Origin of the sequence: Winogradskyella sp. PG-2, assembly GCF_000828715.1 — a bacterium.
GTDB lineage: Bacteria > Bacteroidota > Bacteroidia > Flavobacteriales > Flavobacteriaceae > Winogradskyella.
In genome coordinates, this window is record NZ_AP014583.1 from 3,275,216 (window position 1) to 3,332,886 (window position 57,671).

Genomic DNA, 57,671 nt, shown 5'->3' on the forward strand with positions numbered 1-57,671 from the left:
AAAAGAAAAATTCCTTCCTACTTTTAATCTAGCCTCAACATTTTTAAATAATTCTGTTTTTTTAATGTCATTAGAAAAAAGAGACATAGAATCATCATATAATTTATTGTATTGTACGCTTCGAAAAGAAAAATAGTTTGCAATCAACCATAATGGAACGTAAGAATTGGGGTTTTCTTTAATAAAGTCGACGATTAAAGTATCTCTAATAGCACTAAACTTTCTTCTTTCTTCTGCAGAATTGGCTTTTGACCGTAAATTTTCAATTGAGTCTAAACCTTCCTTTTTTAATAATTCATATTCTTTCTGGGTTTTAGATTTTTTATTTTCAGGGATTATGACTTTTTTATCTTTATTTACAAAACTCACAAAGAGTTCTGTAGTACCGCTATCAATAAAAAATTTATTTGATAAACCTACATTCTCATCAAGAATATCAAACATTACAGGGTGCGATGGTTTATTACCCTTGAAATTAACAATACCATTTTGAATTTGTCCTTTGAAGAATATTTTATAAGTAGAATCTAGAAATCTTTCAAAATCTATGCATGGATACATAGACAAGGAGTCTGTTTTTGATTCAGTATTAATGACAACTTCAAATTCGTTTTTTAAGATTTCAAAATCACTATTAGATTCTTTACAAGAAAAAATTGTCAATGATATCATTGTTGTTATTAAACTTCTTTTTACAATTTCAGGATTGTTAATTACATTTAAAATAATATCTATCATATATTTTTAATAATTGGTTAGTGGCTTTGTGATTCCTTTCAACGCACGATTAACTTGCGCATAACGCCCACTGTGTATGGCGTAGTGAGGCGCGCCTCACGGAAAGCCATTGTTGCGCCTGATTAGCTATACACGCTGTTGTGTGTAGTATCGTTCGGAGTTCTCGTAGACTCGACTAAATATACATAAAATTGGCGAGGTGCAACAAACAGTGGGCGTTGGAATGTAATTAGTAGAAGGGCAGCGTTTGGAAAACGCGATTCTACGTGCCGCAGGCAATTACATACCAACGGACTTGTGTATGGCTCGTTGCGGGAAATCAGCTATGATTTTCCGCCATAAACGAAAGATAGCAAATTGCAATGAATTCCGATTAGGAATTCAGCCGCAATGAGCTATACACGTTGTTGTAAAACGTTTTTTGTATTTAAAATAATAATGTCGGCTAATTCTTCAGGACTCACATTGAGACTCGTTAAATTAATTTCCTGAATCCCTTTATTAATTGTTCCGACAATAATTTTATGTTCATTTACCCTTGAACTTTTGGCTTTTAAAATTCCAAGGTCAATTATTTCATTCCAGTTCAACCTCTTTCCGTCATATTCAATTGCTGTTTTAGTTACTCTCATTTTGATTTTATGTTCCATAAAAAATGCTCGATAAATGAAAATGGGAATTATTATTAGGAAAACACCAAAACCCAATAAAACACCATCATCCAAATTTGAGTTTACAATATCATTATAGTTTACAAAGAAAATATATCCAACTGCGAATAGCATTAGAACCAAAACAGCCTTATCATATGCAACATTATTCTTAAAAGTCAGATTATGAGTTTTTTCGGCTGATTTATATTTTGGATTTCTGCTTCTTGTTGGTCTTGTGAATATTCCATCATTTAAGCCTAAAACTTTTTCGACACCATTCGCAGCATATTTGTCATCAATTTGACTCTGAACCTTGACTCTAATTTGCTCCAATTCAGATGAGTCTAAATCGAATGTTGGACAGTGTTCACTAAAATCGGCTATATCATTGGTAAGAGAGCAAATTAGACCTTTATTAAAGTCCTTTTTTCGATTGTTACAAACTTTACAAAATGTTAGATGATATTCTCTGTTCACTTGATTTGGTCAAAATGTTTTACAACGCCCACTGTGTATGGCGTAGTGAGGCGCGCCTCACGGAAAGCCATTGTTGCGCCTGATTAGCTATACACGCTGTTGTGTGTAGTATCGTTCGGAGTTCTCGTAGACTCGACTAAATATACATAAAATTGGCGAGGTGCGACAAACAGTGGGCGTTGGTATGTAATTAGTAGAAGGGCAGCGTTTGGAAAACGCGATTCTACGTGCCGCAGGCAATTACATACCAACGTTCTCGGCTATGAACAGTTGCGTGGGTTTGCACGGACTTTTGCAAGTACATTATAAGCTGAAAATTCCTGCGGAATTTTCAGGATAAGCCTGTAATAGCAATTGTTTATAGCCATTGTTGTGTTTTCGTTTTTTTATTCAGTTTGTAATATATTCAATTCCTTTAGCTTCTCTACTTTTTCAAGTCTCAAACTCTTGTGTTTATAATTTGCTTTCTGTTGGTTTATCCATTCGTAAAGTTCTTTATCAAATTCAGATGTTATTTGTTTGTCTCCATATTCCTCTCTGAATAGCTCAATAATTTCAATATATTCTTCCCATTTTTTTCTTTTTTTACTTTTTGCAGGAAGTTTTACATTTAGTTTTTTCAATTCTTTTATTTGTTCATCTTTCAATCTGCCATATCTAAAAGTTCTTTTTTGATTATGCAACCATTTAGCAAGTTTCGGATATTCTTTACTGTCTTTTGGCAAATTTGGATTCGATAGTTTTTTTAGTTGTTCAAGATTATTATACCAATTTTGAGTAACGTGACCCTCTTTTTCCTTTTTAGTTCGAGTACCGATTTCAAAGAATCCAATATCCTGTAGTTTTTTGATTTTCCAAGATTCTTCTAGTCCTTTTGTTCTTATTCTATAAATATAATTCCCAAAATTCTTGTTTGGTTTGTAATTAGAAGGAACTTCAAAATTTCCGTGTATTTTTTTGTATTCTAATAATTCCAATATTTTTTGGTCAAATTTATAAACATCCATATCCCATACTACACCAAGGTCTTCAAGAAGCTCAATTCTCTCCTTTGTCAGAATTTTTCTTTTTTTCTTATAGTTGAATCTTTGGTCATTAAGCCACTTTCCTAGTCCTTTATATTTTGGATTTTTATTGTTTTGAGAAACATTACAATCTCCGAATTCTTTTTTATAGTCCTCTAGCAATGCAAGTTTATCTAACCAATCATCTACAATTCTGTAGTTATTTGGTGTACGTGTCATTACCCATTTAAAACCAATACTTTCTAACTTTTCAATTTGCCAATCTTTTAGCTTGCCTTTTTTATATTTTCCTCTTTCTAGTGCAACCCAATTAGAAATGTAAAAAAGAGGATGAGTATTATCTTTATATCTTTTTATATTGCTATCTCCAGTCTCTTTATATATTTCTAAAAGTTGATTGTAGCTATTCATCCATTTTCTATCCCAAAATATTGTGTGTCCATCTCCAAAGTAGAAATCAATACTTTTTAACTTTTTGAAATGTTCTTCTGGTAACATTTCGGCTTGGTGTAGTAATTTCTGTTTTCTATACCATCCATAAAGAGTTCTGTCTTTATAGTCTCTTGGAACAGTACAATGCTCATTTTCCTTATAAAAACGTTCCATTTTTTGGAACATAAAACCCCATTTTTCTAAATATTCATCTGTAATTTTCAATATTGATTTATATTGTTTTACAGGTCTTTTTTCTGTGATTTCAATATTTCCTAAATCTGTTATTTCTGGGTTTTTGCCTTTTCTTTTTGATTTGTCGTGAATATTTGAATTATAATCAGAACCATCAGAGAAAGCTTCTGTTGATACTTTTTGCTCCTCGATTAATTTTTCTAAATATTCATTCGTTAAAAGTTCAATATTTGGGTCTGTAAAATCTAATAATGTAGAATAGAATTCTTTTAGTTGTTTTAAAACTTTTAGTCCACTTTTATCACTATTTGTAAAATCCAAAAGAATTGAAGATTCAACATTGTAGAAAAGCCCTGATTTTGTCAGGTTAGAAGAGCCAGTTATGATTCTATTTTTTTCTCCCTCAAATAAATAAACTTTTGGGTGATAGATAAACCTTTCAGAAAAGTAGATATAGGTTTCAATCTCTAGTTCGAGTAATAATTCTAGAGCTTCTTTGGATGTAACTCTTTCGTCAATTCCGACATAAAAAGTTATGTTTCTATTGTCATTCTTTGCTTTTTCTAAAAAAGGTTTTAAATAGTCTAAACCTGGTTTTCTTAAAAAAGCAGTAAAAAAGGTTATTTGCGTGAATGCTTTTTCTTGAATAGCAGAACAAACGTGATTTCCGCACGTTTCATCTTCTTCGAAGTGTAAACCTTGTCCAAGAAATTCTACTATCATTCTTTCACGTATCTTTTTTTAAAATGAAACACAACGCCCACTGTGTATGGCGTAGTGAGGCGCGCCTCACGGAAAGCTATTGTTGCGCCTGATTAGCTATACACGCTGTTGTGTGTAGTATCGTTCGGAGTTCTCGTAGACTCGACTAAATATACATAAAATTAGCGAGGTGCGACAAACAGTGGGCGTTGGTATGTAATTAGTAGAAGGGCAGCGTTTGGAAAACGCGATTCTACGTGCCGTAGGCAATTACATACCAACGGCTTCGGCTATGAGTAGTTGCGTGGCTTAGAGTATAACTTAGCAAGTACGCACCAAACTGAAAATCCGCGAGGATTTTCAGAAGTAGGCGAGAACAAGCAATTACTTATAGCCATTGTTGTGCTTTCGTTATTTTATTATTTAGTTGTTGTCAATACAATAATTCGGTCAATTGTTTCATGAACTTCTTTTAACTCACTTCCTAATATTACATCACTCATTAAACCTTTTCTAAGTGCAATCGCATTTTCGAACTCTAAACTATTTAAAAAAGTATATGTAACATTATTATGATCTAAAATGTTGGTTTTGTTAGTAAATGCTTTGAGTGAAATATGTTTGCTTATATAAGGGATAAAATTATCAAAACTATAATTTCTGAAAAGTAATTCTTCTTCCTTATAGTCCTTGACTAATTCATCCCATTTTTGTAATAATCTTCTCAATTCTAAATTTGATATGGTTTCAAAAGTAGATGTGTTGGTTAATGAATTTACAGATGATTGTTGAGGATTAAAGGTGTAGTGATTGAAAGTTTCTGAAATATAAATGGATAGAGAATCTTTATTTATTGTATTAATGTCAATAGGCATTAAATTCAAGATTTTTGTAGCATTAATATATACTTTGTAGTGATAAAAAGTAACAGAATCTAATTGCGCTCTATTTAATTTAAATTCCTTATTAATATTTTCAATATAATTTGATTCTTTTTTACGTTCAATTCTATTTTGATTCCAATTATTAATTTGTAGAGCGATTAAAATACCAATAACCACAAGGATGATTTCACCAATGGCGTATTTAAAATACTTTCCAGTTTTACCTTTCGAAAGTAAATTTTGTCTAATATTTCTAAAGAATTTTATCATTGGTTAGTGGTTTGTCATAATGAAGCACAACGTCTTGGCTATGAGTAGTTGCGTGGTTTAGCGATTAACTTTGCAAGTACACACCAAACTGAAAATCCGCGAGGATTTTCAGAAGTAGGCGAGAACAAGCAATTACTTATAGCCATTGTTGTAGCCAGTTTTTTTAATTTATATTTAGTTTCAATATTGTTGATTTTGGCACATCACAATTGTATTTCTGTCTAATGATTTCCGTAAACAGGTCAATTTTAGTTGCGATTAGAAACTTTCTATTATTGGTTGGCCATTCAGTCATAATTGCAACTAATCTTTTTTCAGGTTGTCCTTTAGTAAGGATCTCTTTCGGTGGTGTAAACCACAATCCACATCCACTAATTCCGTATAATTCTGGTCCGATTTGAGTCTTTGCTTTCTTAAAGTTATAAACTCGTTTACGGTCATAATTAAGAGCAATATTGAAATCCTTATTGCATTTTAAAGTTTCGTAATTTTCTTCTTTTGCAGGACTTGTTATATATCTCCAAGCTTTGCTTTTAAGTTGTTTTTTAAATTTGTTGTACTTGGATTTTGTTGCAGGAAATCCAACAATTTCATACATAGGCAACTCTTTAGAAATATGATTAATTCCCAACTCACTTTTATCTAAAAATTCATATGAATTTTTTATTGTTTCTACAGTTTCATCACAGAGTTTAAGTACACATAAATCGAATCTATCATTTTCACGCTGTTCTTCAACATTGTTTGTAACTATATTGCCTCCTAATCTAAATATTGTGTCATTATCGATTCCGACAAATAACTCATAATTTAATCCTTCAGCAACGTGTGCGGCTGTTATTAAAAAATGATTTTCATCTACTTTTACAAAAACACCAGAACCAAATGATTCAGCTATAGATTCACTTGATTTTAAGATATGACAAGTAACCTTATAGGCACTCCAACTTGTTTCAGTTTGAACTTCTCGATATTTTTCTAAAATTTTCTTTTTCAAAATTGGCTACAACACTGTTATATGTTGTATTTATTAAATATATACAATTTTTAAGTATTAGCAATAATCTCTTCTAAACATAATGTGTACATACATTTTTAATTAGGTGTTTTGTATATCAAAAAAATTGTATATTTAAAAATGATATACAAAATACACTATAAATGCAGCTAGATAATTATGAGTTTTCAGTAGGGAAGCATAGAAATAAAGATATTATTTGGATAAAATTTGCATACAGTGCAGCACTGAAAAATGCGCTTCGTAAACGCTTTCCTTCTGCAAAATATAGTGCTTCAAATAAAAGTTGGTATCTCCCAGATTTACCAGCAATTCGTTTAAACTTAAATATAAAAAAGAAAAAAGTAGGTCTAAAGCTATTCGCAAAAATACATCCTATAAATAGAAATGCATTTGTGGCTTATCGTAATCAGTTACAACTTAAGGCCTACAGTGAAAATACACAACGTATGTACCTTGCTGAGTTTGCTGATTTATTGGTGCTATTACGTCATTACCATGTCGATGATTTAAACCCAAAACGGCTTAAAGATTATTTTTTGTATTGTGTTAAAACTTTACACCTTAAAGAACGAAAACTTAACGGTAAGATAAATGCAATTAAGTTCTATTTCGAACAAGTTTTGCATAGGCCAAAAATGTTTTTTGATATACCTAGACCAAAAACACCAAGCACGCTGCCAAAACTCTTAAGTAAAAAGGAAATAAAGGCTATAATTGAGTGCACTTCTAACTTTAAGCATAAAATAGCTATAAAGTTATGTTATGGTATGGGCTTAAGAGTGTCTGAAGTTGTAAATATTAAACTGAGCCATATAGATAGCAGTAGAATGCTGGTCCATATCGTTGGGGCAAAAGGAAAAAAAGATAGATATGTGCCTTTGCCAGAATCGTTGCTAGATGATTTAAGAGCATATTTTAAAGCCTATAAGCCTAAGGACTATTTATTAGAAGGACGATATGGTGGTATATATTCAAAATCGAGCCTACAAGCTGTATTTAAAAGCGCCATGAGAAAAGCTGGTATCTCTAAAAACATAGGTATACATGGCTTACGACATAGTTATGCCACTCATCTCTTAGAATCTGGTGCTGATTTGCGTTTTATTCAAGAACTCTTAGGTCATAATTCTGTTAAAACGACTCAAATCTATACAAAAGTATCACGCCAAAGTATTACGAAGATAAAAAGCCCATTAGACACCCTTTAAGCTAGTATATTTATTAGGTTTTATGACTTCGATTTATGTTATTCAGCTATTTCTTCCATAGTATGATATACATTTTGTACATCATCATCTTGTTCAAGTTTTTCTAGCAGTTTCTCAACATCTTCAGCTTGTTCAGCTGTTATGGCTTTTGTAACTTGTGGTATACGTTCAAAACCAGATGAGATAATTTCTATAGTGTTTTCTTCTAAATACCCTTGTATGTTTCCAAAGCTTTCAAAAGGCGCATAAATTAATACGCTTGTTTCTTCTTCGCCAGCTTCGTTTTCGTCAGTGTCTTCAAAAATTTCTTCGACACCAAAATCAATAAGTTCTAATTCTAATTCTTCTAAATCTAAACCTTCTCCTTTAATTTTAAAATTACAAGTATGATCAAACATAAAAACGACTGAGCCAGAAGTGCCAAGGCTTCCGTCTGTTTTATTAAAGTAAGAACGTACATTAGCTACGGTACGTGTATTATTATCTGTTGCTGTTTCTACTAGTACAGCAATACCATGTTGCGCATAACCTTCAAAAATCACTTCTTTATAATCACCTTGTCCTTTTTCACTGGCTTTTTTAATAGCGCGCTCTACATTAGCCTTTGGCATATTTACGGCTTTCGCATTTTGTATTACTGCTCTAAGACGCGAGTTACTATTTGGGTCTGGTCCACCATCTTTTACGGCCATAACAATATCCTTACCTATACGCGTAAAGGCTTTGCTCATTGCAGACCATCGTTTCATTTTTCTTGCTTTTCTAAATTCAAAAGCTCTTCCCATAGTATGTGAATTTTAGTTCGGGTAAATTTAAATAAATAAGTGTTTTGGTAAAAATTTATTCTTCAACCTCTACAATGTCTTCTATTGCTTCGGCTAATTTAAAATCTTTATTAGTAACACCACCAGCATCGTGCGTAGATAAAGCTATTTTTAAAACATTGTAAACGTTGCTCCAATTTGGGTGGTGATGTTGTGCTTCGCACTCAAAAGCAATTCTGCTCATAGCGCTAAAACAATCTTTAAAATTATCAAACTCAAATTCTGCGTGTATAGCATTGTCGTAATAATCCCAATCTGGGAAGTGTAAGAGTTTCTTTTCTATAGTAGATGCGTCTAATTTCATAGTTTAATATTGATTAGTCTAAATTTAAGAAATAACAAAGTAGGTTACAAGCTTATTTCTGAAGTTCTTCTAAAACTTTTTGACTCGTTATTTGAAGGTGTTTAGGCAATTTGTTAAACTTTGGTAATACAGCTAAATAACGATCTTCATTTGTGGTGTAAACATGTTTTAATAAGACTTTCTTTTTAGAAATAAAAGCGATAATGTCTTTTATAAACTCATCATGATGCACCAAGTCTGTACTTCCTAAATGAAATACACCAAATTTATTGCGATTTATTATATAATGAATTTGTTGGGTTACTTTCTTATCTAGTGTAACATTCATTATTAAATTCGGAAAAATTTCTACCGATTCATTGGCAGATATTAATTGTTTCATTTCTTGAATCCTTGGGCAGTTTACACCAAAAATCATTGGTAACCTTAATACAGCTACTTGCTTTTTAGGTAAACGCAAAAGCATATTCTCAATCTTTATCTTAAAATGCCCATAAACACTGTGACTTAGTGTTTTATCTTCTTCGTAGCTTGGGTATTTGCTATAAGCATCAAAAGCATTCGCAGAGGATAAGAAAATGATTTTGCAACCAGATTCTATAACATATTCTGCTATATGTTGATGCGCTATTATTTGTGCATTAAAGTCTCCACGAAGTGCTGAGATGATAATAGATGGTTTACAGGCTTCTAGGATTTCGTAGACGTCGTCTTCTTCTACATTATAATGAAAGAATTGTTTATTTTTTTCAAATTCCTTCTTTGGAGTTCTGTAGGTTCCAAAAGTTCTAAAATAAGGACCTAGCTCTTTATAGATGGAATTGCCAATGTAACCACTGGCTCCAAGTATTAGTATGCGGTGTTTGCTATTTACCATTTCTGCTTTGAAATTGCAATAAAATAAAATGATGATTTTTTTCTTTATATGAAATAGAAAAATATAGCATAGCCTTAGTTACGGTTTCTTGTTATATTGAAGTAGAAAGGGAAAAAGGGTATTTTATTATTGTCATTTTAATGTAGTAATGGTAAGGGTCTTTCTTCATTAATCTATCTCCAATCCTAAATTTCACCCTTTATAGAATGGTAACTTTACAACCGTAGCCGGAATTGCTTTTTTACGCACCTGAATATTAATTTTGCTATCGAATTTAGAAAACACTTTCGGTACATATCCTAAACCAATACCTACTCCTAAACTAGGACTCATGGTACCTGAGGTGACATTACCGATTGTTTTTCCACTGCCATCAACAATATCATAGCCTTGACGAGGAATGCCACGATCATCTAATTTAAAAGCGACTAATTTACGTTCTGGTGTGCGTTCTTTTTCATCCTTTAAAGCTTCACTGTTGGTAAAGTCTTTATTAAACTTACAAACCCAACCTAAACCTGCTTCTATTGGTGAGGTAGAATCATCGATATCATTTCCGTACAAGCAGTAACCCATTTCTAAACGTAATGTATCTCTTGCGGCTAAACCAATTGGCTTAATACCAAAATCTGCACCAGCTTTTAGTACGTTATCCCAAACTTGTTTTACTTCATCGTTTTTGCAATAGATTTCAAATCCACCACTACCAGTATAACCCGTTGCAGAAATAATAACATGCTCAATACCTGCAAAATCACCAACTACAAAATTGTAGAACTTAATATCAGATAAATCATGACTAGATAGTGATTGCATAGCTTCAACAGCCTTTGGGCCTTGTATGGCTAAAAGCGAATAGTCCTCAGTTAAATCGCGCATCTCGGCACCAACATCGTTCTTAGACGAAATCCAATTCCAATCTTTTTCAATATTACTTGCGTTAACAACTAACAAGTATGTCTCGTCCTTTATTTTGTAAATAATTAAATCATCTACAACACCACCATCATCATTTGGCAAACAACTGTATTGTGCCTTTCCAATATCTAATTTAGAGGCATCATTACTCGATACTTTTTGGATTAAGTCTAAGGCATTTGGGCCTTCAATTAAAAACTCACCCATGTGAGAGACATCAAAAACGCCAACAGCATTTCTAACGATTTCATGCTCTGCATTAACGCCTTCGTATTGTACAGGCATATTATAACCGGCAAAAGGGACCATTTTAGCACCTAATGCTTCGTGAGTAGAAGATAACGCTGTGTCTTTCATTTAATAAGAATTTTCAAATTTATGATGTGCAAAATTAAACAAATTTTATGGCTTATTCTTTAACTATTAATCATAAAAAAACCACCTTATTTAAGGTGGTTTTTATAAATTGTTTATTTATTTTAAAATTGATATCTAATGCCTATAGCAATGTCAAAATCTACATCGTCCCTAAAATCGCCAAAGCCAAGTTCTGGCCTAAAATCTAAGGATAGTAACAACGGAATATCAAAACTATATTCTATACCAATGTCACCAGCAACAAAGAAAAAGGTTTCGTCATCTATGGCATTGTTATCAAAACCATAAGAACCAAAACCACCACCAGCACCAGCATACCAGTTAAAATCACCATCTAATTCCCAAACCCATTGGTAAAGACCAGTAAGTTTAAAGCCATCATAACCATTTCCACTGCGCCAACCTAAGTCAGCTTCTAAACGATTGTTATCACCCAAAGCTCTTTGGTATGATATTTCTCCACCAAATCCATCGCTATCACCTAATCTAAGGCCAATAGCATTGTCAGCAATCTCTTGTGCATTCATAAATGCAAATCCTACAAAAACTGCTAATGTTGTTAAAACTAATTTTCTCATAATGTTTACGTTTTTTTATTGAATGGATTAATCTTTACAAAAATAACTCCAAAAGCATTTTTATAATTAGAACTTGTTAAAATTTTTTGGATTTAAGGGAAAATTAAAGATTTTGTGACATGTTGAAGTCATTATTTATGTGCATAGCATTGTTACGTAAATAAAAAATGATAAAAGCAGGTTGCAAAAGATAAATTCTTTAGCAAATTGAAAAAGTTTGAACAAGTTCTTAAATTTCTTTATAGTTTTATAAACATATTTTTCTACTTAAATGAGTCAAAACGTATTATTGGAGCAACTAAAGTCTAAACTAGAGGGTGAGCTTTATTTTGATGATTTAATGCTAAAAATCTATGCTACAGACGCTTCTGTATATAAGATGATACCTACAGCTGTTGCGCTTCCTAAGTCGATAAATGATTTTAAGCTATTAATTGAGTATGCTAATAAAAATAATACTTCACTTATTCCTAGAACAGCCGGAACTTCACTAGCAGGTCAAGTTGTCGGAACAGGAATAGTAGTGGATGTCTCAAAATATTTTACCAAAATTCTAGATGTTAATGAAACTGAAAAAACTGTAACAGTTCAACCAGGAGTTGTAAGAGATGAACTTAATAACTATTTAAAGCCTTTCGGTTTATTCTTCGGACCTAATACATCCACTTCTAATCGTTGTATGATTGGTGGTATGGTTGGCAATAATTCTTCAGGCACCACATCTATACAATATGGTGTCACTCGCGATAAGGTTATTAGTTTAAAGACGCTTTTAAGTGATGGAAGTGAGGTTGAATTCTCTAATCTATCTATTGAAGAATTTAAAAACAAGCAACAATTAGAAACACTTGAAGGCGAAATATATAGAACTATACATAGAGAATTAAAGCCTGAAGAAGTTAAGAAGCAAATTCAGGATAATTTCCCTAAACCAGAAATACACCGTAGAAATACGGGTTATGCTATTGATGAATTATTGAAATCTGACGTTTTTTCAGGTTCAAGTACGCCTTTTAATATGTGTCAGCTTTTAGCAGGAAGTGAAGGTACACTTGCATTTACAACCGAAATCACACTGCAGTTAGATCTATTACCTCCAAAAGAAAGTGCTATGGTTGCATTGCATTTTGAAAGTGTTGCCAAGTGTATGACATCAGTTGAGAGATTGATGCAACATAACCTGCACACCTGTGAGATGATGGATGATTCCATTCTAAATCTTACAAAACATAATAAAACACAACAAGCCAACAGGCAATTTATTGAAGGGCAACCTGTAGCCATTTTAATGTGTGAGTTAAAAGCAAGTACAACTGTAAAACTTCAAACTGAAATCAATAGTTTTTTGAAGACAGTCGATGACTTAAATCTTAGTTATGCAGCTCCAATACTAAAAGGGAACAATATCTCTAAAGCATTAGAGTTGAGAAAAGCAGGTTTAGGTTTATTAGGTAATATGGTTGGTGATAAAAAAGCGGTTGCTTGTATAGAAGATACAGCAGTAGCCTTAGAAGATTTAGATAGCTATATTAATGAGTTTACAGCTTTAATGGCCTCATATAATCAAAACGCTGTGTATTATGCGCATGCTGGTGCAGGTGAGTTGCATTTAAGGCCAATACTAGATATAAAACAATCCGCTGATGTAGAATTATTTAGAAAAATAACTACAGATGTTGCTAAACTTGTTAAGAAATATAAAGGATCTATGTCTGGTGAACATGGTGATGGCATTGTAAGAGCTGAGTTTATACCACTTATGATTGGTGATGCTAACTATCAAGTTTTAAAACGTATAAAGTCTACTTTCGATATAAATAATATTTTTAATCCTGGTAAGATTGTAGATGCCTTTCCTATGGATAAGAGTCTACGTTATGAGATTGATAGAAAAGAGCCTGAGATTGCTACACTCTTAGATTTTTCAAACTCTCAAGGAATTCTTCGTGAAGCTGAAAAATGTAATGGCTCTGGTGATTGTAGAAAACTACCCGAATTTGGTGGTACTATGTGTCCTAGTTATAGAGCTACTCGAAATGAAAAGGATACTACTAGAGCGAGAGCAAATGCATTAAGAGAATACCTTACAAATTCCGATAAAACGAATAAGTTTAATCATGAAGAGTTAAAAGAGGTTTTCGATTTATGTCTAAGTTGTAAAGCCTGCTCATCAGAATGTCCTAGTAGTGTTGATGTAGCGAGTCTAAAGGCAGAATTTCAGTATCAATACCAAAAAGCTAATGGTTTTAAGTTTAAGGATAAGTTCTTTGCTAATTCTACTAAATATAATAGAATGGCTTCGTATGCACCAGGTTTTTATAATGCGTTGTTTCAAACAAAATTTGTATCTGGTTTTTTAAAGATTTTATTAGGTATTCATTCCAAGAGAAGTTTCCCAAAAATGACAATGTCGTACTCAGATTCTATATTTTATATGGATAGAGTATTTAAAGAGAATGGAACAAAAAAACCAATTAAAACGGTCTGTCTTTTTGTAGATGAATTCACTAATTACCTAGAATCTGACCTTGGTTTAGATGCTACATTTTTACTCGAGTCATTGGGTTATAAAGTTCTTAATATCAGTAATATAGAAAGCGGGAGAAGTTTTTTATCTAAAGGCTTTTTAGAAGAAGCTAAAGTCATTGCAGATAATAATATTGACTATCTAAAGGAAGCAGTAAATAATGGTTATGATATATTAGGAATTGAGCCTTCTGCCGTGCTTACGTTTAAAGATGAATATCTAAGATTAGCGGATAATAAAGATGCTGCAAAATTATTAGCTATACAAACGTTTTTAATTGAAGAGTTTATTCAACAAGAGATTGAATTGGGTAATATTAAATCTGATCAATTTTCTTCTGAATCTAAAACAATCAAGTTTCATGGTCACTGTCACCAAAAGGCATTAGCGAATCAAAAATCTAGTTTTGATATACTCAACCTTCCCGAAAATTATAACGTTACCATTATTCCGAGTGGTTGTTGTGGTATGGCTGGAAGTTTTGGCTATGAAAAAGAACATTATGAGGTAAGTATGCAAATTGGCGAACAAACGTTGTTTCCTGCAGTAAGAAAAGCTTCTGAGGATACTATAATTTCGGCTAATGGAACTAGTTGTAGACATCAGATAAAAGATGGAACAGGTAGAGTTGCAAAGCATCCAATTACAATTCTTAAAGAGGCTTTAATCTAACTTTTCTTTATTTGGTTGTTCTACAATGGTAATGGCTGCTATTAAATCTTTAGTATCCATATTTTTCAATTCTTCATCGGCAAAAAATGGTGATAATTTATCATGATTGTAGTTGTAGATTTTCCAACGTTTAAATTGGTATTCTAATGCTGTAAAATTTTCAACCCAATCACCAGAGTTTAGATAGGTCGTTTTACCATTTTTATTCTCTTTAACTAACATTTTAGGTTGGTGAATATGTCCACATACTACATAGTCGTAACCATTTTCAATAGCAAGATCAGTAGCTACTGCTTCAAAATCATTAATATACTTAATAGCTCCTTTAACGCTATTTTTTATCTTTTTAGATAGCGAGTAACGTTCTTCACCCATTTTTGCTAAACACCAATTTACATAGCGATTAATGAGTATTAATAAATCATAACCATAGCCTCCAAGTTTTGCTAACCATTTGGCATTTTGTATTGCAATATCAAATACATCGCCATGAAAAAACCAAGCTTTCTTTCCGTCTAAGTTTAAAACCAATTTATTGACGATTGAAATATTACCAATTTCGGTATCTGTAAATTTACGGAGCATTTCATCATGATTTCCAGTGATGTAAACAACTTCAGTGCCATTGGCAGCAAAGTCCATTATTTTTTTAATTACACTGAGATGAGACTTTGGGAAGTACCGTTTCTTAAACTGCCAAATATCAATGATATCTCCGTTAAGAATTAATTTCTTTGGCTCAATACTATTAAGATAGGTTAATAGCTGTTTTGCATGGCAGCCAAAAGTACCAAGATGAACGTCAGAAATGACAGCAATTTCAACTTTTCGTTTGAGATTCATGACTAGCTATTATTACTGCAAATAACAACATCTATTATTAATTAATTGTAAAACGATAATTACTATTTTATGAGTAAAATGTTATTGAAATGTTACCAAAAAAGGCATTAGTTTCAAGTTGTTAACGCTACAATAACATTTTAAAAATTGCGATTCTATTTTTGTTTTTGTTATTTAAAAATTATTTTAGCCTAAAATATATTTTAATGGCAGGAAATTCCTTCGGAAAGTTATTTAAACTCACCACTTTTGGTGAATCTCATGGTGTTGCAATTGGTGGAATTATTGATGGTTGTCCTTCAGGATTAAAACTAGATTTAGATGCTATTCAGAATGAGTTAGATCGTCGTAAACCAGGACAGTCAAAAATTGTTACACAGCGTAAAGAGCCTGATACAGTAGAATTCTATTCTGGTATTTTTGAAGGTGTTACAACTGGTACTCCCATTGGTTTTGCTATTCATAATACCAATCAGAAATCAAAAGATTATTCGCATATAAAAGATGTGTATCGTCCAAGTCATGCAGATTATACTTACGATCAAAAATATGGAGTTAGAGATTATAGAGGTGGTGGTAGAAGTTCAGCAAGAGAAACGGCTTCTCGTGTAGTTGCTGGTGCCATTGCTAAGCAAATGCTTACGTCTATTAAAATAAATGCATTTACATCTTCTGTTGGTGATATATTAATAGATAAACCTTATCAAGATTTAGACTTCAGTAAAATTGAATCTAATGTTATCCGCTGTCCTGATGAAGCTTCGGCAGATAAGATGATAAGCAAAGTTCAAGAAATTAAAAAGCAAGGTGATACCATTGGAGGAACAATTACCTGTGTGATACAAAACGTTCCTGTTGGACTAGGTGAACCAGTGTTTGATAAATTACATGCTGAACTCGGAAAAGCGATGCTTTCTATAAATGCTGTAAAAGGATTTGAATATGGAAGCGGATTTTGTGGCGCAAAAATGAAAGGTAGTGAGCATAATGATTTATTTAATGAAGATGGAAGTACAAAAACCAATTTATCTGGTGGAGTACAAGGAGGAATAAGTAATGGGATGGACATCTATTTTAGAGTAGCGTTTAAGCCGGTTGCGACTGTGATTCAAAAACAAGATGCTTTAGATAGTTCTGGAAATATTGTTGAGATGCAAGGGAAAGGCCGTCACGACCCTTGTGTTGTGCCTAGAGCAGTACCTATTGTTGAAGCTATGACAGCTTTAGTTTTGGCAGATTCTATTTTATTAGATAGAACTACCAGATTATAAATTATAGTTTGCTTATCTAAGTGTATTGTTGCATTAATTTTGATTAACTTTAATACAACTAACTAATCACTATGAAATTTTCTTCACAATACGTTGTATTGTCAATCTGCATTGCTTACCTATTTTTAGGTTGCTCATCTGTAAAAACGGTTCCATTTGAGAATTATGTAGATACAGATTCTAAAAAAGTTTACCCACAAGTAAAAACAACCTATAGTCTCGAAGATAAAGGTGTTTTTGTAAGTAATGAATTTGATTGCGCACGATTAAATGGATTTAATCAACTCAATGACAGTATTGCAATCATTGATATTTATCCAGAAAACGGACCTATTAATAATAGTACTTATTATGCTTTTAAAGCGTGGTCTAAATTACCTAAAGATTATTACTTTCAATTTAAATATCCGAAAGGGTACAAACATCGCTATATTCCAAAAATTAAACGAAATAATGTCTGGTCGGTTTTAGATGCTTCTAAAATGTATAAGCAGGATAGTATAGTAACTGTAAAATTAAGTTTGACTTCAGATCCCATTATAGTTGCTGCTCAAGAATTACAATCATCAAAGGAAGTTAAGGATTGGTATACTAATCTAATGAAAGGTAAAGAGGACTATGTAAGATTAGAATCATTTGGGAATTCTGTGTTAGGAAGAAATTTGCCAGTTTTAGACATCTATAAAGGAAGTGCGCAAGGAAAAGAGCTTATAGTTTTGCTAACTCGTCAACATCCACCAGAAGTAACCGGTTTTTTTGCATTTAAAGCGTTTTTAAAAACAGTTTTAGAAGATTCTAAATTATCTGAAGCGTTTTTAAATAAGTATAGAATTATTGCTTTTCCTATTATGAATCCTGATGGTGTTGATTTAGGGCATTGGAGACATAATGCTAATGGTGTAGATACTAATAGAGATTGGTCTAAATACAATCAACCAGAAATAAAGCAAGCTGTAAAGTATATTACCAAACAAGCTAAGAAATATGATAATAGAATAATTCTTGGTCTAGATTTTCATTCGACCTGGCATGATGTTTTTTATACTAATAAGATTAGAGAAAACACAACCTTACCAAATTTTATCGAGGATTGGTTTGCTGCATTAGAACACGAAATACCAGATTATAAAGTGAATGAAGCATCTGGTAATAGTACAAAACCTGTTTCTAAAGGTTGGTTCTTATACGGCCATAATGCTGTTGGAATAACATACGAGATAGGTGATAAAACACCAAAAGGTAGTATAGATCGTATGGGAAAAGTGTCAGCAAATGAAATGATGAAAATTTTAACCAATAGATAATGCGTCAACTCTATTTTCTTTTTGTATTGCCAGTTTTATTTTGTTTTTCCTGCGCTAATGAAAGCCTTGAACTAGATATTTTAATACTAAATGGAACTGTTTATGATGGTTCTAGTTTACAAGCTTCAAACCAATCAATCGGAATAAAGGATGATAAAATTGTTTATTTTGGTAATGGTACAACGACTAACTTCATTGCGCAAAAAACAATTGATGCTACAGGCTTAATTGTTTCACCAGGTTTTATTGATCCTCATACACATGCAGATAGAGAGTTAAAAGACAAAGAAACATCTTATAACCTACCCTTTTTGTTTCAAGGCATAACGACTGTTGTTGTTGGTAATGATGGTGATAGTTTTTATCCTACTTCAGATTATAAAAACTTATATGAGTCAAATGGTATAGGAACAAATGCTTTACTATTATTTGGACATGGCACCATTCGCGAACAGGTTATGGGTAAAAGTGATAGAAAAGTAACATCAAAAGATATTGCAAAAATGAAAGCTTTGGCACAACAAGAAATGAATGCTGGAGCTTTTGGAATGTCAACAGGTTTATTTTATGCACCTGGAAGTTATTCTAATACAGAAGATGTTATTGCTTTAGCACAAACCGTTTCTGAAAATGATGGTATTTATGACACACATTTAAGAGATGAAAGTTCGTATACAGTAGGCTTAATTCCTGCAATAGAAGAGGCTATAGAAATTGGTAGGCAAGCGAAACTGCCAATTCATATTTCACATATTAAATGTTTAGGTGTTGATGTTTGGCACCAGAGTGATTCTATACTAAAGCTTATCGAAAGTGCCCAAAACGAAGGTATAGAAGTTACAGCAAATCAATATCCATATGATGCTTCTGCTACAGGATTAAAATCTGCTGTTGCACCACGTTGGGCTGAAAGTGGAGGTAAAGATTCTCTTTTAATAAGGTATAATACTAAAGACTTGAAACAAAGAATCCTTGCGGATACAAAAAATAATATAACGAGAAGAGGAGGACCAGACAAATTGTTAATTGTAAAATCTGAAGATTCAGCTTTTGTTGGAAAAACACTTTTAGAAATATCTCAATTGCTAAATACCTCACCAGAAGAAGCAGTTTATATAGCTTTGAATAGCGGTTATGTTCGTGTAGCTTCATTTAATATGAATACAAAAGATATTCATAATTTTATGAAACAATCATGGGTTGTTACAGGTTCTGATGGTAATACAGGGCATCCAAGGAAGTATGGCTCATTTCCTAGAAAGTATCATAAATATGTGAAGGAGGATAAGGTTATTGATATAGCAACTTTTATAAATAATAGCACGTCTAAAACAGCAAAGATTTTTAAAATTAAAAATAGAGGAAAATTGCAAAAAGGCAATTTCGCAGACATTATTATTTTTAATCCTAAGACTTTTAAAGATGTAGCAGATTACAAAGATGCATTTCAGCTTTCTCAAGGCTTAGAGTATAGTATTATTAATGGGAGAATTTCTATTGATAATGGTATTTATAATAATGAATTAAATGGATGCGTATTAAAAAAATAGCTAAAGTTTTAAAGTCAAAAAACACTATTATATCTTCTTTTAGTAGAAACAAATATTTAACTTGTTGCCAATTTCTAACTAAGATATATTAATAACACCAACTATGAAAAAACTAGCCTTACATTGGAAGATCATAATAGGAATGATTCTAGGTATACTCTTCGGATTGGGTTTTACAACTTTTGAATCAGGCCCACAACTTATAGCGGACTGGATTAAACCTTTTGGAACCATATTTATTAATTCTTTAAAGTTAATTGCTATACCATTAATTCTTGCAGCTTTAATTAAAGGGATTTCAGATTTAAGAGATATTTCTAGTCTTTCAAAAATGGGATTGAGAACGATTGTAACATATATAATCACAACGATAATAGCTGTTTCCATTGGATTGTTTGTAGTTAGTACAATTCAACCGGGAGATTCTATTGAAGAAGATACCAGAAATGAGTTGATTGAAGCTTATGGAGGAGATGCTGAAGCTAAGCGACTTGCTGCCAAAAATCAGGAAGAAGCAGGTCCATTGCAGGCTTTAATAGATTTGGTACCTGATAATATTGTAAGTGCAGCCTCTAGTAATAGAAATATGTTACAAGTAATTTTCTTTGCTGTGTTTTTCGGTGTTGCTTTAATTCTTATTCCTGAAGAGAAGTCAAGAACAGTTAAAAACTTTTTTGATGGCCTCAATGAGGTTATACTAAAAATGGTAGACTTAATTATGCTGGCCGCACCTTATGGAGTATTCGCTTTAATGGCAGCATTGGTAGTAGAAGCACCAAGTGCCGATTTATTTGCAGCTTTAGGTATGTATGCTATATGTGTAGTTTTAGGATTAGCATTAATGGTTGTATTTTATATTTTCTTAGTCAAATTATTCACTAAAAAATCACCTAGTTTTTTCTTAAATGGTATTGCACCTGCCCAATTACTTGCGTTTTCTACAAGTAGTAGTGCAGCAACATTACCAGTAACTATGGAAAGAGTTACTGAACATTTAGGTGTAGAAGAAGAGGTTTCAAGTTTTGTATTGCCAATAGGTGCTACGATTAATATGGATGGAACTAGTTTATACCAAGCCGTTGCTGCAGTTTTTATTGCCCAAGCTTTTGGTATGGATCTTTCTTTCGGTACCCAATTAGGTATTATTGCTACTGCAACCTTGGCTTCTATTGGTTCTGCAGCTGTTCCAGGAGCAGGAATGGTTATGCTCGTAGGTGTATTAGGTTATGCTGGGATTCCGGAAGCAGGTCTGGCTCTAATATTTGCTGTAGATAGACCATTAGATATGTGTCGTACAATAATTAATGTTACTGGTGATGCTACAGTTTCAATGCTAGTTGCAAAGTCTCAAGATAAGTTGCATGAACCAAATCCTAAAAATTGGGATGACAATTATGATGATGTAAAATAATTTTCAAGACTCACAAAAACAATTTAACTTTATATCATCAACCAAAATATAAAAGGATGAATATTTGTTTTATAATGTATCCTTGGGAAGACATTGACCCAGAAAATGATACCAGTTTAGCTCTAATAAGAGAATGTGTTAAACGTAATCATGGTGTAGCTATGTGTACACCTGCTAATCTTACAATTAGAGATAGTGTAACCAATGCATTTTGCAATGTTATTGGTCGCATGGAAAAAGCACCATCAACTTTAAAATCGTTTTATAATAAAGCAAAACTTAGAGAAGAAATGCTGCCTTTGGCTGGTTTTGATGCTATTTTCTTTAGAGCAAATCCTCCTTTAGATCCTTTAATGCTTAATTTTTTAGATTCTGTAAAAGATGATGTGTTTATCGTAAACTCATTGCAAGGGATGCGAGAAGCTAATAATAAGCTTTATACAGCAGCATTTGGTGATGCACATAGTAATATCATCCCAAATACGCATGTATCTAAGAATAAAAAATATTTGGTTCAGCAGATTAAAGAATCTAAAGCAGACAAAATGATTTTAAAACCATTGAATGGTTTTGGAGGTTCTGGTGTGATTTTGATTGAAAAATCTGCAATGAATAATATCAACTCACTTTTAGATTTTTATATTAGTGCTGGTGATGGTAAATCTAATTACGTAATACTACAAGATTATATAGAAGGAGCCGATCAAGGAGATGTTAGAATTCTATTGCTAAATGGCGAGCCTGTTGGTGCTATGAGGCGTATTCCAGGTTCTGATGATCATCGTTCTAATGTGTCTGCTGGTGGAAGCATAGCAAAGCATACATTAACAAAAGCAGAAAAAGCATTATGTAAACAAATTGGCCCAAAATTAGTTAAAGATGGACTTTACTTTGTTGGTATAGATGTTATTGGTGGAAAACTGGTTGAGGTTAATGTAATGTCACCAGGTGGAATTACATACATCAATAAAGTTTATAAAAATAAACGTAAAGTTGAAGAGAAAGTCATTGACTTCTTAGAAAGTAAAGTAATAGACCAATTACAAGCCTTTGATCGACGTGCGCGATTACGTAAAGCAGTTGATGAAGCTTAATATAAAATGAAATTTACGCCTAACTTAATTTCTGTGGAATGGCTCAATAAAAATATTGAGAATCCAGACATTATAATATTAGACGCTACAATTAATAAGGTCATAGATGCATCTTCTCAAAGAATTCCAAAAGCTAGATTCTTTGATATTAAGAAGAGGTTTAGTGATGTTAATGCACCATTTCCAAGCACATTACCAAGTGCAGAGCAATTTCAGAAAGAGGCTAGAGGTTTAGGAATAAATAAAGACTCATTAATTATTGTCTATGATGATAAAGGTATTTACTCTAGTGCCAGAGCATGGTGGTTATTTAAGACGTTTAGATTTAAAAATGTTGCCGTTCTAAATGGTGGTTTGCCACAATGGATACTTAACGCATTTAAAGTTGAAGCTTATTCTGATGCTGTTTTTCGGCATGGTAATTTCGAAGCTAAATACAATTCAGAATTCATGACCGATTTTGTGGGTGTCAATGAGTTTTCTAATAATAACGCAACTTTAATTATAGATGCACGCTCAGAAGAACGTTTTAATTGTTTAGTAGATGAACCAAGAGCAGGATTGCGACGTGGAACTATTCCGAACTCTACGAACTTACCTTATACAAGATTATTTAATGATTATTTAATGAAACCTAAAACCGAACTTACAGTAATCTTTAATAATTTAGTAGATAATAAAGTGAAATTTGTATTTAGTTGTGGTTCTGGTATAACGGCTTGTATATTAGCTTTAGCAGCCACACTTTGTGACTATAAAAATCTTATTGTCTATGATGGATCATGGACTGAATATGGAACTCTAACAAAATAAAATGAAAACAATTGACTGGACAAGGGATGAACTCGTAGCTTATATTTTATTATTCGCAGCACATTCAGATTTTAAAGAAGATAATCATGAGCGTAATGTGATTATTTCTAAAGTAGATATGCAAACCTTTCAAGAAATTCACGATGAATTTGATAGCGATAATGATTATCAGGGCATTCAGAAAATTATGTTGAGTTTACGTCAACATGGTTATGATAAGGATGATGTTGAAATTCTATTGGCAGATATTAAGGTTTTGTTTTTCTCTGATGGAGAATTTAACGTTAATGAGCAAAATATGCTAAGGTCACTAGAACGTTTATTTAAAACTTTGTGATGCAACGATTATCAATAGATTCTATTATAGCGAAAATTAATGCTGAAGAAGCCTTTTATGCTGTATCAGATGATTATTCATTTACACTTAAAATAGATAAGTATGTACCATATGCATGTGCTGCTGTACATGATGGTCATCAGTTTAGAAAAGACCTTTGGGACAATTGCGCACATACAGAATACGAAAGGTGGTACGAAGAAGATCCAGAAACCAAAAACATGGTAATTTCTCATCCAATTCTTATTGCAGGATGTGATTCTAGATTTGAATATGATTTAAATCGAGATCCTGAAAACGCTGTCTTTGAAACAGCTTGGGGAAAACAACTCTGGATGCAATCGTTACCAGAATCTGAAAAAGTAAAGAGTCTACAGAAACATACCAACTTCTACAAAGTAGTACATGCTTTAATTTCTAAAATCGAAGACAAGTTTGGTGTATGCATTGTTTACGATATGCATAGCTACAATTGGAAACGTTGGGATAGGGAAGTGCCAACATGGAATTTGGGTACATCTAACATAGATAATGATCGTTTTGGAGCACAGATTGAATCTTGGAGACAAGCTTTAGCTTCAATTAAATTGCCAAATGATATCAAACAGTCTGCAAAAATCAATGACACGTTTCAGGGAAATGGATATTTCTTAAAATATATTACTAATAACTTTAAGAATACCTTAGTTTTGGCAACCGAAATTGCAAAAGTGTATTGCGATGAGTATAAGCAGATTAATTACCCAGAAGTAGTAGCAGCTGTAGAACAGCAATTAAAAGTGCTTTTGCCTCATCATGCAAACGAATTTTATAAGACCTATACTAACTAATGTCCCAAATAAAAAAGACAGAAGAGTTTCAAGATTTATTTGATATTGATTCCAACCTTAATCGATTGGTAAAGAATATTGAATTACTCAATTATATTAACCCGCTAAATATTGCTTCAGAAAAGAAGAGGTTTTATTCGTCTAAATATAATTACGAACCTCAGTTTAAATATCCTAAGATGCGCTTTAATGGTTATAAGCTGCATCGCTTGTTTTTTTCTCAACGTTTAGAACGTATACAAGATGAAGATATTAGGCAATTATATGAAGATATTATTTATGAGTATTCTGGTTTAATAGAATGCATAGAAACTATTGGGCAAGGCAGAAAATTTTATTTTAATAGCCTTAAGAGTTTCGGAACTCCAACGGAGAAGGATATAGAGAATGCTAAATTCATTTTACGTTTTGACGATTCTGAGTTTGACGAGGAAATGCTTCCTATGTATAATGCTGATGAAGCTAAAGCGTATTTTGACACCTATTCTAAGCGCTATGATTTTAATTACAATATTAAGATATCTAATAATCTTTCTGCAGCGGCAATGGTGTTAAATAACACACAAACACTTGTCTTAAGAAAGAGTCATAAATACAGTTTAAATCAGCTTAAAGTATTGACCAACCACGAAATTGGTGTGCATATGGTGACTACTTTTAATGGTTTAGATCAACCATTAAAAGTGTTTTCAAACGGTTTTCCAAATAATGTTGAAACACAAGAAGGATTGGCTGTATATTCAGAATTTATGAGTGGTTGTTTAACCATTGAGCGTTTAAAAGAATTAGCTTTTAGAGTTATTGCTGTAGATAGTTTAAATAAAGGCTATAGTTTTTCAGATACGTTTCATTTATTACATAGTCAACACAAAATGAATAGAGACAAAGCTTTCGGAATTACATTACGTGTTCATAGAGGTGGCGGCTTTACAAAAGATCATTTGTATTTAAGAGGTTTAAAGAAAATTTATAAGCGCGCTCAAAAAGGCAAAGACCTTGGTGTTTTACTGACAGGTAAAGTCACAATGGACTATATTCCAACAATAAAGAAAATACAAGCTATAGGATTAGCAGTTGAGCCTAAGTTTTTTACTGACGCTTATGAAGAAAACAATAATACTAATCCTAATTTAGATTTTATTCTGAAGAGTTTAAAATAACCTCAAAGCTAAATGCTTAAGTCTTTACTAATAAGAAGTTAGACTTGCTTCTTAATAGAATTCAATATATTCCTAACTAACTGAAACTAGGATTGAATTAACTTCACCTTACTTTGAGGTTTTCATTACTAACTGAGCTTAAAATCATTAACTTAAAAAAACTCAGAACTAAAATACTTTTAATGTAAGACGTATAAAATCAATATTGAGTGTATTGGTTTTAAAGTTGAGTGAACTATACTGATTGATGAGTTTCAGGTTTTATGCATCTTATAGATGTTATTTACACTTTTAAGTTTTAAAACAATTATATGTAGGTTTATATCGATTTTTTTTATTCAAAAGAGAATGACTTCTTATTTTTGGTATAACAAAATATATGCTATTAACCAATTAATTATTTCCCTCAAATAATAATTGAAATCAAATTTTGTTTAGACTGCAATAGTTTTAAGTAAATAAGTTGTTAATTTTTAAAAAGCCTTTTAGAATGGATGCTAAAAGGCTTTTTCTATGGACATATATTTCCATTCAATATTTTAAAATTATAAAGATACTTATTCTATAAACTTAGATTTTAATTCTGGTGTAGGTATCATGCAAGCATCTTTTTTACCGTACCACTTGTAACGATTTTTCGCCACATAATTATAAACCAAATTTCTTATAAATGTTGGCACAACAAAAAAGACTACCATTAAATTTGAAGGAAAGCCTAAATGCTTTGCTATATGTAAAGCTGCTGATGACTTATGTTTTAGATGATCAGATTTTGGATTATAAAGTAATATAGAATCCATTTTTTCTGTATTTATATCAAATTTATCTATAATGAATTCACCTATATCACTTTGTAGAGGTGCAAAAAGGAACTTATTTTTTTTATCCCGTTTTATAACATACAGTACACTGTTATTACAAAGGTTGCATACACCATCAAAGAGGATAAGTTGTTTGTTATGAGGTAAAATTTCTATCACATTACAAAGATAATGTCTATTTAAATAAGGTCTTAATGATTAACAAGTAATTAGTAATTATTTCTTTTTTGCCTCAACTAATTCTAATAAATCTAAACTCACATTAGTAGTAAACATGCCATAGTTTACATTAGCTTTTCCTTTTTCAATAGAATCAATACTGCCGATGGCTCTGCCATCATGCATGCGAACCCGATCACCAACTTTTAATATTGGTTTTGGTTTCTCAATTTTAACTTCTTTTTTCTTAGCAGCTTTTTTCTTTTTACGGATCACTTCAACTTTTTTATCGGCCTCAGCTTTTACTTGTCTTTCTTTATGCTTCTCAGCTTTTTTTTGTTTTGCAGTTAATTTTTTGCGTTTAGAGTTTTCAATTTGAACTAATTTAAATAACTCAGCCATTAACTCTCGCTTCTTTTTATTTTCGAAGTATTTTTCTGAAATATCATTAACTTTTTGACCTAAATAAATGAGTCGTTGATTACTGTCATATAACTCTTGAAAATTTTCTAATTTTTTCTGAACCTTTGCATTGATTTCTTCTAGCTTATCTGCTTCTGATATTTTCTTTTTTTCGTTTTCTTTTAGTGAGCGTTCTGTTTTTTCGAGCTTGCTACGTTGTTTCTGAAGTTTAGCTATTGTCGCATCAAAGCGTATTTTGCCGCGTTCTATTTTCTTCTTAGATTTATTGATTAAGCTATATGGTATGCCGTTTTTTTGAGCCACTTCAAATGTAAATGAACTACCAGCTTGTCCAATAACCAACTTATACATTGGTTCTAAGCTTCGTTCATTAAAAAGCATATTGGCATTTTCCATATATGGTAACTCGTTAGCCAACAGTTTTAAGTTAGAGTAATGGGTTGTTATAATACCAAAGGCTTCTCGTTCATAAAAGACCTCTAAAAAGGTTTCTGCTAAAGCACCACCAAGCTCAGGATCACTACCTGTTCCAAATTCATCAATTAAGAATAATGTTTTGTTATTACATTTCCTTAAGAAGTAATTCATTTGTTTTAAACGATAGCTGTATGTACTTAAATGATTTTCTATAGATTGATTATCACCAATATCACTTAGAATTCTATTAAATAAACATACTTTACTTCGTTCGTGTACAGGAATTAGCATACCACTTTGTAACATCGTTTGTAATAATCCAACGGTTTTTAAAGTGATACTTTTTCCACCAGCATTTGGGCCAGAAATAACAATAATTCTGCTTTCCTTTTCTAAACCTATAGTTTGGGGAAATGTATGTTCTCCTTTTTCTTTATTAGTTAAATAGAGTAAGGGATGATAGGCATCTCTCAAGAACATCGTTCGTTCTTTTGAGAATTCTGGCAAAATGGCATCCATGCTTTGTGCATATTTAGCTTTTGCAGAAATAACATCAATTTTAGTTAGAAATTCTTGGTAATTTTTAAGAAGTGGTGAAAATAACCTAATGTAATCGGTCAATTCCTTTAGAATTTTTGTAACTTCTTCTTTTTCTTCGTATTCTAAATTATTAAGTTCTCTAGTATATTGTAAGGTAGTTTCTGGCTCTATGTAAACAATGCTTCCAGTTTTACTACCTCCCATTATGGCACCTTTGACTTTTCTACGATACATAGCTTTTACTGCTAGTACACGCTTGTTTTCAACTACAGATTCTCTAATATCATCTAAATAATCTAAGTTATGACAAGTGTTTAATGCTGAAGAAAAGCTAGTGTTAATTTTCCCTTTTAGTTTGTTGATAGTTTTCCTTATATCTAAGAGTAGAGGTGAAGCATCATCTTTAACATCTCCAAATCGATCGACTACAGCATCAACTTGTTCTATAATTACTTTAGTGAATTCTATATGTTGGCAAGATTGCTTTAAATTAGGGTAATAATCTTTAAACTTTTCTAAAAACTTTAGAATTGAATTTACAGTTAGCGATAAGCTTACAAGCTTTTGCAAACTAGAAATTTCTAAATATGTATTTTCAATTTTAAGAAGCTTTAATTCTTTAGATATAGTCTCAAAACCATGATTAGGAATACGGTTGTCATTATCAAAAGAGGATAAGTATTCATTAACGTATGCCAATTCTAACATAAGTCCTTCTTCTTCAGAAAATGGTAGTATTGCCAATGTAGCTGTCTTACCTAAAGTGGTAATACAATGTTCGCTAATTTGATCTAAAACCCTAAAAAACTCTAGGTCTTCTAAGGTTTTCTTATGTATACTTATCATTAGTTATTGGTAAATTGAAGTTGCAAATTTAGGGTAATTGTGTTTATATGCCTAATGCCTTTATTTATTGTGTTTATTCTTATTTTTGATAAAAAATTAATGGATATAGATATTCATCATAGTTGGAAACCTTATTTACAGTCAGAAATTGAAAAGCCATATTTTAATGACTTAACCGAATTTGTAAAGATGGAGTATGCATCTTTTAAATGTTTCCCAAAATGGCCAGATATTTTTAATGCCTTTAATTATTCTCATTTTGATGACACAAAAGTAGTTATCATAGGCCAAGATCCTTATCATGGAGTTGGTCAAGCAAATGGGTTATGTTTTTCTATTAATGATGGAGTCTCACATCCTCCTTCATTAATAAATATCTTTAAAGAGATTGAACAGGACTTGGGAATTCCCTATCCTAAAACAGGCAACTTAATGCCTTGGGCGAACCAAGGTATACTGCTTTTAAATGCTACGCTTACAGTAAGAGCCCACAATGCTGGAAGTCATCAAAAGAAAGGTTGGGAGCGATTTACCGACTCCATAATTAAGGCTATAAGTGAAGAGAAAACAAATGTAGTCTTTTTACTTTGGGGTGGATTTGCAAAAAAGAAAAAGAAGCTAATTAACACAACTAAACACTTTGTTTTAGAAACTGGTCATCCATCTCCATTAAGTGCTAATAGAGGGTGTTGGTTTGGTCATAAACATTTTAGTAAAACTAACTCCCTGTTGCGGCAAGTTGGCGAGTCTGCAATGGAGTGGAAACTGTAGTTGGCTTGTTATTTCGTATAACACGAGGTTTTCTTTCCTCAACAATTTTAGATGTTTTATTACAGCTAAAAAATAAGAGTAAAAAATTAAACGCAACTAAGAAAGACAAAATCAGAATAATAGTTAATAGCATATAATCTGTAAATTATATCATAAGTATAGCATACTTACTTACTCAAATGTAACGAAATTTTTGATATACTGAAAGTTGTCGATGAAAATATGATTACGCAAAATACATTATGTCTTACGTATATTCAGTTTTTATCGATAATTATTGATTTTTAACGATGTTTTAAGTCAATCTATATTAGCAAATAATAGTATATTTTACAATAATTTGTTAATAAAGTAATATGTTTTTAACTTAAAATGAGCCTTCTAATGGATGAATTAAATCCAGGTAATCTACTTTTTTAGGGATAATTTTTAAATTGAAGAGTTGATTCTGAACATTAGTAATAGTCTTTTCATCTATGAGTTCTTGTGACCATGAAGTTAGAGAAAGCCATTCTTTGACATCTTCTAATTCTTGTTCGTATCGATTTGCAATTGTTTTATCAATTGAGGGAATTGCTTTAAAATCTGTTGTTGTGTTATTTATAATATTTAAAATCGTTTTTAAATCATCTTTATTATTATCTATAAATTCTTCCCTAACGGCAATGACAAAACAAGGCCAAGGAGAAGGGCAATTATCTATTCTTCTAAAAATACCATCATCTACTAAAGGCTTTGTAGTAAACTTTTCCCACATAAAATAATCAGCATCACCCTCAGTAAGTCCTTTTACTGCTCCATCTAAGTTTTTAATCACTTCAAAATTTAGATCTTTTTTTAAGTCCCAGTCATTATTTTTTGCATTAATGTAAGCCATTAGGTGAGAACCAGATCCATATCTGCTAATAGCAGCTCTAGTGCCTTTAATATCTTTAATAGTTTTAAACTTTGAGTCTGCAGCAACGTGAATTCCCCAAATTAGAGGTGTTTCTACAAACGTTTGTACAATTTTTGAAGGGTTACCAGCTATAATGTCTTTTATGATACCCTCGGTAAGAATAACAGCAATATCAATATCACCAGACCGTAACCCTTTGCACATGGCACCTGTACCACCATAATAATCGTGCCATCTAAGATTTATATCTTCAGCTTTATATTCACCATTTTTAAGGGTTAAGTACCATGCTAAGTTAAAGTGTTCAGGTACACCTCCTATATTTACTTTTTTCATTTATGCTGAACTTAATACAGTAACTTAATTAAATATTGACAATACGCTCTAATGCATACTTTATTAGTATTTCTACAGTTTTCTTAGGATCTTTACTGAAATCACCATTAGCTCTGTTTGCTATAATTGCATTTAAAGATAATGCCTCATGTCCTAGTAATTTTGAAAGCCCATATATTACAGAGGTTTCCATTTCAAAGTTTGTAATTCTAAAATCTTTATAACTAAAAGAGTCTAACTTATTGTTTAGTCCAGCATCTTGAAGTGGAAGCCTTAATACTCGTCCTTGAGGACCATAAAAACCTCCAGCTGTACCTGTCATACCTTTATATACAGAATCGCTTTCAAAGTACTTTTCTAAGTATTTACTATTATTTATAATAATTGGTCTCGCTTTATTTTTGTCCCAATCTGTGTGCTTAATAAATGCATCTTCAATTTCTGGGTTGCTAATACCATCTATTTGATAAAAATGTAGCATGCCATTAACATCCAGAGCATGAGTACTTATTAAAAACGCGTCAACCGGAATATCTGCTTGTAATGAGCCAGAGGTTCCAATTCTAATAATATTAAGGCTTGATAATTCCGTTTTTGGTCGTCGAGTTTTTAAATCAATGTTTACTAATGCATCAAGCTCATTAAGTACAATGTCGATGTTGTCTGGACCAATTCCTGTGGATAAAACCGTAATTCTTCGATCCTTATAATATCCTGTTTGTGTTTTAAATTCTCGTTTTTGAGTACTAAATTCAATACTATCAAAGTGCTTGGTGATTTTCTCTACACGATCTTGGTCACCAACAAAGATAATTGTATCCGAAATATCTTCGGGTTTTAGATTTAAGTGATAAACACTTCCATCTGGGTTTAAGATTAACTCAGAGTCTTTAATTGCCATTTATAATGGTTTTTACAAGTTTGTTCTGTTCTACACTAAATTGAAATTCTAAACGCTCAACACCACCATAGGTCATATCATTACCCATTTCGGTGGCAAAATTATGCTGTCTTAATAAGGCTTCATGCCCTTTTCTATTAAGCTTAATATCTTTATCTGTAACATCCAAAAATATGGAAAGCTTATCGATAATACGTTTCATTTGAGTATCACCAAACCCATAATAACCTTGATAATTAAGACTATAGCCCAATAGATGATGATGCGAATTGATTTGATTATCTCTTACCAATCTAAGGATATTATCTTCTAAAACACTTAGTCCACTTTTTTGATGAGGAAAGCGTTTTAAATGTGCCTTTAAGCAATTAGTCATATATTTAAAGCTAGATGGTCTGACAATATATGGCTTAAGAATATTATGATCTGTACCGCAATAGGTTCTCCATAAAGCTATACATAGATCAATATCTTCTTGTGTTAATAGAATTTTATTATTGTAATGCGATTTTAATTGTTCAGGGTTTAATTCGCCCAGGCCTTTTAAATTTTTTTCACCCTCTACACGTCCACTGCAAATAAGATATAAAGGCTTGTTAATTTTCTTTTGGTGTAATAGATTAATAACACCTATGAGATTGATGTGACAGAATAAATCATATTCAAACCATAAGTTAATTTCTGAATAGTCCTCAGCAGAATCTAATTTAGATAACTCACTTTTAAGTTCATCAGTATTCACTTCAATATCGTAACTAGATTTAAGAAATTCTGTTCTTAGTTCAAAAAATTCATCAGAAGCTATGGCGGGAATTGTTGGTCCTTCGCACAACATTTCTTGCCACGTTAAAATATCATCTGTAAAATCTAATTCTAGCAAATAATCTGTTAAGGCATTACCATTTGTAATGTGTAGAATATTTTTACCCATAAATTAACCTCCGACGCGTTTAACATTAAATCCTTTTTCCTTTAGCATTTCCATGATCTTATCTCTGTAATCTCCTTGAATTATAATTTTATCATCTTTAAAACCACCACCAACACTCAGTTTAGTTTTAAGTTCTTTGGCTAATTTTTTGAAATCTTCTTTTGCACCTGTGTATCCTTCGAGAATAGTAATTGGTTTTCCTTTTCGTTTTTCGTACTTACAAAGTATTGGATCGTCTTGTAACCAAATACTATTTTTAGTATTATCAGAGTCGTCCTTAGGCTCAGGAGTGTGATCTGGGAATAAATTTTTTAGTTGATCTTGTAAATCCATTATTTTTTAATCAACCCAAGCTCAATTAAGCGTTCGTTTAAAAACTCACCTGCAGTAATATCATCAAATTGTTTTGGGTTTTTATCATCAATACAGCTTTCTAATACATTCAGTTTCATTTCGCTAATAGGATGCATAAAAAACGGAATAGAATAACGAGAAGTTCCCCAAAGTTCACGAGGTGGGTTTATAACTCTGTGTATAGTTGATTTTAACTTGTTGTTTGAGTGTCTAGATAACATGTCACCTACATTAATCATTAACTCATCTGGCTCAGCAATAGCATCAATCCATTCTCCGTCATTGCGCTGTACTTGTAAGCCACGCCCTTGTGCTCCCATAAGAAGTGTTATTAAGTTGATATCTCCATGAGCTGCGGCTCTCACTGCATTTTTTGGTTCTTGTGTAATTGGTGGATAGTGAATTGGTCTTAAAATTGAATTTCCATTATGAATATAATTATCAAAATAGGTTTCTTCTAAGTCCAAAAATAAAGCTAAAGCACGTAAGACATACTTAGCTGTTTTTTCTAACATAGCATAAGTTTCTTTACCAGTCTTATTAAATTCAGGAAGCTCTTTAACTTCTACATTTTCCGGATATTCCTTTCTGCGTTCTTCATCGTCTTCTACATACTGACCAAAATGCCAAAACTCTTTTAAATCTCCTTCCTTTTTACCTTTAGCACTTTCTTTACCAAAAGATATATAACCACGTTGTCCTCCAATACCAGGAATCTCATAGCTTTCTTTTGTTTCTATCGGTAAGTTGAAAAAGTTTTTTACCTCACCATATAAACTATCTACTAATTCATCGTCTAAAAAGTGACCTTTTAAAGCGACAAAACCAATATCTTGGTATGCTTTTCCTATTTCATCTATGAACTTTTGTTTTCTATTTGGATCACCAGAAATGAAATCCTTTAAATCTACGCTAGGTATTCTATCCATCGGAATTTTATTTTAAATATTTGTCAATATACAAATCTAAAGAAAATAGTGCTAAAATATTAGTCCAGAATTATTGATATTTTGAAGTTATTGATACAATATTGAGTCAAATTTATTTACATTTGAAGTAATACTGAAACACGAACTTATGCCTACCATAACGAAAAGCAACATTGATTACGATAAGCGTAATCTTAGTGATAAAGCTTTATTGAAGCTTTATTATAATATGTTGAAACCTCGATTAATTGAGGAAAAAATGCTTATTCTTTTACGTCAAGGTAAGATTTCAAAATGGTTTTCTGGAATTGGCCAAGAAGCTATTTCTGTAGGAGTTGCTATGGCTTTAAAGCCAAGTGAGTATATTCTGCCAATGCATAGAAATCTTGGAGTTTTCACAACACGTGGTATTCCATTGCACCGTTTGTTTTGTCAATGGCAAGGAAAAGCGAGTGGTTTCACAAAAGGTAGAGATCGTTCATTTCATTTTGGCACCCAAGAGTATAATATTGTGGGTATGATATCACATTTAGGGCCACAATTGGGTGTAGCAGATGGTATTGCTTTAGGAAACTTGTTGAAAAAAAACGGAAAGGTAACAGTAGTATTTACTGGTGAAGGAGGAACAAGTGAGGGTGATTTTCATGAAGCTTTAAATGTGGCTTCTGTATGGCAATTACCTGTTATTTTCTGCATTGAAAATAATGGCTATGGATTATCAACACCAACCAGTGAGCAATATCGATGTAAGAATCTAGCAGATAGAGGTAAGGGTTATGGTATGGAATCTTTTATACTAGATGGTAATAATGTTATTGAAACTTATACTAAAGTTAAAAAACTGGTAGAAAGCGTTAGAAAACGACCTAGACCAATTTTAATTGAGTTTAAAACCTTTAGACGTCGTGGACATGAAGAAGCAAGTGGTACTAAATATGTGCCTAAGAAGCTGATGCAAGAATGGGAAGCTAAAGATCCGATTGAAAACTTTAGAAGTTATTTATTTAGCAAAAAAATTCTAACACAAGAAATTGAAGAAACCTATACTAACGAAATTAAAGCAGATATTGATACCTCACTAGAATCTGCGTATGCTGAAGACGATATAGTCCCTAGTAAAACTAATGAATTAAATGATGTATACAAATTGTTTGATTATAAAGACATTAAGCCAAATAAAGATGTTAAAGAACTTCGTTTGATTGATGCTATTTCTGAAGGCTTAAAACAGTCTATGGAAAAACACAAAGACTTAGTAATTATGGGACAAGACATTGCTGAATATGGTGGTGTTTTTAAAATTACTGAAGGTTTTGTAAATCAATTTGGAAAAGATAGAGTTCGTAATACTCCGATTTGTGAATCTGCTATTATTGAAGCCGGAATGGGCTTATCTATTGCAGGTATGAAAGCGGTTGTAGAAATGCAATTTGCTGACTTTGCAACCTCGGGTTTTAATCCTATAGTTAACTATTTAGCAAAATCTCATTATAGATGGGGGCAACAAGCAGATGTCGTTATTAGAATGCCTTGTGGTGGTGGAGTAGCTGCTGGACCATTTCACTCACAAACTAATGAAGCTTGGTTTACTAAAACACCTGGCTTAAAAGTAATTTACCCTGCTTTTCCTTATGATGCTAAAGGTTTGTTAGCTACAGCTGTTAATGATCCAAATCCTGTGCTATTCTTTGAACATAAAGCATTATATAGAAGTATACGACAAGAAGTGCCAACAGATTATTACACCTTGCCATTTGGTAAAGCTTCAATTTTAAGAGAAGGGGAAGCCGTAACAATTATAACTTATGGTGCTGGCGTAAATTGGGCTTTAGAAACCTTAGAAAATAACTCAGATATTTCTGCGGACTTAATTGATTTAAGATCATTACAACCTTTAGATAAAGAAGCTATTCTAAACTCAGTTAAAAAAACAGGAAGAGCAATTATTCTTCAAGAAGATTCTCTATTTGGTGGTATTGCTAGTGATATTTCAGCAATGCTTATGGAAGAATGTTTTGAATATTTAGATGCACCTGTAAAGCGTGTAGCTAGCATGGAAACACCTATTCCATTTCTTGGCAATTTAGAAGACCAGTATATGGCGAAAGGTAAGTTTGAAGGGGTTTTGAAAGAATTGTTAGATTATTGAAATTATCGTTGTTTAATTTTACTTTTCAATTTTATCATAATTTTTCAATACTTTCAGTGACCACAATGTTTGAATGCCTGCCCATTCTAATTTTGTTCCTTCACTAATTCCATACCAAGTATCCCAACGTCCGTCATTTTTTTGTCTATTGATTAATTCTGCTAAATCAGCTTCAATAGTCTCTTTAGCAAATAGAGAATAAAGAATGCTTTCCGAAGAAGGAGCATAATTTAAACTATGCGGTTTTTCGTAAAGGCTCCAACCATCATCTGATTTATCATTACAAAGGACTCCATCAGCTAAGATCCATTTCTTTAAGTCGCTAATTACTTTTTTTGCTTTATCCTGACTTGTAGTATGTTTCAAGAACATTAGCCATCTAGGTATGCATAGATAACAAAAAACATGTTTTTCTTTTATTCGATCAAATTCATTCCAAACAAATTGTTCAGCATTCGTCATCCATGGAATATCTACATTATATTTTTCTAAAATGCCCAATAGCGGTGCTGTAGTGCTCAAAGCTGCCCATTCTTTTACTGTTTTAAAATGTTCTTCACACGGATAATCACTTTTAGGTCTTAACATCCATGGTATTCCTCCTTTTTCAGTAGTTACACTTTCAAAGTAAGGCATAAAATCTTTTTGTATTAACTCGGCACTCAAATAGCCAACTTCATCCAAGATTTCAAGAGCCATTATGCTAAATAGTGGTTGACTTTCTGGTGAAGCTGTGTCTGGTTCCATTCCATGACCAAAACCTCCGTCTGAATTTCGGTAAGCATAAACGGAATGAAATACACCTTCATTATTGCCATTTTCAAAATAGAATTCAAATAAACGTCTTTCTATCATTCTCGCATTAGACAAAATAAAGTCTTTTGCTTGTAGATAGTTGCTTTTAGATAGTTTCATTTTGGTTTTTCATGATAGTTAAAATGACTTAAAAGTTAATAGAAAAAATACTAGAACAAAGTACTAATACAGTGTAAATATATTTACTTTAATCGAATAAATATGCATATAGTCGATTTGTAATAGTACTAGTTTGATAATTCTTTTCGACCATGTTTAAAAATATTACATTTAAAAAAAATATCTATTAACTATGAAAAATACTTTACTTTTTGCTTTTATTTTTATGTTCTCACTGTGCTTTGCGCAAGAGATTCCAGAAGATGTTAAGCCACCTAGTTGGAACTTAGACAACTTATCAAATGTAATTCCTTTTAAACTCGCTCCTTTTAATTTAAAAAACCTTCAAGATGAAGATGAAATAAATGATAAAGACCAATCAAAACCATGGAGATTTGGGCACGATATCTATGTAGATCACAGTTTTAATGATGTTGGTGAATGGACAACCTTAGAAAATGGAGATCGTATCTGGAGAATGTCTTATAAATCTAAAAATGCTCATACTATAAACTTTATGTTCGATGTTTTTAGAATACCTGTTGGCGCTAAACTTTATGTATATAATAACGAAAAAACAGACATATTAAGACCTTTTACACATCATAATAATAATCCAGAGGAAATATTGGGAACTTGGTTAGTTGAGGGTGATCAAGCTTGGATTGAATATTATCAGCCGGCACATGTAACTGATAAAGCAAAGATTGTTGTTGGTTCTGTAGTTCATGGTTATCGTACTGCAGAAACTTACCAAAAAGGATTAAATGATTCCGGTGCTTGTAACCAAGATGTAGACTGTGATATTACACCAAGTGGTGCAGATCCTTTTGATTTAGATACCGTAAAAGAAAATGTAAAAAAGGCAAATGCTATGATGGTGACTGGATCTAATGGTTTTTGTTCGGGTACGCTTATTAATAATTCAAATAATGATGGTACACCATATTTTATGACTGCTAATCACTGTGGTGGTGGTGAGGCAGGCTGGGCTTTTAGATTTAATTGGAGAAGTCCAAACCCATCATGTTCAACTAATGTTAATAGTACTAATGGTACTTTTAACCAAACAGTAAGTGGAGCAATTTTGAGAGCCAATAGTTCAGAATCTGACATGGAGTTAGTGGAAATTACTGATACTAGTTTTTTTAGTAATAACTCAGATCTTGTTTGGGCAGGTTGGAATAGATCTACAACGGATCTTCCTGCTCTTAATTTCGGTATTCATCATCCAAATGGGGACATTCAAAAAACATGTAGAGATGATGAAGGTGCTACAAGAGTTGTGTCTCCATTTAATGGAAATTCTACTGCAAAAATGTGGTTGATAGACGATTGGGATTTAGGTGTCACTTCTCAGGGATCTTCAGGATCTGCCTTATATAATGAAACAGGCCACCTAATAGGAGTGTTGTCTGGTGGCGGTGCTCAGTGTTCTGGAACAGTTGACAATGGCTTATCAGATATTTATGGCCGATTTGGGGTTGCATGGGACTTTGGAAGCACACAAGCAAGTAGACTTAAAGAATGGTTAGACCCTTCAAATTCTGGAGTCAATGTATTGGATCAATATCCACCATTAGAGACTTTTGGTCTAGATGCTCGTGTTAGTGCAGGTTCTGGTAATGATTCAGAAATATGTAATGAAGCCTTTTCTCCTGAAGTGACGCTTATAAATCCAGGAAACTTAACGTTATCATCGGCAGATGTAACATACTATATTGATTCAGAATCTAGTACTACTGTTAATTGGTCAGGTTTGTTAACAAGCGGTGGAAGTGTAGTTGTAGCAACACCAACATTTAGTAACCTCAGTTCTGGAGATCATACATTTACTATTAGTGTGAACAATCCCAACGCTGGTTCTGACGAAAACACATCAAATGATAATTTTGTTTTCAATTTTAATGTGTCACCTTCTTATTCAACTTCTGAAATTGTATTTAACATTTTGACAGATAATTATGGATCTGAAACGACCTGGGAATTGAGAAATAGTTTAGGTGCAATAGTTAGTAGTGGACCTTCAACGCCTTATGCTAATGCTACTACATATCAAGAAACAATAACAATACCTAGTTTTAACGAATGTTACACTTTTACTATTTCTGATTCAGCGGATGATGGAATTTGTTGCGGTTATGGTATTGGTAATTATAATATTGAAGATGCTAATGGTAACGTAATCATTAATTCTAGTGGTAATTTTGGTACTTCAGAATCCATATTGTTTAAAGCTCAAGATCCATTAAGTTTAAATGAATTTGGTTTAGATGATTTAGTTAATATATTTCCTAATCCTGTAAAAGATAATCTGGGTATTGTTTTAACCAGTATTAGTGAAAATGTTAAGTACCAAATTTTTAATACACTTGGTCAAAATATTGCAAATGGAAATTTAGAAGGAAATATGATGCATAATATTAATATGTCTCAATATTTAAGTGGAATTTATTTTATTAAGTTAAGTACTTCTTCTAGTACTATAACTAAAAAGGTCATTAAGAAGTAGATTTCTTATTACATACAACTAAAAAAGTCAGTTTTTCTATTATAAAACTGACTTTTTGCATTTAATAACGAATGTGATTAGCATTTGAATCATATTACATTTTAATATTTTCTAAGTCATCATCTAAGCTATTGGATGTATCGACTATTTTTGATAAAGTTCTCATAATTGATTTGATTTTTTTGATTGATGAAATGTTATATTACCTATAACGTCTTTTGCAGTTCCAAGTATAACTTTTTGTGTCTGTCGATGTACTTGATAATTGGTTGCTGTTTAAAGTTCTCATAATTGTTTGATTTTTTGATTGATGAAATGTTATATTACCTATAACGTCTTTTGCTGTTCCAAGTAAAACCTTTTGTTTCTGTAGATGTATTTGATAATTGATTGTTGTTTAAAGTTCTCATGTTTTTTCGTTTTTTAATTGATTTATACTTTATAGACGACATTAAATATAAAATGTTACAGTACTTTGTATAACATAGTATTGATTTAACAATTTTTAACTAAAAATGTATCTTTATACTTATGAAGAAACCTATATGTTGTATTTTATTTATAGCCATACTAATATTTTCTTGCAAGAAAGAAGTGGAGAAGGTGTGCTATAATAAGATATTTCAGGTTACTGCGACTGCCTATAATTCTTTAGCATACCAAACGAGCTCTAATCCGCATATTACGGCTTTTGGTGATAGCTTAAAACCAGGGATGCGATATATAGCTGTATCAAGAGATTTATTAGATTCTGGATTAGTGCATAATACCAAAGTGAAGCTTGATGGTTTTGATAGTCTATATATCGTTAAGGATAAAATGAATAGACGTTGGAGAAAACGTATCGATATTTATATGGGTATTGATGTGAAGAAAGCAAAGCAATGGGGAAAAAGGAAGGTCAACATAGAATATTGCACCCCTTTGAAAGACTCAATTAGTCATTAGTGCGTTTTACTGGTACCTCAGAAACTATGAAAGGATATACTTTTTTAACTACTTCTAATTCTTGTTTAGTCAATGCAATTGGTGTTTTGTTAAACTTTAATTTAGTGTAACGCGCTCTTAAATCGTAATATGCTTTTGAAATTTCATTTTGAACTTCAATAAATAAACTATATTTAGTTAGAGCATCATGGCTAAGTGAGATTACAGCATCTTTTGGGTGATCTGAAGATTCACTAGATTGTTCCCCTTCACAATAATCACAAGCTGATTTACCATCGTTCTCAACAAATGATTTCACTAGCTGTTCTACTTCAGATAGTTCAACAATGTCGTCATTGATCATAATTTTTTGGTTTGCATTTAAAGCAATTTTTAAAATATTACGTTCAGGAATATTCTCTTCACAATTATCAGTTTGACAAATACAGGGCAGTTTGCGTATCATGCCTTTATCAGCTGAAATGGTCGTTGTTACTAAAAAGAAAATGAGTAACAAAAAGGCAATGTCTGCCATAGATCCTGCATTGACCGTCGCAGAATGTCTTCTAAATTATTTCTTAATATATTATTTAAATGTTAATGATTTAGAAGTCACAATAACGATACCAATGTTGTTAAATGTTGTTAACAATTTATTTTAAAACCCATACAATGTCCTATTTTTGCAAAATTAATGTCTTGCTAAACTAATTTTATGTCTACAGAAATAGGAACAATATCACAAAATGCCACTGAGAAAAGTCTTTATGATTATCAAATTAAAGATCTCAATCGCATTTTTGATGTTATGCGAGACGAGCCTGACAATTTTAATCTCTTATATCAATTACCAACTGGTGGTGGTAAAACAGTAATCTTTTCTGAAATTGTTAGACGTTATATAGAGCAACATAAAAAGAAAGTCGTTATTCTTACACACAGAATAGAATTGTGCAAGCAAACTTCTACAGTGCTCTCTGGTTTTAACGTAAAAAATAAAGTTATAAATAGTAAAGTGAAAACTTTACCAGACCAAGATGAATACGAATGCTTCGTAGCCATGGTAGAGACTTTAAATAATCGATTATCTGATAATGATTTTGAATTAAAAAATATTGGTCTTGTTATAATTGATGAGGCTCATTATAATTCCTTTAGAAAACTCTTTAAGTTTTTTGAAACCTGTTTTATACTTGGTGTAACAGCCACGCCTTTGAGTAGTAATATAAAACTACCAATGAAAGATAACTATTATAAGCTTATTGTTGGTGATGATATTTCTACGTTAATTAAAAATGGGTTTTTAGCAAACGCAGATGTTTACCATTATGATGTAGGTTTAACAACATTAAAAATTGGTATTAATGGTGATTACACTGTTAAGTCTTCTGAAGCATTATATACCAATAGTGTAATGCAATCTAAGTTATTATTGGCTTATGAAGAGTTAGCAAAAGGTAAGAAGACGCTTATTTTTAATAATGGTATATATACGTCTAAAGAAGTCTTTTATACCTTTAAGAAAGCTGGATATAATGTGCAGCATTTAGATAATACAGCAAGCAAACAAGAACGAAAAGATATTTTAAAGTGGTTTAATGAAACACCAGATGCAGTTTTGTCTTCGGTAAGTATTTTAACCACTGGTTTTGATGAACCATCTGTTGAATCCATTATACTCAATAGAGCTACACGTTCATTGACTTTATATTTTCAGATGATTGGTAGAGGAAGTCGTATTTATAATGATAGAAATAGCTTTCAGGTTATTGATTTAGGAAATAATATTGCACGTTTTGGACCTTGGGATCAGCCAGTAGATTGGCAACACATTTTTAAATTTCCTGATTTTTATTTAGAAAACATTGTAGATGATGAGTCACTAGAACGTGATTTTGTATATATAATGCCAGATTCATTGAAGCATAAATTTAAAAAATCAATGACTTTGGATTTTGATGTTAAGGCAGAATATAAAGATGTTATTAATTTAGGTAAAAAATCATTTACAGTGATTGAGCGTTCTATTGCACAACACTCTCAAATTTGTATCGATAATAGTGAAGACGTCTACGATGCAAGAGAACTCATTAAAGACCTTCAAGACGAAATAGCTTACCGTATTAAACAATATTGTTATTGTATAATGAATAGCACTCAAAATTATAAAGATTGGCTTTTTGAAGAGTATAATAGAAAGTTGCGTATAAGTTTTAATGGAAAGTTTTAACGTTTTTTTGTAAGGAAGTACATTATTTTCCGTTTATTTTGAAAAAGGTATAGTTTTTGTACCACAAGTTTATAGATATAAACTAGTCTAAAGTTTTATAGTGAGAACAATCAAAACCATATTAATTTTATTCTGCATGATGTGTGGAATACTGGTTTTTGCTCAAGGCCCAGATAAGGAAAAGAAATCAATACGAATTCCTGCTGAAATTTCTCCGAAGAAAAAAGATTCTGCTTTAGTTAAAATTAAGGTTGCTCCTAAACCAAAAAAAGAAGACGATAAATCAAAAGGTAGTTCTAAAATTACTGACAAAAGATTTGTAATGAAGGAAACTAAAAAACCATTTTCTATGACAGAAAAAGATGGTTTAAGAAGCCCGAGTGAGATTTATGAAAAACGTTGGACTAAAGAAGCTGAGAAAGGTGGTATTATTAGAACAATGTCTGATCAATTTTTAGGAGAACATAATGTAGATACTAAATTTGTAAATATTGTTTGTCGAGATCATGAATATCCTGATGGTGATCGTGTACAAATACAAGTCAATGGTTACATTGTTAAAGCAAATTTATTATTGACAACTAGTTATAGGCGTGTAGAAGTGAATCTTGCTCAAGGTAAGAACACTGTAGATATAACCGCTTTAAATCAAGGTGATTCTGGCCCTAATACAGCTGAGTTTGTGGTGTATGATGATAAAGGTAAAGTGATTTCATCTAAAGAATGGAATCTTCTCACAGGTGTAAAAGCAATTATTGTTTTTAATAATGAAAAGACAGTTATAAAATCAAAATCTTCAGAAGATAATAAAGAAGATGAAGCTTCTAATAATTAATAGGTAATACTTCTGAGGGTTTCATCGTTTCTAATTTATAATTACCAATTCTTACCCTTACTAATCGTAATGTAGGTAGTCCTACTTTTGCAGTCATTTTTCTTACTTGTCTATACTTACCTTCAGTTAATGTTACTGATAACCAAGACGTTGGTCCATGTCGTTCATCTCTAACAAAACGCTCGATGATATGCGATGTATCATTTAAAATTGCAGCTTTACAAGGTTTTGTCTTATATGGTTTGCCCTCAACAGATATATAAAGTCCTTCTTTTATTTCGGAAATAATTTCTGGCGTAATTACCCCATCTACCATAACATGGTATTCTTTATCAATTTTAGAACTTGTAATATGGTTACTAAATTTACCATCTGTAGTTAATAGAAGTAGACCTTCAGACTTTTCGTCTAAACGACCAACAGCCATAACTCCTTCAGGTAAATTCACTAATTCTCCTAAAAGTTTTTTGGACTTCCTCTTGTTTTGATGGTTAATAAATTGACTTAAATAACCATATGGTTTATATATTTTAAAGTATTGAAAATTTGTAATAACTTTTATTTATTAAGGTTTCTAATTCTAAGAATATAAATTAATAGCACTGCAATAAGCACAACTAAAAGGAGAACAATTACCACAACAGAACTGTTATTTTTATTGTCTTCATATTTTCGAACAAAAGTGTTGGAATTTGATTCCACATAATTCTTGGGTATGAATATGTAGTAAGAAATTCTATTCTCTAGTTTTTTTATATCATTATAATACTCATCAAAATTATCTATAAGCACGTCACTATTTTGATTCTTATAGAAATGATTTAAATGAAAAATATTTTTACTCTTAATATATTTAGCTTCAAATTCATAATAGAAATCATTAGAACTAATAGTGTATTCTTCATTTTCAATTCCCCATTTACGAGGTAGACGTACTGTGATATTGTGTCGTTTTGAACTAGGATAGTATAATGAAACTGGTTTTGTTCTTGTCTTTTCAGTTGGAATATAAAGAGCATCACCAATACTAGATGGATAAAAGGAAACGGCTATTTGGTTCTCTTCTCCAACCATTGGTTCCCATATATTATTTAATTTATAATGCTCTTTAATCGTTATTGTATTTTCAATGCTATCATCTACAATAATTGGTGATTCAATAACTTCTATATCGTCGTGATAAGCTGTATAATAATTTTTAAAATTGTCTTCTATAGTTGAGATGCTATTTGCTTTATAATAGCTACGCATCACGTCTGCTTCGTAATCATAATAAATTGTTTTTACTTTTAAATCAGCCCCATTGCCTACAGGCTCTAAATCATATTCATCAAATACTTCAATTAAATTTGTAGCGAAAGTTTGTAGCTCTTCCAATTCAGTCGCACCTTCTTTGATAACCAAGCCATATCTGTAATTTGGGAAAAAGACATTTTTAAAATCCCCTTTTTGATTCGTAATAGTTGGGTCAAAAAATAAAGGAGTACCATTTTCATCAACTGCTTTTACTACCACATGATCAAACGCTTTTGGTGTTGGTAATAATTCAGGTAAAGATTTACCGTAAATAGTATTCACTAACATTGGGTACGCTTTTATATCCAATGCATTGAGCATTGTAACCATTAATAAAGATTTGTCTTTGCAATCTCCAAATCTTTGGTTAAAAACTTTGCTAGGAGTGAAAGGTTTGTAACTACCAATACCATCTTCTAAACCTAAATAACGTATTTCATTTTGAATAAAATTCAGTATGGCTTCTATACGTTTACCACGAGTTTTATGCTTTGCCTTAATAGACTCAACTTTTCTCTTTAATTCTGGTGATAGTGCTTTATTTATATCATAAACGTCTATTGCCCAATTAACAACTTCCTCCCAGGATTGGTAGTCTGAAACGAATAGAATTTGATACTCCATAAACCAGCTCGGAGCGTTCTCTTCAAAATTTGCTGGTTTAACATTATTGGCACTCCAGTCGTAAATATATTGGTTTGTAGTCTTAACAATATTTGGAGCAATATTAGAATTAAACACTTTATGAACTAACTCTTTGTTACTGATAATTCTTAAATGAATTTTATTTACGTATACATAATCATTTAGATAAAATGCACCTGAAAAATTGCCTTCATGTATTGGGTTAAACCCCTTAATTGTATAGCTATAATCAATAATATCACCTTTTCTAATATCTGCTAAATTTATCATAGCTGTTAGGCTGCCATCATAGATATAGCTTTCAGAATTTGATTCTTTCCGTAGTACTTGAAAATTATTAATAATTAGCTTGTCAATAGTTTCATCATTTCTAATAACATCTATTTTATGAATAACTAAGCTTTGATATGTTGGGTCATAATTTATAGAAATTTCAGAGGCGCTTTGTATACCAACATTATCAGAAATTTTAGTTACAATACGTCTATATTGGTGCTTTTTTATTGCATGAGTCTGCTCATCTGAAAGCAAGGTAACAAGACCATATTCTATGTCATCTTCTGAGATGCTTATTGTTTCATTATAGGATTGTAAGTCTATCCAATTTCCCTCTTTTTCCGATTTTAATTGCCCATGAATAGTGTTAGAGATAAAACAAAGAATAATTAAGCCTATTGATTTAGAAATAGTATTGATATGAAGCATTAGTTATGAAATTTCAAATTGAAATATACTAAAAGCCTTTTATTTTAGTACTACCAAAAGGTTATAAAATACTTATAAAGATTATCCTTGTTATTTTTTATCCAAACTAAAGGAGAACGCCTATCATTTATTTTGTTTTTAATAAGTTCTATTGCCAAATTATAGGATATCCAATTTACATTTAAATGCGGAATGACTAACCAATCTAATTTCTCTGGAAAATAAAATTCATAATTTTTTAATACTTCAATCTTATTGAATGTTATATGATAACCAATTATACAACCTGGATTTAATGGTTTTATATCTATTGATAAATTATTATGCGGTAAAAATAATTGTGCTTTAAAGCATAATTTTTGAGCTATTGTTTTCGCTTTTAGATTATAATTATCGAGATAAGCCTTAGTTGACTTATGATGCAAAAGAGGTAATTGCTTATTATGAAGTTTATCTAGTTTGTATAATAAGCTATCTTTTCGATTGGGGCCAATCCAATAGGCTAGAGGTGATTTATAAGTTTTAAGTGTATCGTATAGATAAAATTTATAGACGATTTCTATGTGAATTGGTAGATCTTTAAAATAGTACAAAGCATCAATCTCACCTACGGTTTGTTTACCTTCTTGAATTTGAAGATTGTTGCAAATCCATGTATAAGCACTTTCTTGCTTGATTTGATGATTTACAAACTCTTCTACAAGTTTGCCTAAACGTTTGTTTTTAAATTTATCGGAGTTATCTATTATTTCAGAATTATCACTTAATATAACCTGGTTATATTGAGACACGTCATTGTCTTTCCAAAGTGGAGGTGTAGCTAGATAACCTTTATAACGTAATTTTGTGATTAAATCCATTGAATATCGAAAGTACAAATTACCTTTGTCCCAGAATATTAAAATATGACAACATTTTCTCAACTAGGCCTTAATAAAGCTTATATAAAAGCATTAAAAGAACTGAATATTATAAATCCTACAGATATTCAGGAAGCAGTAATACCAATACTTTTGGAATCTAGAACGGATTTAATTGGTTTGGCGCAAACTGGTACAGGTAAAACAGCAGCTTTTGGGTTACCGATTTTAAATTTAATTGATACTAATATGTCTGAGGTACAAGGTTTAATAATTGCACCAACTAGAGAGCTTGTACAACAAATTAAGAAACAACTTTTTAAGTTTACAAAATACGTAAATCATAAGATTTTTGTAGAAGGCGTTTATGGTGGAGAGAAAATGGATAGGCAGATTAAAGCATTGAATAGAACAACACATATCGTTGTGGCTACACCAGGACGTTTACTAGATTTAGTAGAACGTGGAGCTGTAGATATTTCCAATGTAAAAACTTTAGTTTTAGATGAAGCAGACGAAATGCTAAGCATGGGTTTTAAAGAAGATTTGAGTAAAATTTTAAAGTATAATACTTCCAAAAGAAATACATGGTTATTCTCTGCAACTATGCCAGATGAAATAAAACGTATTATTAAAACCTACATGTCCGTTGATGCAATTAGAATTGAAGTAAACAAAAATGCTTTAGTAAATGAAAATATTTCACATCATTTCATTAATACAAGCATTAAAGATAAATCGAATATAATTATAAGACTCCTTGACAAAAGACAAGAGGAGCGAGGTGTTATATTTTGTAGAACTAAGGCAGGCACAAAAACTTTAGCAAAACAATTACAAGATGAAGGCTTTGCGGTTGGAGCTCTAGAAGGTGATATGCAACAAAAAGAGAGAGACAAGGTAATGCGTGCGTTTAAGAATGAGAATTTGCAAGTACTAGTTTCTACTGATGTTTCTGCTAGAGGGATAGATGTTAATAATTTGGCGTTTGTATTGCACCATCAATTACCTGAGCATTTAGAGTATTATACTCATAGAAGTGGCAGAACTGCTAGAGCAGGGAAAACAGGACAATCTATTGCTTTGATCATTCCTGGAGAAATGCAAAAAATTAGCGATACTCAGAAAGCTTTAGGTATTACATTTAGAGAAATGGCAATGTAAAGCTATTTAATAATAGTAGTTATTGAATAATTATTTTCTGTGTTCGATTTTCAGAATTTTTATTTGAAAGTTTTACTATATATACACCAGTATTTACTGAGCTAGTGTTAATTGTGTGTTCTGTATTTACTTTATCTAAAACAAGGTAATTTATCAATCTTCCATTAATATCAAATAATCTTAATTCTGTATCACTTTCTAAATTTCCTTTAACAATAAAAGTGTTATTGGTATGGTTTGAGTAGATTTTTAACTCATCTAAAGCTTGTTCTGTAGGACTTAGCACATCAGCCTCAAACTTTATATAAAAGCGTCCTGTGCCAGACAAATTAGTTGAAGGAGTAAAACTATATGTGCTTTCATTTAAGAGTATTAATGTATTTGCCTCTCTATCCTCTAAATAGATATTAATGGATTCTAGTATATCAGTTTGTGCAATACTAAATACAATCTCTTGCCCTTGACTTGCATTAATACCTATTGGTATCGTTATGTTATTCATATCAGTATCGCTCAATGATTGAACTGAATATGCAATTCCAGTATCACCTTGAACTAAATGAGAATAAATTGAAAAGGACGATGGTAAATTACCATATAATGATGCGTCATACCCTGGGTCTAATCCTTGTGAAGCATTACTATTAAAATAAAACTCGGTAAAAGATATTAAATTGTTAGAGACTAAATTTAGTTTTAAATACCCATAATGAGACATTGCGTAATTCTGATTATTTATCGATAAATCTTTTGAAGGAAAAGCATTTAAAAGAAGTAGAAAAATTAAAATACTTAATACTATATTAAAAAATGCTAGTTTGAATTTCACATGTGAGATTAAACTTCTTATAAGTTTTTTGGAATTATAAGGGGTCATTTTTTTAACGAATAATAATTAATAGCTGAATAAATATACCTATTAAATTTGTAAGCCTTAATATCTTTCGATTAAGATGCTTTATCTACGACTAAATTCAATACCAAGAGATTACATTGGCTTATTTCTGCCTCAGGAAACTACAAATTCCTTCTAACAAAAAAGCGTAGCAGCATCGTTACTACGCTTTAATAATTATATATTTAACAGCTTTATTTAACAATTAACTTTTCGATTCGTTTTTCATTGGCACTAGAGCTTAGCTCTGCAATGTAAATACCAGCACTTAATTCTTCTACATTTATAGTTTGCAGAGAATTTGCGACATCTAATTTTATAGATTTTAATATTCTACCATTAATATCATATAATTTAAAGTTTGTAGCATTTTTTATCGAACCTTCAATTACAATCGTTTTTTCTGAATTATTTGTATAAATCAATAATTCATCCAAAGGTAAATCATTAGTGCTTAACAGATTACTTTCTATACTTAAATAGAAACGACCAATGCCAGATAAATTTGTATCTGCAATTATACTGTAAGTGTCAGTGTTTAACAATGTAAATGTATTAAGTAATCGATCTTCTAAATATACATTTTTAGAGTCAGGTATGTCGTTTTCATCAACACTAAATATGATGTTTTGTCCTTGACTAGCATTAACTCCGATATTAATAACAACATTTTCTAGGTTAGAATCATCTATTGATTGAATAGCATATGGAACACCAGAATTACCTTCCACTAAATTTGAATAAATTACGAATTCTGGCAAAATACTTGCAAACAACGCAGCATCATATCCTGGATCTAAACCTAAAGTTGTATTACTGTCAAAATAGAATTTTGTACTATAACTTAAATCGTCAGTATTAAGTTTAAGACTAAAGTCTTTGTCTTCTATAGGTGATGTACGTCCAAGTATAAAATCATCTGATGAACCATTTACACGCATAGCTGGAGTAAATGATATCGTTTGTAAACCGGGTTTATTTTTTACTAAGAAACCTTGTCCTGGGGCTATTGATAAACCAGTAGTTGTATTATTGAGGATTGTCCATCCATCACTTGCATTACCATCATATCCATAAATAGCTTGATAAGAAGCTATATCTAACTTATCTTTATTCAAAAGGAAAAATGCATCAAAGTCTATATATGAAGGATAAGGATTTCCAATTAAATTCCAACCAGTGTAAGAGGAAGAAGCAGTATCATTAATTTGTATATCAACTGTATTAGTTTCCATTTCACCTTCAAAAACAAAAGTAGTACCACTTATCGGGTCTTCAGAAGCATCTCTTGCGCCTCTATATCCTTCTCCAGAATTTAAGAGCGTAGTAGCATTAGAAACTGTAGAATATATTTGATATTCACCTGAAGGCTCGTCAAAAGGACCAAATAGTTTTTGAGTTGGATTACTTGGGTTTTCAAAAATGTTTGGGTTTTTACTTGCAAAGTCGCCAAAATCTTGCCCTTTTACAGGCGGAGCTAATAAGTCATTACCATTAGATCCATTAAACAAATTAACATGTTTTTTATACTTAATATTACCAGTACTAGTACCTGTAACAATTAAACTTGAAAATTTATTTGATGTAGAATTCAACTCAACGGTCCCATTAATTATTAGGTTTCCATTAATCGTTACACTACCACCCTCCAAGATTTGTAAACTACCTCCAGTGGCTACTGTATGATCACCATTGATAACTATACTTTCATCAATACCTACCATAATATTTATACAATCATCAGGTGCAGTAAATAAAACACCATTGCTTTTGTAATTTGTATTGTACCCATCAGTAAATTCAGCTTCTACTTCTACATCAAGTCCATCAGAGTTTAAACCTGTTAAAGTAACAGTTTGAGGGCTTGTAGTAATAGGAAACGACTGCCCATTAACAACTAGTGAACCTGTAAGTGGTGCATTTGTGTAAGTAATTGTTACATCTTGAGTATATGTGTTGTCATTGTTATCACAACCTGTTTGAGTTCCAGCGGTTATATTATCGATAGTAGTATAATTATTAAAAGGTAAAAATTGTATTAAGGATGCTTTTGGTTGAGTATCAACATCAGCACCATTACTAAATTGAGTATTACCACCTCTTCCTCTTAAGTGGATGCGATATAAATCATTTACACCATCACTATATAATTGTAACCTTAGAGCTTCAGCATATACAGGAGTTTGATTAGATCCTCCCCATTCATAAATTGCGGTATCACTCCAGCTGTCACCAGTATTATTATCAATCCAACCACCTTGTCCTTCTTCTATTGTATGCCATGTTCCTTCACGTAGATAGCTCACACGCCACATTGTATTAGGTTGAGGCTGATTAGGATAAGAACCACCAAACGTAATGTAATTTATAAACTTTGGCTCTGGCCAATCAACTCTCCAAAAGAAGCCATTATCAGCATTTACAGTGCCTAAATTATTGCTCGTACCATTATAAGGGACACCATATTCAGAGAATTGAGTAATAACCTTATAATCATCAACAGAAGGATCATATAAAATATCTATTGGAGCACCTCTATTATTACCAAGACCTACATATCCGCTTAGTTGAGCAGATTCTAATAGTGCCAAATTACTAATTGGATTTGGGTTATGTGCTTCTATAAAATTAGGATCTAATTGATTTATCCATTGTTCAATAACATTTACTGCAGGTTGGTCAACTATTGTTTTTGAAATAGGTGGCATCATAGTTGATGGATCTACACTATTCATCCTATGGTATAAAATAGACTTTGAAGCGTCACCTGTATATATTATTTTTTCATTAGGGTCGATTCCTAATGGACTTAAAATGCTGGCTGTTAACAATTCAGTAGCTTCTAGACTATTAAAATATCTAAGATCAAAATTTGCCCTATTATTATTATCATGTCTATGACAATATGCACAATTTAAATCTAAATAGGATCTTGCTTTTTCATCTAAAGATGCATTAGTATCATCAAGTGATTTATTAGATATTAAATCTACTGTATCCGAATCTGTTATAGTTTCGTCTATAATACCTAAATGACTTAAGGTAACTAACTGATTTGCCGTCAAACCAGTCTCTGAATATGTGTAATCAGTATTTAAATATCTTGTTTTTAATCCAAGTCCACCTTTATTAGCTTCATTATGACAATCTTTACAATCTGAGTTAGATGGGAAATGCCACGTTTGGGTCCTTGTACCTGAACTAGTTGCTATTTCAATAGGTTCATCTAAACTTGTTACTTGCAAAGTTGCGTCGGTTTGTGCCTCATTCCAATTATAAGTAAGAAAGTACATTTCACCATTTTCATCTACAACAGAAATTCTAGTCTCAATTTTCCTTGTTACTAAAGGGTTATTATCATCTATTTGTAAATCAAAATGTTTAACTATTACTGTTCCAGGTGGAAATTCCCAATCACTATATTCAGAAGATTTAATCTGTTCTGTCGGACCAGAATGGACACCATCTGTATTTGGCACCGCAATCCAACGCTTTTTCAATGCGCCATCAGACCAAAATGATTCATATAATTCATAAGGTACAAAACCATCAATGACATCTAATGTGGACATATCAGAGAACACACCTGTATCAGAAAGTAAAATAGGCGGATCTCCTCCATTTAAATCATCATCAATTAATTTGTATATGTTTGTATTTGATCCTAGTCTTAAAATAAACAACTCACCTTGATCATCTTCACCAAATGAAATAATATCTTGTGGTAAGAATGTTCCAATTTGGACATAATCACCAGTATCTGTTTCTACAGAAAAAATCTCATCTCCACCACCATAATCTGCACATATGTATTTTCCATAAAGTTCTGGTATTCCTGTTCCTCTATAAACAAAACCGCCAGTTATTGAATTTGCTATATCATGTCCAAATGATTTTAAAGGTTCTTCATGGCTCATGTTATTAAAAAGATTTGAGTAACAACCAGGGCCATTTGAAGTACCTTCAAATAATGGCCATCCATAATTTGCTCCAGCATTCAATACATTAATTTCCTCTCTTGAGTTTAAGCCAACATCTCCTATGTAAAATTCACCGGTTTGACTGTCTTTTGTCATTCTAAATGGATTTCTTAAACCTATACTGTAGTATTCTTCAAAGAAATCTCCTGAAACATAAACATCAGCAGGATCAGTTGTCGTAAGGTTTAGTTGGCCATAAATATTTGTGCTTGAATTTGGTGTAGTATCTGAGAATGGATTGTCATTAGGTATCCAATATTCTACACCAGTAATTTCATCAGAATGTCCTACGTCTGCTGGTTTAGCTCTTACAGGTGCGTGGCTTTTGGTAGGGTCCTTATCAACATCAATTCTTATAACTCCACCTTCTAAGTTATTAGCAATGTCCTGAGATCTTTCCCATGATGCCATATCTCCAGTAGTAAGATATAAAAACCCATCATCACCAAAATCTAATCCTCCACCATAATGTGTAGTTCCATACATTCTATTTTTTAAAACAGTCGTACGAGAATTAGTTACAACGGTCATAGTTAAAGGATCGACTTCAAATCTTTCAAGAATTAAAAAGTTACCTTGATGCTCATTGTCGCTATAATTACAACCTTGACCTGTATATTGACCAAATCCAGGTAAATCTTGACCGTTCCAATTTTTAGTCGCATAATAAACATAAAAATAGTTTTTAGCATTAGATGGCGCATCAAATTCCGGGTGAATAGTAAGGCCTAAGAAACCTCCATCAGAGACTAAACCAACTTCTGCTGATAAATCTAATAATGTGTTTTTAGTGGTTGTTGTTTCATCATTATCAAACCAGTATATAATGCCATTAAGTTGACCTAAAATAACTTTATTCTGGTTTGGTACCATTTTAAAGGTAATTGGAAAGAAGAATCTTAAATTAGGAAAAGCAATTCTATAAGTTGCATCTAAGTCGGTATCAATTGTCTGAGGAAAAGCTGCATTTGCATAAGGAGCTATTACTTTTGGCGTTATTAATCCTGGTCCAGAAAAATATGGAAAGGCACTAAAGAATATTACAGAAGTAAAAAGGATTACAGGTATTATAACCTTAAATGACTTGGGGCTAATACATGGCATTATACTTCCAATAGGTTTTTTGGAAAAAAGATTTTTCATTTTATTTTTGATACAATAAATTAATAGCTATCGTAAATGTATCATTATTAGTCTAACAACTTGCATTGATTTATTTAAATTAACGAAAATTTCGATAAAGGCGCATTATCTACGATGAATGTAATTGTCAGATTATTAGATTTTTATATTCAAAAATAAAATACACTAAGCAATGAGGACAATTACTCTGAAATTTATAAAGATTCGTATTTTTTATTAGGAAAAATTTATAAATAACTAAAATTATTCAAATGTTTCTTTAAATACCACCATGTATTAGTATTTTATATAAATATTTGTGCATTAATAAAATTAATTTGGTAGAGAATATTTTTGGTTATATAAAAATACATAGTAATTGTGTATTAGTAATTTCATTTTTACTGCTTTTAAGTTGTGGAAGTTCAAAACGATCCAACGCATTAGAATTAGAGACTTTTGATGCACAGAAGCTATTGATAGGTTCTGGTAAATTTAAATTTACTGCTGAGACCGCTTTTTCAATGCAGTCAAATGATGTTATTGATGTTACAAATGCTTTAATACGTCAAACGGAAAATGCTAATGGAAGATTTTCTTTAAGTGCTAATAATGATTATATAATTATATCTCTAAATAAAGTTAAAGCTAACCTCACGTATTTTGGGGAGCTGCGCACTGCAGCTTACTCAGATACAAGAGACACAACTATTATTTTTGACCAAGAACCTCAAGCTTATAAGGTTAATGAAAATGAGAAAAAGAAAACGATAACACTTACTTTTAGAATTAAAAATTCAACTGAGCAATTTAATATTAAAATGCTTTTATTCTCTAATAAAACAGCTAGTGTTTATATCTATAGCTCTAACCGAACTACAATTAGGTACAATGGTAAAGTAAGTAGTTTATAGAATTAGTTTTTATTTATTACAAATATCCGAAGCTAGACTTATAGTATTTAATTCATTCCAAATTTCATTTTTAAAATCTAAACTAGAAATTCTAAAAAACATTAAATACTTATCCTGTTCTGAGCAATATGATGTTTCTATAGTCACATAGAGGTCTATAATTTCTCTAGTAAAAAAAGAATCGTGTACCTTCATCTTACCTCTAAAACCGGGTGATTCAGACTTGTTTTCTAGTTTTTTGAATTCTACTTGAGTTTTTGGTACAACAAAACCTCTCTCTTTGTTTACAGCTTCCATTAAACCATCATAATATAGTTTCATATTTGTTTCAATCATTTCTATTGTTGGCATATCTTTAAGATTGATATTCCAAACAAAAGCATAAGTAAAAAATTCGGTGCCTTCTGGTTTACTCCAGTTCTTTGCAAATCTCAAGTCTTCGTAACCTTCATAATTAATATCTTGTGCGAAGCTTAAAGGAAATTTAATTACCTCTTTTAGCCAAGTACTATCTGCGTTTAGCATATACAATTCTTCGTGTTCCTGACCAAAAAGCACTACGGTATAGAATAGTGTTATAATAATTATAATATGTTTCATCATGTAATTATAAGCTTAATGTGATTTCAAAACCAATACCATCTGCAATAGCTCCATCTCTTAATTTACTGTTGTAATCTATTCCCCAACGTTGTCTATCAATTTTAAACTTAGTCGTCATTAGTTGGGTTTCATAATTCACTTTTGCCTGAAAAGCTATTGGCAAGGTAATATCTTTTATAGTAAGATTAGCATAAATCTTCATACTCGTATTATCATGATATTCTACTCTAGAAATTACTAATTTTGCTGTAGGAAATCGATCAACTGCAAAGAAGTCTTCGTTTTTTAGATGAGCTACAAGACTTTTATTAGCTTCTTCGTCGTCAAGATCATCACAAGTTATAGATGTCATGTCGATAATAAATTCACCTCCAGAAATGACATCTTTGCTTTTTATGAAATAGCCTTTTGAGACATTAATTTTTCCATTATGACCACCAAAGTAAAAGGAATATTCATCTGACCATTTAATTTCACTTTTATTAGTGTTAATCTTAAGTTGTTCTTGAGCATAAATTGTTATGCTAAATAAAAATACGATTAATGTGATTTGTTTTTTCATCTGATTTTTTCTTTTGAGTAAATGTTTTTGGTAAATCTAGAATCAGAAGTTTCAAAGAGTATCAAAAAAATGTAAAAGAAGTGTGAACACATGTAAAATGTCGTATAATTATATGTTCTTTGTGATTATGAAGCGAATTATTTTAATCTTGTTCAGCCGATTCATCTTATGTCTCACTTTTTTGGTTATACTATCATGTGATACATCAGAGGACGCTGACTTTTCTGAGCTTACAAAAATTGCCTTACGAGATGCTGGCAATCAGCTTTTATTATCGCAAAGAGATTCTACTTCGTTAATTCTTCCAGTAATTGAATTAAATGAGAATACTTATCAATTAGCATTTAATGAACCTCTAACTTTCGAACCGACTTCACTTGTTTCAATAGTGCAAGAAAGTATTCGTAGATTAGAATTACCTGAGCATTATATTGTTGAAGTAATGCAGTGTAATGATAGGGAAGTGGCTTATAGTTATCAAATAAGTGTTGAAGAAGAACAGACTATAATTCCTTGTAGTGATAGATATTTGCCAGAAGCTTGTTATCTTGTTAAAGTGAATTTTTTTAAATTAGTAAAGCCCTTTACTATAAGTGGTGTATTACTGCCTCTAGGTATTCTTTTAGCCCTAATTGGTATTTCCTTCTTAATCCAAAAGCAACTAAAATCTAAAAATTTAAGCCCAAGTCAAAATGATAAAAACATTGAAAAGCTAGGTAGTTTCTATTTTTATCCTGAACAGAATAAACTTGTTAAAGAAGCTGAAGAAATTGCACTGTCAAAAAAAGAATGTGAGTTACTAGGGCTTTTTGTAGCTAATCCTAATCAGATTATTAAACGAGATGAACTCACAAAACGTCTTTGGGAGGATAACGGGGTTTTTGTTGGTCGTAGTCTAGATACTTATATTTCTAAACTTCGTAAAAAGTTAAAGAGTGATACTTCAATTAAACTTTCAAATGTTCATGGTGTTGGCTATAAGTTAGAAGTAAACTAAAATTTATATTTACCTATAATAACTCTGACTAGTTCCCTTTGTACAAGCACAATTACTAGCACTTTGTAGTAAATCTATGCCAATTGTTATAGCATGAGTACCAGAATTAAAGCCTGATAAATCATTTAAAGTCATCTGATATGAGTATGCAAAATAAAACTTGTTAACCATAACACCAGCCATAGGGCCAATATTAAGGGGTTTTAAGAATTGATCATTTAGGAAACGATAAGATCCTCCAATCCAATAGTAATCTCCTTTTCTATTAAATTTTCTATATTTAAAATTGATGTCTGTAGCCGAACGCTTGTCACTATCAAACATTTGATAAAAGACAGAAGGCTCATACTCAACGTCTTTGTTACTATTACTTCTAAGTACAAGTCCTGAATATAATTGATAGTTCAAAAGACGATCTGGTTCTAAACCAATATAAGGATCTGTATCTTTTGAGATTAAATTGTTAGCATTGAAACTCAAATAAAATGAGCGAAATCTGTACAAAATACCAGCGTCAAAATTATTATTTGATATGGCTCTATCACCATTAATTGCCGGATCTAAAATTGGAATATCATATGTGGTATTGAAATTTTCAATATCAATTCTAAAACTATTAATGTTATATGACACACCAAAAGATAAAAACTGCTTTGTTTTATAGTCTAAAGTTAAATGATGGGCAAACGAGAATTTAACACCTTTTTGACGTGTATTACCATTTTTATCATTGTAGGC

The 57,671-nt window shown here is 31.6% G+C and carries 47 protein-coding genes and 1 pseudogene (2 of these 48 running past the window's edge); 20 read left to right on the forward strand and 28 right to left on the reverse strand.

Annotation, left to right across the window (positions count from 1 at the left end):
- The 5 genes from WPG_RS14760 to WPG_RS14780 form a co-directional block, all read right to left on the reverse strand.
- Window positions 1–738, reverse strand: partial view of a TlpA family protein disulfide reductase gene (locus WPG_RS14760; RefSeq protein WP_045474075.1) — the 5' portion only. It extends 411 nt beyond the left edge of the window; 738 of the gene's 1,149 nt are visible here — the first part of the coding sequence; its start codon is at window positions 736–738; its stop codon lies beyond the left edge, outside the window.
- A gap of 395 nt (window positions 739–1,133) precedes the next feature.
- Entirely contained in the window at window positions 1,134–1,868 is a 735-nt protein-coding gene (locus WPG_RS14765) for a hypothetical protein (protein ID WP_045474077.1), read from the reverse strand.
- A 386-nt stretch (window positions 1,869–2,254) separates the two neighbouring features.
- Window positions 2,255–4,243: a Helicase associated domain protein gene (locus WPG_RS14770; protein ID WP_045474079.1), complete on the reverse strand. Its 1,989-nt coding sequence runs from the start codon at window positions 4,241–4,243 to the stop codon at window positions 2,255–2,257.
- 398 nt (window positions 4,244–4,641) lie between these two features.
- Window positions 4,642–5,376 carry a DUF6090 family protein gene (locus tag WPG_RS17615; RefSeq protein ID WP_052471293.1) on the reverse strand — a complete coding sequence of 245 codons (735 nt, stop codon included), beginning with the start codon at window positions 5,374–5,376 and terminating at the stop codon, window positions 4,642–4,644.
- A 163-nt stretch (window positions 5,377–5,539) separates the two neighbouring features.
- Complete coding sequence (locus WPG_RS14780; RefSeq protein WP_045472421.1) at window positions 5,540–6,373, reverse strand: hypothetical protein; 834 nt, start codon at window positions 6,371–6,373, stop codon at window positions 5,540–5,542.
- A 164-nt stretch (window positions 6,374–6,537) separates the two neighbouring features.
- Between WPG_RS14780 and WPG_RS14785 the strand changes: the two genes are divergently transcribed.
- Entirely contained in the window at window positions 6,538–7,605 is a 1,068-nt protein-coding gene (locus WPG_RS14785; protein WP_045474081.1) for a tyrosine-type recombinase/integrase, read from the forward strand.
- 38 nt (window positions 7,606–7,643) lie between these two features.
- Here WPG_RS14785 and WPG_RS14790 read toward each other — a convergent pair whose 3' ends face one another.
- From WPG_RS14790 to WPG_RS14810, 5 genes are all read right to left on the reverse strand, one after another.
- Window positions 7,644–8,390: a YebC/PmpR family DNA-binding transcriptional regulator gene (locus WPG_RS14790; RefSeq protein ID WP_045474083.1), complete on the reverse strand. Its 747-nt coding sequence runs from the start codon at window positions 8,388–8,390 to the stop codon at window positions 7,644–7,646.
- 55 nt (window positions 8,391–8,445) lie between these two features.
- Window positions 8,446–8,733, reverse strand: coding sequence for a 4a-hydroxytetrahydrobiopterin dehydratase (locus WPG_RS14795; RefSeq protein WP_045474085.1), 288 nt, complete (start codon window positions 8,731–8,733; stop codon window positions 8,446–8,448).
- Between the two features lie 52 nt (window positions 8,734–8,785).
- Window positions 8,786–9,610: a sugar nucleotide-binding protein gene (locus WPG_RS14800; protein ID WP_045474087.1), complete on the reverse strand. Its 825-nt coding sequence runs from the start codon at window positions 9,608–9,610 to the stop codon at window positions 8,786–8,788.
- 192 nt (window positions 9,611–9,802) lie between these two features.
- Window positions 9,803–10,885 carry a glycine cleavage system aminomethyltransferase GcvT gene (gene gcvT / locus WPG_RS14805; protein ID WP_045474089.1) on the reverse strand — a complete coding sequence of 361 codons (1,083 nt, stop codon included), beginning with the start codon at window positions 10,883–10,885 and terminating at the stop codon, window positions 9,803–9,805.
- A gap of 122 nt (window positions 10,886–11,007) precedes the next feature.
- The gene (locus WPG_RS14810; RefSeq protein ID WP_045474091.1) at window positions 11,008–11,484 is read right to left on the reverse strand and encodes a hypothetical protein; all 477 of its coding nucleotides are present in this window, start codon (window positions 11,482–11,484) and stop codon (window positions 11,008–11,010) included.
- Between the two features lie 271 nt (window positions 11,485–11,755).
- Here WPG_RS14810 and WPG_RS14815 point away from each other — a divergent pair, with 271 nt between their 5' ends.
- Window positions 11,756–14,683: an FAD-binding and (Fe-S)-binding domain-containing protein gene (locus WPG_RS14815; RefSeq protein ID WP_045474093.1), complete on the forward strand. Its 2,928-nt coding sequence runs from the start codon at window positions 11,756–11,758 to the stop codon at window positions 14,681–14,683.
- Here the strand turns inward: WPG_RS14815 and WPG_RS14820 are convergent.
- Window positions 14,675–15,526: a UDP-2,3-diacylglucosamine diphosphatase gene (locus WPG_RS14820; protein ID WP_045474095.1), complete on the reverse strand. Its 852-nt coding sequence runs from the start codon at window positions 15,524–15,526 to the stop codon at window positions 14,675–14,677. The genes WPG_RS14815 and WPG_RS14820 overlap by 9 nt on opposite strands.
- Window positions 15,527–15,732: 206 nt before the next feature.
- Here WPG_RS14820 and aroC point away from each other — a divergent pair, with 206 nt between their 5' ends.
- From aroC to WPG_RS14865, 9 genes are all read left to right on the forward strand, one after another.
- Window positions 15,733–16,797, forward strand: coding sequence for a chorismate synthase (gene aroC / locus WPG_RS14825; protein WP_045474097.1), 1,065 nt, complete (start codon window positions 15,733–15,735; stop codon window positions 16,795–16,797).
- A gap of 71 nt (window positions 16,798–16,868) precedes the next feature.
- Window positions 16,869–18,101, forward strand: a complete 1,233-nt coding sequence (locus WPG_RS14830; RefSeq protein ID WP_045474099.1) for a M14 family metallopeptidase — start codon at window positions 16,869–16,871, stop codon at window positions 18,099–18,101.
- Complete coding sequence (locus WPG_RS14835) at window positions 18,101–19,651, forward strand: N-acyl-D-amino-acid deacylase family protein (protein WP_045474101.1); 1,551 nt, start codon at window positions 18,101–18,103, stop codon at window positions 19,649–19,651. Before WPG_RS14830 ends, WPG_RS14835 begins: the two co-directional genes overlap by 1 nt.
- Window positions 19,652–19,754: 103 nt before the next feature.
- Complete coding sequence (locus tag WPG_RS14840; RefSeq protein ID WP_045474103.1) at window positions 19,755–21,062, forward strand: dicarboxylate/amino acid:cation symporter; 1,308 nt, start codon at window positions 19,755–19,757, stop codon at window positions 21,060–21,062.
- A gap of 56 nt (window positions 21,063–21,118) precedes the next feature.
- Entirely contained in the window at window positions 21,119–22,156 is a 1,038-nt protein-coding gene (gene gshB, locus WPG_RS14845) for a glutathione synthase (RefSeq protein WP_084221598.1), read from the forward strand.
- A 6-nt stretch (window positions 22,157–22,162) separates the two neighbouring features.
- Window positions 22,163–22,969: a sulfurtransferase gene (locus WPG_RS14850; protein ID WP_045474107.1), complete on the forward strand. Its 807-nt coding sequence runs from the start codon at window positions 22,163–22,165 to the stop codon at window positions 22,967–22,969.
- A gap of 1 nt (window position 22,970) precedes the next feature.
- Complete coding sequence (locus WPG_RS14855) at window positions 22,971–23,306, forward strand: hypothetical protein (protein ID WP_045474109.1); 336 nt, start codon at window positions 22,971–22,973, stop codon at window positions 23,304–23,306.
- Window positions 23,306–24,136, forward strand: a complete 831-nt coding sequence (locus WPG_RS14860) for an N-formylglutamate amidohydrolase (protein ID WP_045474111.1) — start codon at window positions 23,306–23,308, stop codon at window positions 24,134–24,136. Before WPG_RS14855 ends, WPG_RS14860 begins: the two co-directional genes overlap by 1 nt.
- Entirely contained in the window at window positions 24,136–25,296 is a 1,161-nt protein-coding gene (locus WPG_RS14865; RefSeq protein ID WP_045474112.1) for a flavohemoglobin expression-modulating QEGLA motif protein, read from the forward strand. Before WPG_RS14860 ends, WPG_RS14865 begins: the two co-directional genes overlap by 1 nt.
- 557 nt (window positions 25,297–25,853) lie before the next feature.
- Here WPG_RS14865 and WPG_RS14870 read toward each other — a convergent pair.
- Together WPG_RS14870 and WPG_RS14875 are read right to left on the reverse strand one after the other, a co-directional pair.
- Complete coding sequence (locus tag WPG_RS14870) at window positions 25,854–26,276, reverse strand: thiol-disulfide oxidoreductase DCC family protein (RefSeq protein ID WP_045474114.1); 423 nt, start codon at window positions 26,274–26,276, stop codon at window positions 25,854–25,856.
- Between the two features lie 57 nt (window positions 26,277–26,333).
- On the reverse strand, window positions 26,334–28,502 hold the full coding sequence (locus WPG_RS14875; RefSeq protein ID WP_045474116.1) for an endonuclease MutS2: 2,169 nt from the start codon (window positions 28,500–28,502) through the stop codon (window positions 26,334–26,336).
- A gap of 99 nt (window positions 28,503–28,601) precedes the next feature.
- Between WPG_RS14875 and WPG_RS14880 the strand changes: the two genes are divergently transcribed.
- Window positions 28,602–29,273, forward strand: coding sequence for a uracil-DNA glycosylase (locus WPG_RS14880; RefSeq protein ID WP_045475641.1), 672 nt, complete (start codon window positions 28,602–28,604; stop codon window positions 29,271–29,273).
- A gap of 367 nt (window positions 29,274–29,640) precedes the next feature.
- On the opposite strand, the gene WPG_RS14885 is transcribed toward WPG_RS14880, so the two are convergent.
- From WPG_RS14885 to WPG_RS14905, 5 genes are read right to left on the reverse strand one after another with little or no spacing between them, the layout of a single operon-like run.
- Window positions 29,641–30,507, reverse strand: coding sequence for a substrate-binding domain-containing protein (locus WPG_RS14885; RefSeq protein ID WP_045474118.1), 867 nt, complete (start codon window positions 30,505–30,507; stop codon window positions 29,641–29,643).
- Window positions 30,508–30,535: 28 nt separating this feature from the next.
- Window positions 30,536–31,408, reverse strand: coding sequence for a nucleoside phosphorylase (locus WPG_RS14890; RefSeq protein ID WP_045474120.1), 873 nt, complete (start codon window positions 31,406–31,408; stop codon window positions 30,536–30,538).
- Window positions 31,398–32,339, reverse strand: coding sequence for a hypothetical protein (locus WPG_RS14895; RefSeq protein ID WP_045474122.1), 942 nt, complete (start codon window positions 32,337–32,339; stop codon window positions 31,398–31,400). Before WPG_RS14895 ends, WPG_RS14890 begins: the two co-directional genes overlap by 11 nt.
- A 3-nt stretch (window positions 32,340–32,342) precedes the next feature.
- Window positions 32,343–32,672, reverse strand: a complete 330-nt coding sequence (locus WPG_RS14900; protein WP_045474124.1) for a translation initiation factor — start codon at window positions 32,670–32,672, stop codon at window positions 32,343–32,345.
- Window positions 32,672–33,622 (reverse strand): isopenicillin N synthase family dioxygenase, encoded by a 951-nt coding sequence (locus WPG_RS14905; RefSeq protein WP_045474126.1) that lies wholly within the window; start codon window positions 33,620–33,622, stop codon window positions 32,672–32,674. The genes WPG_RS14900 and WPG_RS14905 overlap by 1 nt, the downstream gene beginning before the upstream one ends.
- A gap of 148 nt (window positions 33,623–33,770) precedes the next feature.
- On the opposite strand from WPG_RS14905, the gene WPG_RS14910 reads away from it, so the two are divergent.
- Window positions 33,771–35,771, forward strand: a complete 2,001-nt coding sequence (locus WPG_RS14910) for a thiamine pyrophosphate-dependent enzyme (RefSeq protein WP_045474128.1) — start codon at window positions 33,771–33,773, stop codon at window positions 35,769–35,771.
- 18 nt (window positions 35,772–35,789) lie between these two features.
- On the opposite strand, the gene WPG_RS14915 is transcribed toward WPG_RS14910, so the two are convergent.
- Window positions 35,790–36,686 carry a hypothetical protein gene (locus tag WPG_RS14915; RefSeq protein WP_045474131.1) on the reverse strand — a complete coding sequence of 299 codons (897 nt, stop codon included), beginning with the start codon at window positions 36,684–36,686 and terminating at the stop codon, window positions 35,790–35,792.
- A 193-nt stretch (window positions 36,687–36,879) separates the two neighbouring features.
- On the opposite strand from WPG_RS14915, the gene WPG_RS14920 reads away from it, so the two are divergent.
- Window positions 36,880–39,198 carry a T9SS type A sorting domain-containing protein gene (locus WPG_RS14920; protein WP_045474133.1) on the forward strand — a complete coding sequence of 773 codons (2,319 nt, stop codon included), beginning with the start codon at window positions 36,880–36,882 and terminating at the stop codon, window positions 39,196–39,198.
- A gap of 531 nt (window positions 39,199–39,729) precedes the next feature.
- Window positions 39,730–40,146, forward strand: coding sequence for a 3D domain-containing protein (locus WPG_RS14925; RefSeq protein WP_045474136.1), 417 nt, complete (start codon window positions 39,730–39,732; stop codon window positions 40,144–40,146).
- On the opposite strand, the pseudogene WPG_RS14930 reads toward WPG_RS14925, so the two are convergent.
- Window positions 40,136–40,678 (reverse strand): annotated as a pseudogene (locus WPG_RS14930) (ExbD/TolR family protein); the annotation flags it as partial. The gene WPG_RS14925 and the pseudogene WPG_RS14930 overlap by 11 nt on opposite strands.
- A 162-nt stretch (window positions 40,679–40,840) precedes the next feature.
- Here WPG_RS14930 and WPG_RS14935 point away from each other — a divergent pair.
- Both WPG_RS14935 and WPG_RS14940 read left to right on the forward strand, forming a co-directional pair.
- Window positions 40,841–42,355 carry a DEAD/DEAH box helicase gene (locus WPG_RS14935; protein ID WP_045474139.1) on the forward strand — a complete coding sequence of 505 codons (1,515 nt, stop codon included), beginning with the start codon at window positions 40,841–40,843 and terminating at the stop codon, window positions 42,353–42,355.
- 136 nt (window positions 42,356–42,491) lie between these two features.
- Window positions 42,492–43,190 carry a hypothetical protein gene (locus WPG_RS14940; protein WP_144374491.1) on the forward strand — a complete coding sequence of 233 codons (699 nt, stop codon included), beginning with the start codon at window positions 42,492–42,494 and terminating at the stop codon, window positions 43,188–43,190.
- Here the strand turns inward: WPG_RS14940 and WPG_RS14945 are convergent.
- The 3 genes from WPG_RS14945 to WPG_RS14955 are packed head-to-tail and all read right to left on the reverse strand — an operon-like array spanning window position 43,180 to window position 46,696.
- Entirely contained in the window at window positions 43,180–43,743 is a 564-nt protein-coding gene (locus WPG_RS14945) for a pseudouridine synthase (RefSeq protein WP_410529697.1), read from the reverse strand. The two genes, WPG_RS14940 and WPG_RS14945, sit on opposite strands and share 11 nt — an antisense overlap.
- 5 nt (window positions 43,744–43,748) lie before the next feature.
- Window positions 43,749–45,836 carry a DUF3857 domain-containing transglutaminase family protein gene (locus WPG_RS14950; RefSeq protein WP_045474144.1) on the reverse strand — a complete coding sequence of 696 codons (2,088 nt, stop codon included), beginning with the start codon at window positions 45,834–45,836 and terminating at the stop codon, window positions 43,749–43,751.
- Between the two features lie 50 nt (window positions 45,837–45,886).
- Window positions 45,887–46,696 carry a DUF1853 family protein gene (locus tag WPG_RS14955; RefSeq protein ID WP_045474146.1) on the reverse strand — a complete coding sequence of 270 codons (810 nt, stop codon included), beginning with the start codon at window positions 46,694–46,696 and terminating at the stop codon, window positions 45,887–45,889.
- Window positions 46,697–46,741: 45 nt separating this feature from the next.
- Between WPG_RS14955 and WPG_RS14960 the strand changes: the two genes are divergently transcribed.
- Window positions 46,742–47,860 (forward strand): DEAD/DEAH box helicase, encoded by a 1,119-nt coding sequence (locus WPG_RS14960; RefSeq protein WP_045474148.1) that lies wholly within the window; start codon window positions 46,742–46,744, stop codon window positions 47,858–47,860.
- A gap of 19 nt (window positions 47,861–47,879) precedes the next feature.
- Here the strand turns inward: WPG_RS14960 and WPG_RS14965 are convergent, their stop codons facing one another.
- The gene (locus WPG_RS14965; RefSeq protein WP_171817193.1) at window positions 47,880–48,689 is read right to left on the reverse strand and encodes a T9SS type A sorting domain-containing protein; all 810 of its coding nucleotides are present in this window, start codon (window positions 48,687–48,689) and stop codon (window positions 47,880–47,882) included.
- 260 nt (window positions 48,690–48,949) lie between these two features.
- Window positions 48,950–53,878, reverse strand: coding sequence for a PQQ-dependent sugar dehydrogenase (locus tag WPG_RS14970; protein WP_045474152.1), 4,929 nt, complete (start codon window positions 53,876–53,878; stop codon window positions 48,950–48,952).
- Between the two features lie 317 nt (window positions 53,879–54,195).
- Here WPG_RS14970 and WPG_RS14975 point away from each other — a divergent pair, with 317 nt between their 5' ends.
- The gene (locus tag WPG_RS14975; RefSeq protein ID WP_045474154.1) at window positions 54,196–54,771 is read left to right on the forward strand and encodes a DUF4251 domain-containing protein; all 576 of its coding nucleotides are present in this window, start codon (window positions 54,196–54,198) and stop codon (window positions 54,769–54,771) included.
- Between the two features lie 9 nt (window positions 54,772–54,780).
- Here the strand turns inward: WPG_RS14975 and WPG_RS14980 are convergent, their stop codons facing one another.
- Window positions 54,781–55,374 (reverse strand): hypothetical protein, encoded by a 594-nt coding sequence (locus WPG_RS14980; protein WP_144374492.1) that lies wholly within the window; start codon window positions 55,372–55,374, stop codon window positions 54,781–54,783.
- Between the two features lie 4 nt (window positions 55,375–55,378).
- Complete coding sequence (locus WPG_RS14985) at window positions 55,379–55,936, reverse strand: YceI family protein (protein WP_052471295.1); 558 nt, start codon at window positions 55,934–55,936, stop codon at window positions 55,379–55,381.
- 181 nt (window positions 55,937–56,117) lie between these two features.
- On the opposite strand from WPG_RS14985, the gene WPG_RS14990 reads away from it, so the two are divergent.
- Entirely contained in the window at window positions 56,118–56,933 is an 816-nt protein-coding gene (locus tag WPG_RS14990) for a winged helix-turn-helix domain-containing protein (protein ID WP_231850202.1), read from the forward strand.
- 9 nt (window positions 56,934–56,942) lie between these two features.
- Here the strand turns inward: WPG_RS14990 and WPG_RS14995 are convergent, their stop codons facing one another.
- On the reverse strand, window positions 56,943–57,671 hold the 3' portion of the coding sequence (locus tag WPG_RS14995) for a type IX secretion system membrane protein PorP/SprF (RefSeq protein WP_045474160.1). 255 nt of this gene lie beyond the right edge of the window; the window shows 729 of its 984 coding nt (coding positions 256–984); its start codon lies off the right edge, out of view; its stop codon occupies window positions 56,943–56,945.

Excerpts from the sequence above, each read along its gene's own strand:
- WPG_RS14830 (WP_045474099.1), top strand. The coding sequence starts at position 16,869 with ATGAAATTTTCTTCACAATACGTTGTATTGTCAATCTGCATTGCTTAC.
- aroC (WP_045474097.1), top strand. The coding sequence starts at position 15,733 with ATGGCAGGAAATTCCTTCGGAAAGTTATTTAAACTCACCACTTTTGGT.
- WPG_RS14880 (WP_045475641.1), top strand. The coding sequence starts at position 28,602 with ATGGATATAGATATTCATCATAGTTGGAAACCTTATTTACAGTCAGAA.
- WPG_RS14790 (WP_045474083.1), bottom strand. The coding sequence starts at position 8,390 with ATGGGAAGAGCTTTTGAATTTAGAAAAGCAAGAAAAATGAAACGATGG.
- WPG_RS14915 (WP_045474131.1), bottom strand. The coding sequence starts at position 36,686 with ATGAAACTATCTAAAAGCAACTATCTACAAGCAAAAGACTTTATTTTG.
- WPG_RS14890 (WP_045474120.1), bottom strand. The coding sequence starts at position 31,408 with ATGGCAATTAAAGACTCTGAGTTAATCTTAAACCCAGATGGAAGTGTT.
- WPG_RS14785 (WP_045474081.1), top strand. The coding sequence starts at position 6,538 with ATGCAGCTAGATAATTATGAGTTTTCAGTAGGGAAGCATAGAAATAAA.
- WPG_RS14820 (WP_045474095.1), bottom strand. The coding sequence starts at position 15,526 with ATGAATCTCAAACGAAAAGTTGAAATTGCTGTCATTTCTGACGTTCAT.
- WPG_RS14840 (WP_045474103.1), top strand. The coding sequence starts at position 19,755 with ATGAAAAAACTAGCCTTACATTGGAAGATCATAATAGGAATGATTCTA.
- WPG_RS14865 (WP_045474112.1), top strand. The coding sequence starts at position 24,136 with ATGTCCCAAATAAAAAAGACAGAAGAGTTTCAAGATTTATTTGATATT.
- WPG_RS14875 (WP_045474116.1), bottom strand. The coding sequence starts at position 28,502 with ATGATAAGTATACATAAGAAAACCTTAGAAGACCTAGAGTTTTTTAGG.
- WPG_RS14835 (WP_045474101.1), top strand. The coding sequence starts at position 18,101 with ATGCGTCAACTCTATTTTCTTTTTGTATTGCCAGTTTTATTTTGTTTT.
- WPG_RS14955 (WP_045474146.1), bottom strand. The coding sequence starts at position 46,696 with ATGGATTTAATCACAAAATTACGTTATAAAGGTTATCTAGCTACACCT.
- WPG_RS14985 (WP_052471295.1), bottom strand. The coding sequence starts at position 55,936 with ATGAAAAAACAAATCACATTAATCGTATTTTTATTTAGCATAACAATT.
- gcvT (WP_045474089.1), bottom strand. The coding sequence starts at position 10,885 with ATGAAAGACACAGCGTTATCTTCTACTCACGAAGCATTAGGTGCTAAA.
- WPG_RS14910 (WP_045474128.1), top strand. The coding sequence starts at position 33,771 with ATGCCTACCATAACGAAAAGCAACATTGATTACGATAAGCGTAATCTT.
- WPG_RS14940 (WP_144374491.1), top strand. The coding sequence starts at position 42,492 with ATGATGTGTGGAATACTGGTTTTTGCTCAAGGCCCAGATAAGGAAAAG.
- WPG_RS14905 (WP_045474126.1), bottom strand. The coding sequence starts at position 33,622 with ATGGATAGAATACCTAGCGTAGATTTAAAGGATTTCATTTCTGGTGAT.
- gshB (WP_084221598.1), top strand. The coding sequence starts at position 21,119 with ATGAATATTTGTTTTATAATGTATCCTTGGGAAGACATTGACCCAGAA.
- WPG_RS14895 (WP_045474122.1), bottom strand. The coding sequence starts at position 32,339 with ATGGGTAAAAATATTCTACACATTACAAATGGTAATGCCTTAACAGAT.
- WPG_RS14920 (WP_045474133.1), top strand. The coding sequence starts at position 36,880 with ATGAAAAATACTTTACTTTTTGCTTTTATTTTTATGTTCTCACTGTGC.
- WPG_RS14795 (WP_045474085.1), bottom strand. The coding sequence starts at position 8,733 with ATGAAATTAGACGCATCTACTATAGAAAAGAAACTCTTACACTTCCCA.
- WPG_RS14960 (WP_045474148.1), top strand. The coding sequence starts at position 46,742 with ATGACAACATTTTCTCAACTAGGCCTTAATAAAGCTTATATAAAAGCA.
- WPG_RS14935 (WP_045474139.1), top strand. The coding sequence starts at position 40,841 with ATGTCTACAGAAATAGGAACAATATCACAAAATGCCACTGAGAAAAGT.
- WPG_RS14850 (WP_045474107.1), top strand. The coding sequence starts at position 22,163 with ATGAAATTTACGCCTAACTTAATTTCTGTGGAATGGCTCAATAAAAAT.
- WPG_RS14815 (WP_045474093.1), top strand. The coding sequence starts at position 11,756 with ATGAGTCAAAACGTATTATTGGAGCAACTAAAGTCTAAACTAGAGGGT.
- WPG_RS14950 (WP_045474144.1), bottom strand. The coding sequence starts at position 45,836 with ATGCTTCATATCAATACTATTTCTAAATCAATAGGCTTAATTATTCTT.
- WPG_RS17615 (WP_052471293.1), bottom strand. The coding sequence starts at position 5,376 with ATGATAAAATTCTTTAGAAATATTAGACAAAATTTACTTTCGAAAGGT.
- WPG_RS14770 (WP_045474079.1), bottom strand. The coding sequence starts at position 4,243 with ATGATAGTAGAATTTCTTGGACAAGGTTTACACTTCGAAGAAGATGAA.
- WPG_RS14900 (WP_045474124.1), bottom strand. The coding sequence starts at position 32,672 with ATGGATTTACAAGATCAACTAAAAAATTTATTCCCAGATCACACTCCT.
- WPG_RS14970 (WP_045474152.1), bottom strand. The coding sequence starts at position 53,878 with ATGAAAAATCTTTTTTCCAAAAAACCTATTGGAAGTATAATGCCATGT.
- WPG_RS14860 (WP_045474111.1), top strand. The coding sequence starts at position 23,306 with ATGCAACGATTATCAATAGATTCTATTATAGCGAAAATTAATGCTGAA.
- WPG_RS14800 (WP_045474087.1), bottom strand. The coding sequence starts at position 9,610 with ATGGTAAATAGCAAACACCGCATACTAATACTTGGAGCCAGTGGTTAC.
- WPG_RS14810 (WP_045474091.1), bottom strand. The coding sequence starts at position 11,484 with ATGAGAAAATTAGTTTTAACAACATTAGCAGTTTTTGTAGGATTTGCA.
- WPG_RS14925 (WP_045474136.1), top strand. The coding sequence starts at position 39,730 with ATGAAGAAACCTATATGTTGTATTTTATTTATAGCCATACTAATATTT.
- WPG_RS14855 (WP_045474109.1), top strand. The coding sequence starts at position 22,971 with ATGAAAACAATTGACTGGACAAGGGATGAACTCGTAGCTTATATTTTA.
- WPG_RS14885 (WP_045474118.1), bottom strand. The coding sequence starts at position 30,507 with ATGAAAAAAGTAAATATAGGAGGTGTACCTGAACACTTTAACTTAGCA.
- WPG_RS14980 (WP_144374492.1), bottom strand. The coding sequence starts at position 55,374 with ATGATGAAACATATTATAATTATTATAACACTATTCTATACCGTAGTG.